61 protein-coding genes and 1 riboswitch (2 of these 62 cut by a window edge) are annotated in these 54870 nt (G+C 65.5%); of the genes, 37 read left to right on the forward strand and 24 right to left on the reverse strand.

Annotated elements, in window-relative coordinates; genetic code table 11:
- Nucleotides 1-153 carry the 5' portion of an NADPH:quinone oxidoreductase family protein gene (locus CP958_RS20885; RefSeq protein WP_096704103.1) on the reverse strand. The gene continues 819 nt to the left of window position 1, outside the view, so only the first 153 of its 972 coding nucleotides appear in the window; its start codon is at nt 151-153; its stop codon lies off the left edge, out of view.
- A 17-nt stretch (nt 154-170) separates the two neighbouring features.
- A complete protein-coding gene (locus tag CP958_RS20890) occupies nt 171-1001 on the reverse strand; it encodes a hypothetical protein (RefSeq protein ID WP_096704223.1) in 831 nt (276 codons plus the stop codon).
- A 118-nt stretch (nt 1002-1119) separates the two neighbouring features.
- Here CP958_RS20890 and CP958_RS20895 point away from each other — a divergent pair, with 118 nt between their 5' ends.
- Both CP958_RS20895 and CP958_RS20900 read left to right on the forward strand, forming a co-directional pair.
- Nucleotides 1120-1362 (forward strand): hypothetical protein, encoded by a 243-nt coding sequence (locus CP958_RS20895; RefSeq protein ID WP_141400595.1) that lies wholly within the window; start codon nt 1120-1122, stop codon nt 1360-1362.
- Between the two features lie 6 nt (nt 1363-1368).
- The gene (locus CP958_RS20900) at nt 1369-1875 is read left to right on the forward strand and encodes an NUDIX hydrolase (RefSeq protein ID WP_096704105.1); all 507 of its coding nucleotides are present in this window, start codon (nt 1369-1371) and stop codon (nt 1873-1875) included.
- Nucleotides 1876-2025: 150 nt separating this feature from the next.
- Here the strand turns inward: CP958_RS20900 and CP958_RS20905 are convergent, their stop codons facing one another.
- Entirely contained in the window at nt 2026-2793 is a 768-nt protein-coding gene (locus tag CP958_RS20905; protein ID WP_096704106.1) for a tetratricopeptide repeat protein, read from the reverse strand.
- 104 nt (nt 2794-2897) lie between these two features.
- On the opposite strand from CP958_RS20905, the gene CP958_RS20910 reads away from it, so the two are divergent.
- The 4 genes from CP958_RS20910 (at nt 2898) to CP958_RS20925 (ending at nt 6020) form a co-directional block, all read left to right on the forward strand.
- A complete protein-coding gene (locus tag CP958_RS20910) occupies nt 2898-3392 on the forward strand; it encodes a pentapeptide repeat-containing protein (RefSeq protein WP_096704107.1) in 495 nt (164 codons plus the stop codon).
- Between the two features lie 13 nt (nt 3393-3405).
- Nucleotides 3406-4464, forward strand: coding sequence for a GGDEF domain-containing protein (locus CP958_RS20915; protein WP_096704108.1), 1059 nt, complete (start codon nt 3406-3408; stop codon nt 4462-4464).
- 92 nt (nt 4465-4556) lie between these two features.
- Entirely contained in the window at nt 4557-5285 is a 729-nt protein-coding gene (locus CP958_RS20920; RefSeq protein ID WP_096704224.1) for a response regulator, read from the forward strand.
- 21 nt (nt 5286-5306) lie between these two features.
- Nucleotides 5307-6020: a hypothetical protein gene (locus CP958_RS20925; RefSeq protein ID WP_096704109.1), complete on the forward strand. Its 714-nt coding sequence runs from the start codon at nt 5307-5309 to the stop codon at nt 6018-6020.
- Nucleotides 6021-6026: 6 nt separating this feature from the next.
- Here CP958_RS20925 and rnhA read toward each other — a convergent pair whose 3' ends face one another.
- The 3 genes from rnhA to ispH all read right to left on the reverse strand — a co-directional run bounded on the left by rnhA (nt 6027) and on the right by ispH (nt 8614).
- Nucleotides 6027-6494, reverse strand: coding sequence for a ribonuclease HI (gene rnhA, locus CP958_RS20930; RefSeq protein ID WP_096704110.1), 468 nt, complete (start codon nt 6492-6494; stop codon nt 6027-6029).
- Complete coding sequence (locus tag CP958_RS20935) at nt 6491-7471, reverse strand: homoserine kinase (RefSeq protein WP_096704111.1); 981 nt, start codon at nt 7469-7471, stop codon at nt 6491-6493. Before CP958_RS20935 ends, rnhA begins: the two co-directional genes overlap by 4 nt.
- A gap of 186 nt (nt 7472-7657) precedes the next feature.
- Entirely contained in the window at nt 7658-8614 is a 957-nt protein-coding gene (gene ispH, locus CP958_RS20940) for a 4-hydroxy-3-methylbut-2-enyl diphosphate reductase (protein WP_096704112.1), read from the reverse strand.
- Between the two features lie 131 nt (nt 8615-8745).
- On the opposite strand from ispH, the gene CP958_RS20945 reads away from it, so the two are divergent.
- From CP958_RS20945 to CP958_RS20990, 10 genes are all read left to right on the forward strand, one after another.
- Nucleotides 8746-9291 (forward strand): hypothetical protein, encoded by a 546-nt coding sequence (locus tag CP958_RS20945; RefSeq protein ID WP_096704113.1) that lies wholly within the window; start codon nt 8746-8748, stop codon nt 9289-9291.
- Nucleotides 9292-9347: 56 nt separating this feature from the next.
- Nucleotides 9348-9442, forward strand: a riboswitch (glycine riboswitch).
- A 192-nt stretch (nt 9443-9634) separates the two neighbouring features.
- On the forward strand, nt 9635-10756 hold the full coding sequence (gene gcvT, locus CP958_RS20950; RefSeq protein WP_096704114.1) for a glycine cleavage system aminomethyltransferase GcvT: 1122 nt from the start codon (nt 9635-9637) through the stop codon (nt 10754-10756).
- 12 nt (nt 10757-10768) lie between these two features.
- On the forward strand, nt 10769-11146 hold the full coding sequence (gene gcvH, locus CP958_RS20955; protein WP_096704115.1) for a glycine cleavage system protein GcvH: 378 nt from the start codon (nt 10769-10771) through the stop codon (nt 11144-11146).
- An 11-nt stretch (nt 11147-11157) separates the two neighbouring features.
- Entirely contained in the window at nt 11158-12507 is a 1350-nt protein-coding gene (gene gcvPA, locus CP958_RS20960) for an aminomethyl-transferring glycine dehydrogenase subunit GcvPA (protein WP_096704116.1), read from the forward strand.
- A 112-nt stretch (nt 12508-12619) separates the two neighbouring features.
- A complete protein-coding gene (gene gcvPB / locus CP958_RS20965; protein WP_096704117.1) occupies nt 12620-14119 on the forward strand; it encodes an aminomethyl-transferring glycine dehydrogenase subunit GcvPB in 1500 nt (499 codons plus the stop codon).
- 132 nt (nt 14120-14251) lie between these two features.
- The gene (locus tag CP958_RS20970) at nt 14252-15931 is read left to right on the forward strand and encodes an EAL domain-containing protein (protein WP_242443026.1); all 1680 of its coding nucleotides are present in this window, start codon (nt 14252-14254) and stop codon (nt 15929-15931) included.
- A 6-nt stretch (nt 15932-15937) separates the two neighbouring features.
- On the forward strand, nt 15938-17503 hold the full coding sequence (locus CP958_RS20975; protein ID WP_096704119.1) for a phospholipase D family protein: 1566 nt from the start codon (nt 15938-15940) through the stop codon (nt 17501-17503).
- A gap of 35 nt (nt 17504-17538) precedes the next feature.
- On the forward strand, nt 17539-18453 hold the full coding sequence (ubiA, locus tag CP958_RS20980; protein WP_096704120.1) for a 4-hydroxybenzoate octaprenyltransferase: 915 nt from the start codon (nt 17539-17541) through the stop codon (nt 18451-18453).
- A 336-nt stretch (nt 18454-18789) separates the two neighbouring features.
- Nucleotides 18790-19239, forward strand: a complete 450-nt coding sequence (locus CP958_RS20985) for a hypothetical protein (RefSeq protein ID WP_141400596.1) — start codon at nt 18790-18792, stop codon at nt 19237-19239.
- Nucleotides 19236-19901 carry a 50S ribosomal protein L11 methyltransferase gene (locus CP958_RS20990; RefSeq protein ID WP_096704122.1) on the forward strand — a complete coding sequence of 222 codons (666 nt, stop codon included), beginning with the start codon at nt 19236-19238 and terminating at the stop codon, nt 19899-19901. The genes CP958_RS20985 and CP958_RS20990 overlap by 4 nt, the downstream gene beginning before the upstream one ends.
- A 4-nt stretch (nt 19902-19905) precedes the next feature.
- Here CP958_RS20990 and CP958_RS20995 read toward each other — a convergent pair whose 3' ends face one another.
- Genes CP958_RS20995 through CP958_RS21010 form a run of 4 tightly spaced genes read right to left on the reverse strand, consistent with a single transcriptional unit; the run spans nt 19906 to nt 24030 of the window.
- A complete protein-coding gene (locus CP958_RS20995; RefSeq protein WP_096704123.1) occupies nt 19906-20703 on the reverse strand; it encodes an ABC transporter permease in 798 nt (265 codons plus the stop codon).
- Nucleotides 20700-21443: an ABC transporter ATP-binding protein gene (locus tag CP958_RS21000; protein WP_096704124.1), complete on the reverse strand. Its 744-nt coding sequence runs from the start codon at nt 21441-21443 to the stop codon at nt 20700-20702. Before CP958_RS21000 ends, CP958_RS20995 begins: the two co-directional genes overlap by 4 nt.
- On the reverse strand, nt 21440-22699 hold the full coding sequence (locus CP958_RS21005; RefSeq protein ID WP_096704125.1) for a hypothetical protein: 1260 nt from the start codon (nt 22697-22699) through the stop codon (nt 21440-21442). The genes CP958_RS21000 and CP958_RS21005 overlap by 4 nt, the downstream gene beginning before the upstream one ends.
- Nucleotides 22699-24030, reverse strand: coding sequence for a hypothetical protein (locus CP958_RS21010; protein ID WP_096704126.1), 1332 nt, complete (start codon nt 24028-24030; stop codon nt 22699-22701). Before CP958_RS21010 ends, CP958_RS21005 begins: the two co-directional genes overlap by 1 nt.
- A 152-nt stretch (nt 24031-24182) precedes the next feature.
- Between CP958_RS21010 and CP958_RS21015 the strand changes: the two genes are divergently transcribed.
- From CP958_RS21015 to queG, 4 genes are all read left to right on the forward strand, one after another.
- Nucleotides 24183-24899 (forward strand): metallophosphoesterase family protein, encoded by a 717-nt coding sequence (locus tag CP958_RS21015; RefSeq protein WP_096704127.1) that lies wholly within the window; start codon nt 24183-24185, stop codon nt 24897-24899.
- A gap of 73 nt (nt 24900-24972) precedes the next feature.
- The gene (gene rfaE1 / locus CP958_RS21020) at nt 24973-26439 is read left to right on the forward strand and encodes a D-glycero-beta-D-manno-heptose-7-phosphate kinase (protein ID WP_096704128.1); all 1467 of its coding nucleotides are present in this window, start codon (nt 24973-24975) and stop codon (nt 26437-26439) included.
- Nucleotide 26440: 1 nt separating this feature from the next.
- On the forward strand, nt 26441-26896 hold the full coding sequence (gene queF / locus CP958_RS21025) for a preQ(1) synthase (protein WP_096704129.1): 456 nt from the start codon (nt 26441-26443) through the stop codon (nt 26894-26896).
- A complete protein-coding gene (gene queG, locus CP958_RS21030; RefSeq protein ID WP_096704130.1) occupies nt 26893-28002 on the forward strand; it encodes a tRNA epoxyqueuosine(34) reductase QueG in 1110 nt (369 codons plus the stop codon). The genes queF and queG overlap by 4 nt, the downstream gene beginning before the upstream one ends.
- Before the next feature lie 61 nt (nt 28003-28063).
- On the opposite strand, the gene CP958_RS21035 is transcribed toward queG, so the two are convergent.
- The 3 genes from CP958_RS21035 to CP958_RS21045 all read right to left on the reverse strand — a co-directional run bounded on the left by CP958_RS21035 (nt 28064) and on the right by CP958_RS21045 (nt 29962).
- A complete protein-coding gene (locus CP958_RS21035) occupies nt 28064-28420 on the reverse strand; it encodes a helix-turn-helix transcriptional regulator (protein ID WP_170959051.1) in 357 nt (118 codons plus the stop codon).
- A 368-nt stretch (nt 28421-28788) separates the two neighbouring features.
- Nucleotides 28789-29265, reverse strand: a complete 477-nt coding sequence (locus CP958_RS21040) for a hypothetical protein (RefSeq protein WP_096704132.1) — start codon at nt 29263-29265, stop codon at nt 28789-28791.
- Between the two features lie 85 nt (nt 29266-29350).
- Nucleotides 29351-29962 carry a copper chaperone PCu(A)C gene (locus tag CP958_RS21045; protein ID WP_170959052.1) on the reverse strand — a complete coding sequence of 204 codons (612 nt, stop codon included), beginning with the start codon at nt 29960-29962 and terminating at the stop codon, nt 29351-29353.
- 65 nt (nt 29963-30027) lie between these two features.
- Here CP958_RS21045 and CP958_RS21050 point away from each other — a divergent pair, with 65 nt between their 5' ends.
- Nucleotides 30028-30765: a pyridoxamine 5'-phosphate oxidase family protein gene (locus CP958_RS21050; RefSeq protein ID WP_096704134.1), complete on the forward strand. Its 738-nt coding sequence runs from the start codon at nt 30028-30030 to the stop codon at nt 30763-30765.
- A 245-nt stretch (nt 30766-31010) separates the two neighbouring features.
- Nucleotides 31011-32864: a phosphoenolpyruvate carboxykinase (GTP) gene (locus CP958_RS21055; RefSeq protein ID WP_096704135.1), complete on the forward strand. Its 1854-nt coding sequence runs from the start codon at nt 31011-31013 to the stop codon at nt 32862-32864.
- 196 nt (nt 32865-33060) lie between these two features.
- Here CP958_RS21055 and CP958_RS21060 read toward each other — a convergent pair whose 3' ends face one another.
- Nucleotides 33061-33528 carry a hypothetical protein gene (locus CP958_RS21060; protein ID WP_242443028.1) on the reverse strand — a complete coding sequence of 156 codons (468 nt, stop codon included), beginning with the start codon at nt 33526-33528 and terminating at the stop codon, nt 33061-33063.
- A gap of 212 nt (nt 33529-33740) precedes the next feature.
- Between CP958_RS21060 and CP958_RS21065 the strand changes: the two genes are divergently transcribed.
- From CP958_RS21065 to CP958_RS21095, 7 genes are all read left to right on the forward strand, one after another.
- Complete coding sequence (locus CP958_RS21065; protein WP_096704136.1) at nt 33741-35747, forward strand: TonB-dependent receptor; 2007 nt, start codon at nt 33741-33743, stop codon at nt 35745-35747.
- A gap of 8 nt (nt 35748-35755) precedes the next feature.
- Nucleotides 35756-36469 carry a DUF4198 domain-containing protein gene (locus tag CP958_RS21070; protein ID WP_170959053.1) on the forward strand — a complete coding sequence of 238 codons (714 nt, stop codon included), beginning with the start codon at nt 35756-35758 and terminating at the stop codon, nt 36467-36469.
- Between the two features lie 95 nt (nt 36470-36564).
- A complete protein-coding gene (locus tag CP958_RS21075; RefSeq protein ID WP_096704138.1) occupies nt 36565-37170 on the forward strand; it encodes a glutathione S-transferase in 606 nt (201 codons plus the stop codon).
- A gap of 2 nt (nt 37171-37172) precedes the next feature.
- The gene (locus tag CP958_RS21080) at nt 37173-37598 is read left to right on the forward strand and encodes a cupin domain-containing protein (RefSeq protein ID WP_096704139.1); all 426 of its coding nucleotides are present in this window, start codon (nt 37173-37175) and stop codon (nt 37596-37598) included.
- Nucleotides 37595-38071 carry a hypothetical protein gene (locus tag CP958_RS21085; RefSeq protein ID WP_096704140.1) on the forward strand — a complete coding sequence of 159 codons (477 nt, stop codon included), beginning with the start codon at nt 37595-37597 and terminating at the stop codon, nt 38069-38071. Before CP958_RS21080 ends, CP958_RS21085 begins: the two co-directional genes overlap by 4 nt.
- Nucleotide 38072: 1 nt before the next feature.
- The gene (locus CP958_RS21090; protein WP_242443030.1) at nt 38073-38738 is read left to right on the forward strand and encodes an HAD-IA family hydrolase; all 666 of its coding nucleotides are present in this window, start codon (nt 38073-38075) and stop codon (nt 38736-38738) included.
- The gene (locus CP958_RS21095) at nt 38735-39328 is read left to right on the forward strand and encodes a uracil-DNA glycosylase family protein (protein ID WP_242443031.1); all 594 of its coding nucleotides are present in this window, start codon (nt 38735-38737) and stop codon (nt 39326-39328) included. The genes CP958_RS21090 and CP958_RS21095 overlap by 4 nt, the downstream gene beginning before the upstream one ends.
- Before the next feature lie 61 nt (nt 39329-39389).
- Here CP958_RS21095 and CP958_RS21100 read toward each other — a convergent pair whose 3' ends face one another.
- The 3 genes from CP958_RS21100 to CP958_RS21110 form a co-directional block, all read right to left on the reverse strand.
- Nucleotides 39390-39716, reverse strand: coding sequence for a hypothetical protein (locus CP958_RS21100; protein WP_197706433.1), 327 nt, complete (start codon nt 39714-39716; stop codon nt 39390-39392).
- Nucleotides 39713-40804 carry an IS5 family transposase gene (locus CP958_RS21105; protein WP_096704228.1) on the reverse strand — a complete coding sequence of 364 codons (1092 nt, stop codon included), beginning with the start codon at nt 40802-40804 and terminating at the stop codon, nt 39713-39715. The genes CP958_RS21100 and CP958_RS21105 overlap by 4 nt, the downstream gene beginning before the upstream one ends.
- A 94-nt stretch (nt 40805-40898) precedes the next feature.
- Nucleotides 40899-41662, reverse strand: a protein-coding gene (locus CP958_RS21110) for an IS5 family transposase (RefSeq protein ID WP_096700011.1) whose coding sequence is annotated in 2 segments (ribosomal slippage) — nt 40899-41332 and nt 41332-41662 — 765 coding nt in all. Because the reading frame shifts where the segments join, the coding sequence is not laid out codon by codon here.
- A gap of 375 nt (nt 41663-42037) precedes the next feature.
- On the opposite strand from CP958_RS21110, the gene CP958_RS21115 reads away from it, so the two are divergent.
- From CP958_RS21115 to CP958_RS21140, 7 genes are all read left to right on the forward strand, one after another.
- Nucleotides 42038-42505, forward strand: coding sequence for a helix-turn-helix domain-containing protein (locus CP958_RS21115; RefSeq protein ID WP_096704141.1), 468 nt, complete (start codon nt 42038-42040; stop codon nt 42503-42505).
- A gap of 95 nt (nt 42506-42600) precedes the next feature.
- Nucleotides 42601-42996 (forward strand): hypothetical protein, encoded by a 396-nt coding sequence (locus CP958_RS26090; protein WP_141400597.1) that lies wholly within the window; start codon nt 42601-42603, stop codon nt 42994-42996.
- A gap of 18 nt (nt 42997-43014) precedes the next feature.
- Nucleotides 43015-43248 carry a hypothetical protein gene (locus CP958_RS21125; protein WP_096704143.1) on the forward strand — a complete coding sequence of 78 codons (234 nt, stop codon included), beginning with the start codon at nt 43015-43017 and terminating at the stop codon, nt 43246-43248.
- A gap of 57 nt (nt 43249-43305) precedes the next feature.
- Nucleotides 43306-43644, forward strand: a complete 339-nt coding sequence (locus tag CP958_RS26095) for a hypothetical protein (protein ID WP_141400598.1) — start codon at nt 43306-43308, stop codon at nt 43642-43644.
- Nucleotides 43645-43748: 104 nt separating this feature from the next.
- The gene (locus CP958_RS21130) at nt 43749-44000 is read left to right on the forward strand and encodes a hypothetical protein (RefSeq protein ID WP_141400599.1); all 252 of its coding nucleotides are present in this window, start codon (nt 43749-43751) and stop codon (nt 43998-44000) included.
- Nucleotides 44000-44590 carry an AAA family ATPase gene (locus tag CP958_RS21135; RefSeq protein ID WP_096704145.1) on the forward strand — a complete coding sequence of 197 codons (591 nt, stop codon included), beginning with the start codon at nt 44000-44002 and terminating at the stop codon, nt 44588-44590. The genes CP958_RS21130 and CP958_RS21135 overlap by 1 nt, the downstream gene beginning before the upstream one ends.
- A gap of 288 nt (nt 44591-44878) precedes the next feature.
- The gene (locus tag CP958_RS21140; protein WP_141400600.1) at nt 44879-45142 is read left to right on the forward strand and encodes a hypothetical protein; all 264 of its coding nucleotides are present in this window, start codon (nt 44879-44881) and stop codon (nt 45140-45142) included.
- A gap of 115 nt (nt 45143-45257) precedes the next feature.
- On the opposite strand, the gene CP958_RS21145 is transcribed toward CP958_RS21140, so the two are convergent.
- Complete coding sequence (locus CP958_RS21145; protein ID WP_096704147.1) at nt 45258-46820, reverse strand: recombinase family protein; 1563 nt, start codon at nt 46818-46820, stop codon at nt 45258-45260.
- A gap of 375 nt (nt 46821-47195) precedes the next feature.
- Between CP958_RS21145 and CP958_RS21150 the strand changes: the two genes are divergently transcribed.
- Nucleotides 47196-47807 carry a hypothetical protein gene (locus CP958_RS21150; RefSeq protein WP_096704148.1) on the forward strand — a complete coding sequence of 204 codons (612 nt, stop codon included), beginning with the start codon at nt 47196-47198 and terminating at the stop codon, nt 47805-47807.
- 67 nt (nt 47808-47874) lie between these two features.
- On the opposite strand, the gene traI is transcribed toward CP958_RS21150, so the two are convergent.
- The 6 genes in view from traI to CP958_RS21180 are tightly spaced (at most 60 nt apart) and all read right to left on the reverse strand, a layout consistent with a single transcriptional unit that may run on beyond the window.
- Nucleotides 47875-49665 carry a TraI/MobA(P) family conjugative relaxase gene (gene traI, locus CP958_RS21155; protein ID WP_096704149.1) on the reverse strand — a complete coding sequence of 597 codons (1791 nt, stop codon included), beginning with the start codon at nt 49663-49665 and terminating at the stop codon, nt 47875-47877.
- Nucleotides 49662-50033, reverse strand: coding sequence for a conjugal transfer protein TraJ (locus tag CP958_RS21160; protein ID WP_096704150.1), 372 nt, complete (start codon nt 50031-50033; stop codon nt 49662-49664). Before CP958_RS21160 ends, traI begins: the two co-directional genes overlap by 4 nt.
- 60 nt (nt 50034-50093) lie before the next feature.
- A complete protein-coding gene (locus CP958_RS21165; RefSeq protein WP_096704151.1) occupies nt 50094-52241 on the reverse strand; it encodes a zincin-like metallopeptidase domain-containing protein in 2148 nt (715 codons plus the stop codon).
- The gene (locus tag CP958_RS26680; protein ID WP_096704152.1) at nt 52241-52420 is read right to left on the reverse strand and encodes a hypothetical protein; all 180 of its coding nucleotides are present in this window, start codon (nt 52418-52420) and stop codon (nt 52241-52243) included. The genes CP958_RS21165 and CP958_RS26680 overlap by 1 nt, the downstream gene beginning before the upstream one ends.
- 16 nt (nt 52421-52436) lie before the next feature.
- Nucleotides 52437-53135 carry a single-stranded DNA-binding protein gene (gene ssb, locus CP958_RS21175; protein ID WP_096704153.1) on the reverse strand — a complete coding sequence of 233 codons (699 nt, stop codon included), beginning with the start codon at nt 53133-53135 and terminating at the stop codon, nt 52437-52439.
- Nucleotides 53136-53144: 9 nt separating this feature from the next.
- Nucleotides 53145-54870 carry the 3' portion of a type IV secretory system conjugative DNA transfer family protein gene (locus CP958_RS21180; RefSeq protein WP_096704154.1) on the reverse strand. It continues 98 nt past the right edge of the window, so 1726 of the gene's 1824 nt are visible here — the last part of the coding sequence; the start codon falls outside the window, past its right edge — the gene reads right to left on this strand; the stop codon is at nt 53145-53147.

The raw sequence follows: 54870 nt of genomic DNA on the forward strand, positions 1-54870 counted from the left end.
TTCCTGGTATTTGCCGCCGGTGATCAGCGAGTCGGCGAAGTTGACGCCCGCCGCATGCACGGCGATGCGCACGCCGCCCTGGATCATGGCGGGCGCGGGAAAGTCGGTGACGACCAGGTCCTGGCCGAAAGCGGGACAGACGACGGCTTTCATGGGATCTCTCGGGGATGTCAGATGGTGGGGCGGCCGGGGGCGTGCTTCTGGGCGGCCCAGGCCCGCTTCAGCGTGGTGAACAGGACGATCTCGGTGATCTGGTCCCGCGTCATGCCGCCCGACAGCTCGCCCTGGGTGAACTGGATCAGTTCCAGCGGGGCGGTGTTGGAGGACAGCAGGTTGGTCAGCAGTTCCTTGCGCACCAGCGGCGGATATTTCAGCACTTCCTTGACCAGCGAGACCTTGACCACCAGCGGGATGTTGGGGCTGACGAACAGCCGGTCGACGCACATGGCGTAGATGCCGAAATCCAGCTTGCCCGCCACGTTGCGGGTGAAGTCCAGGAACTCGTCCAGGAAGGACGGCTCGGAAATCTTCTTGTCGATCAGCAGCTTGATCACGTCGAGGAAGGCGCGGTAGCGGGCCCGCGCCGGGCCGACATTGCCGCCCAGTTCGGCGGCCAGCTCGCGGATGCGCGCCTCGCGGAAGCCGGCGGCGATCATCGCCTCGGCCGAACCGCGCACCCCGGCATCGAAGGCGGTTTCCTCGATCAGCTGGAACAGCTGCTCGTATTTGGGACGATGGCGGGGAGAAACCTTGGAGGCGGCCGCCGACAGCGGCAGCATGGCGGCCAGCGCCACCTGGGAATCTCGGGCGACGATGGCGGCCATGGACAGGGCGGCCACGTCGCCGACCGTGCCGTTCAGCAGATCGTCGGTGATGACCAGCCGCTCGCCCGGCGCCAGGCTGAGATTGGTGTTGAGCGCCCCGCATTCCATGAAATGCGTCGCCAGATCGGACGGTCTGGCGGCAAGAGGATCGGCGGCATGGGCGTATGTAGTAGCCATGGTCGCATTCAGCCACAATACCGCCGGGCGGGCAAGAATATTGAGATTACTGCATCTTTTCCCGGCGGAGGCAAAGTGCTAAGGTGAGAAATTGGGTTTGTCGGGAATTGGTAAAACCATGGTTGAATCGACACGCGGTTTCGGCTCGTCGGCATTGAATAATGCGGTCTCGGGAATCCGCGACGTGTTCAGCCGCGACCAGCGCGCCGCGATCGGTGCCGGCGGCGGCGAGGCGGTGACCGCCATCCAGGGCGCCTCTCCCACCGGCCCGCGCGGCCGGCGCATGCTGTCGCCCGGCACCTCGGTGGAGAGCCTGGATCGCAGCGCGCCACGGGGCACCTATCTCGATATCCTGGCCTGATTCCGTATGAAGCCGTCCGGACCGACCCTTCGCTCCATCCCCGAAGGGGACGACCGCGAGCGCCTGATCTGTGGCGATTGCGGCTTCATCGTCTATGAAAATCCCAAGGTCATCGTCGGTGCCGTCTGCACCTGGGGCGACAGGTACCTGATGGTGAAACGGGCCATCGAGCCCCGGCTGGGCTACTGGACCATGCCCATCGGCTACATGGAGCTGGGCGAGACCACCGAGCAGGGCGCGCTGCGCGAGGTGTGGGAGGAAGCCCGCGCCGTCGCCGAGGTGGACGGGTTGCTGGCGGTGTTCTCCATTCCCCAGATCAGTCAGGTTCACATGATCTACCGCGCCCGCATGGTGACGCCCGAATTCGCCGCCGGGCCGGAAAGCCTGGAGGCCGGCCTGTTCTCCTGGGACGAAATTCCCTGGGACCACCTGGCCTACCCCAATGTCCGCATGGCGCTGGATTACGAGCGTCAGGTCAAGGGCCAGAGCGCCTTCGCCCCCATCGGGCTATAGCCGGCAAGGGGCATCTTTCGAGAATATGGTCATCACCGGGCTTGTCCCGGTGATCCACGCCCATCCGCCCGGCCCATTGTGTCACACGGCTTTCAGGCAGTGCCACGTGGATGGCCGGAACAAGTCCGGCCATGACGGCTGGTAAGGTGCTTACATTTCCCGCGCTTCGGCCTCCGCCCCGTCATGGGACGCCACGTCGCCGGCGCGGGCGAACATCTTGGCGGCGGCGTGCATGGACTTGCGGGCTTCGTCCCGCCGCCCTTCGGCGGCCAGGATGCGGGCCATCAGCCGGGTGGCCTTGGCCTCGCCCAGCAGGTCGCCCGCCTGACGCATCAGGCCCAGGGCCTCGTCGCATTCGGTACGGGCCTTGTCCGCATGGCCGAGCGCCAGTTGGACGGCGGCCATGACCTTGAGGGTTCCGGCCTCGCCCAGAGTGTCGGACGAACGCCGGTAACAGGCCAGGGCCTCGCGATAGCGGTCCAGCGCCTTGTCCTGGGCGCCGCAATCGCGGTCCAGGTGGCCCAGCGCCCGGTGCACGTGGCCCAGACCGGACCAGTCGCCGGCCGCCTGATAGAGGTCGAGGGCCGATTGATAGAAGGAGCGGGCGCCCGGTTCGTCGCCCTCGCGCTGGGACAAATGGGCCAGCCGCACCAGGATGCCGCCCTGCTCGCGCTGGTCGCCGCCGCGGGCGTGGAGTTGGCGGGCCTCCACATAGGCCTCGCGCGCCGCGTTGCCGTGGCCGGTCTCCGCCTCGATGTCGCCCATGCGGGTCAGCGCGTCGGCCTCGCCCTGGGGGTCGCCGGTTTCGTGGTAGAGAAGACGAGCCCGCAGGCAGCATTCGCGCGCCCGCTGTTTCTCGCCCGAAAGCCACAATGTCTCGGCTTCGTCGAGAACGATATCGGCTTCGGTTCGGGTCATGGCCGCCCTCCGTGACGGAATTGCTACAGGACCAGCGTAAACTTCTATCGGGTCGCTACCAAATATTCCTTTTATGTGGGCGCGGGGGGGAATAAAAAACGGATATGAGGTTGGTCCTGATCCTTGCAATCACCGCCCTGGTCTGCCCGTCGGAGGTGCTTGCCGCCGATTGCACCCAACCGGCGGGGCCCGGAGTGGATTGGCAGCGCTGCTACATGGACGGCCGCGACTTCACCCGGCATGACCTGACCGGGGCGCGGCTGCGGGAAACCAGCTTCCAGCGCGCCCAGTTGAGCGGGGCGGTTTTGGTGAGGGTCGACGCTTATCGGGTGCGGTTCATCAGCGCCGTTCTGAGCGGAGCCCGTCTCGACGGCGGTCTGTTCAGCGATGCCGATTTCACCAAGGCCGATCTGAGCGGGGCGTCCCTGGTGGGGGCCGACCTCCGCCGGGCCCGGTTCTTTCACGCCTCGCTGCGCGGCGCGAATCTGACCGGGGCCAAGACGTTGGGGGCCGAGCTGCTGAATGCCGACTTGTCCGGCGCCCGGTGGACGGACGGAAAGACCATTTGTGCCGAGGGCTCCCTCGGGCAGTGCAATTGAGGTTCAGGTAACGATGAAAAGCCCGGATACCCTTGATGTCGCCTCCCATTGCGCCCGGGCGGCGCTGGCCATGATGGAGCGGCACAAGGTGCCGCCGCATCCCGAGAACTACGCCATCTGGTACGCCTATGTGGCCGGGCGCAATCCGGAACTGACCGCCGCCATCGACGATATCCTGAAGTCCGGCGAGAAGTTCACCCCCAAGATCAATGACGAGCTTTACGAACGTTTCGCCGTCTTTCCCCAGGACACCGCCGAACTGCGCGAGGTGGGCCAGCGGGTCGAGGAGGCGGTGGGGCGCGTGCTCGAATACCTGAGCAACGCCAATCAGGGGACGACCGATTACGGCGCCGCCCTGGAGGATTTCAGCGGCAAGCTGGCCGATGCTCCGTCGGCCGCCGGGTTGTCCGAATTGGTGGCCAGCATTCTGGCCGAGACCAAGGTGATGAGCGATCTGAACCGTCAGTTGGAGCAGCGCCTGGAGAATTCCTCCAACGAGATCGCCCGGTTGCGCAATCACCTGGACGATCTGAAACGCGAGGCCTCCACCGACGCCCTGACCCAGTTGGCCAACCGCAAGCTGTTCGACCACTCGCTGAATCTGGCGGTGCTCGACGCCCGCGCCTCGGATGCGCCGCTGTCGCTGCTGATGATCGATATCGACCATTTCAAGCAGTTCAACGACACCTACGGCCACCAGTTGGGCGATCAGGTGCTGAAGCTGGTGGCGCGCTCCCTCAACGAGATCGCCCAGGCCAAGGATACCGCCGCCCGCTACGGCGGCGAGGAATTCGCGGTGATTCTGCCCGCCACGCCGTTGGAGACGTCCATGGAGGTGGCCGAGGCCATCCGCAATCAGGTTTCCACCAAGCGCCTGACCAACCGCCGCACCGGCCAGGTCCTGGGGCAGGTGACCCTGTCCATCGGCGCCGCCCTGCTGAAGGATGCCGAGACTCCCGACGCCCTGGTACACCGCGCCGACGAGGCCATGTATCTGGCCAAGCGCGACGGCCGCAACCGGGTGAAGAGCGAAGCCGATCTGGAAAACCCGCTGAGCGACGCCGCCAAGTAGATGCATCCCTGGACCGGCCACCCTCCCGCCTGTATTACTGCTGGAGTGGGTGGCCGGGTCGGCTCGCCGGTATCACAGGTGTGTTGCCCAAGATGATTCTGGAACGCCGCGTCATCGTCTTTCCCCGTGCGGATTTCCTGGACGCCATCCGCCGCTATGGCGAGCGCATCGGCAAGATGCTGCCCGACACCGCCCCCGATCTGCTCAACTTCGATCCCGCCCAGGACATCGCCCTGACCATCCGCTTTCCGGCGGTGTTCGCCGGGGCCTCGGCCAAGGATTTCGTCTTTTCGCGTGACGACGTGGGGCAGGCGCTGACTCTTTACTGCCGCGAGCGCAAGGTGCCGCTGCCCAAGAACTCGGCCAAGCAGATCGAGAAGTTCAAGGACGGCGCGGCGCTGACCATGCAGATCGGCGGCGCCGGCCTGCACATCATGGTGATCGACGACCAGGAGGTCATGCGCAACATCATCAAGAAGCTGCTGGGCAAGGCCAATCCCGCCCAGATCTCCGAGGCCAATGACGGCCTGGTGGCGCTGGAGATGCTGCGCTCGGGCGACGTGGACCCCGACGTCATCATCTGCGACCTGCACATGGAGAACATGGACGGCATCGAGTTCCTGCGCACGCTGCGCACCGAGAAGGGGAACCTCAACAGCCGCAAGCCGGTGCTGATCCTGACCGGCGACAAATCCGAGCAGGCGCACGAGATCACCCGGCAGGTGGGGGCCTCCAAGGTGCTGACCAAGCCCATCAGCGCCGACGACCTGATCCGCCAGATCAATCTGGTGCGCGGCCATTTCGAGGCGGGACGGCCGTAAACGGCAGGGGAGGGAGGACGAGTGGGACTCTTCCGCTACTGCCGTCTGGCCTTCCGCAGCCTGCTGATCCTGATCGAGCAGTTTCCCGTGTTTTTCCGCCTGTCCTGGCTGTGCATGCTGGTCAGCCTGCTGGGCGCGGCGGTGTCGTCGCGCCATCTCATGGCCGGCGGCGTCACCGACCTGCTGGCGCGCGGCGTCTTCGTGGTGGCGTGGCTGCGCATGGTCGGCCTGGGCGAGGTTCCGTCCAGCCGCCACTACTTCCGCCTCGGCCGCCGCGAAACCTTCGGCGCGCTGGCCTGGATGGCGGCGGAGATCTTCATCAGCTTTCCCGCCCAGGTCATTTCGGCGTCGCTGGCCATCGCCACCGGCGTGCCCATCAGCGATTCGGTGATGGTGCTGTCGGGGGCGGCCAACCTGCTGCTGGGCGGCTTCTATCTGGTGCCGGCCGATGCGGCGCTCGAGCGGGCCGGCACGTCCGGCAATCTGGGCTGGCGGGTGCCCGACCTGATGATCCGTGGCGGGCTGGCCCTGGGGGTGGCGGTATTCGTCTGCTGGCTGCCGCTCAACCTGTTGCAGGAAGGCGTGAAGATGCTGCCCGAGATGGAGGTGGCCGACGGCCTCTCCTTGCGTGATGCCGTCATGGTTCCGGTGCGCTATCTGGGCATGGCGCTGACCGCCGGCACCCTGGCCCTGGCCTGGAACAAGCTGATGGCCGAGGAAACGGCGGACGAGTAGGGGGGATTACTGCGCCGCGGCGCGTAAATCAGCGATACCCTGGCGGGCCAGGGCATCGGCCCGCTCGTTTTCCGGGTGGCCGGCATGGCCCTTGACCCAGTGCCACGAGACCTTGTGCCGGGCGGCGGCCTCGTCCAGGGCCTTCCACAGATCGTCGTTCTTCACCGGCTTCTTGTCGGCGGTCTTCCAGCCGCGCGCCTTCCAGCCGCGCAGCCATTCGGTCATGCCCTTCTTGACGTATTCGCTGTCGGTGTAGACGTCGATGGCGCAGGGCCGGGTCAGCGCGTTCAGGGCCTCGAGCACCGCCGTCATTTCCATGCGGTTGTTGGTGGTCTGGGCCTCGCCGCCCTTCAGTTCCTTCTCGATCCCCTTGAAGCGCAGGATGGCGCCCCAGCCGCCGGGGCCGGGATTGCCGGAACAGGCGCCGTCGGTATAGATCTCGACGGATTCGGGTTTGGGAGCCGCGTCGCTCATTCGATACCGTACTGGCCGGGGCCGCTGACGCCCTGGTGGAAGCGGAGCTTGCGGTAATACTCCATGGGGTCCTTGCGCTTGACCATGGCGCCGGGCGGCGTGTTCAGCCAGTCGTAGCTCCGCGTCAGCAAGAAGCGCATGGCGGCGCCGCGCGCCAGCAGCGGCAGGGCCTGCAATTCGTCGGCCGACAGCGGGCGGACCCGGCGATAGCCGTTCAGCATCAGGCGGGCCTTGGTGGCGTTGAAGGCGCCGTCATCCTCGAAGCACCAGGCGTTGAGGCAGATGGCGATATCGTAGGCCAGGGCGTCGGTGCAGGCGAAATAGAAGTCGATGAAGCCCGACATGCGGTCGACGCCCGCCGCCTTGTCGGCCAGGAAGAACACGTTGTCGGGGAACAGGTCGGCGTGGATCAGCCCCACCGGCAAGGTGGTGGGCCAATGGGCTTCCAGATGCCGCAACTCGGCCTCGATCATCGGCTCCAGGTCGGCATTGATCTCGGCGGCGCGCGGCCGGATGGCCTCGAACAGGGGACGCCAGCCGGAAACCGACAGGTTGTTGCTCCGGGTCAGCGGGAAATCGGCGCCGGCCAGATGCATCTGCGCCATGGTCGGGCCCAGTTCGGAGCAGTGGTTGAGCGTGATGCGCCGGGTCCACATGCCCTTGAGGAAGCTGACGATGGCCGCCGGGCGGCCGCACAGGGTGCGCAGCGCCTTGCCGTCGCGGCCGTGGATGGGGGTAGGGCAGGCCAGCCCACGGGCCGCCAGATGCTCCATCAGACCCAGGAAGAACGGCAGCTCCTCCGGGTTCACCCGCTTTTCGTAGAGGGTGAGGATGTAATTGCCCTGGTCGGTCTGCAGCAGGTAGTTGGTGTTCTCGACGCCTTCGGCGATGCCCTTGCACGACACCACCTGGCCGATGTCGTACTCGGCGGCGAACTCTTCCAATTCGTCGTCGGAAACCTCGGTGTAGACGGCCATGCTCTCTCGCCCCATTGCCCTCAATCGCCGGGCGCTCGCGCTTGGCTTTCGCGGCATCAGCCGCGGCGGGCCTTGCCCTTGCCATCGCCCAACGGGCCGCTCCGGCCCATCGGTTCGATGGGGTCCGGACGGCGGGAATCGGCGGAAGGTACGATGTTTCCGCCGATGACGCCAGAGGAGAGAGGGCTATTCCGACAGGGCCTGGGGCAGTTTGAAGGTTACCGTCTCGGTGGTGACGCGGATTTCCTCGATGGTCACGTCGAAGCGCTCGCGCGCCGCCGTCACCACTTCCTCCACCAGGATTTCCGGAGCGGAGGCGCCGGCGGTGATGCCGAGGCGGTTGACGCCGTTCAGCAGGCTCCAGTCCACCTCGGCGGCGCGCTGCACCAGCACCGAGCGGGCGCAGCCGGCCCGCGCCGCCACTTCCACCAGACGCGACGAGTTGGAGGAATTGGGCGAGCCGATGACCATCAGCGCCTCGCAGTGGGGCGCGATGGTCTTGACGGCGGCCTGGCGATTGGTGGTGGCGTAGCAGATGTCTTCCCGCTTCGGCCCGACCATGTCGGGGAAGCGGCGCTGCAGCACGTCGATCACCGCCGCCGCGTCGTCCACCGACAGCGTGGTCTGGGTGATGTAGGCCAGCATGGAGGGGTCCTTGGGGGTGACCTCCTCGGCCTGCTCCGGCGTACCGACCAGCAGCACGGTGCCTTCCGGCACCTGGCCGATGGTGCCGATCACCTCGGGGTGGCCGGCATGGCCGATCATGATGATCTGGCGCCCCATGGCGTGGTGCAGTTCTGCTTCGCGGTGGACCTTGGTCACCAGGGGGCAGGTGGCGTCCAGCGAGGTCAGCTCGCGGCGGTCGGCCTCGGCCGGAACCGTCTTGGGCACGCCGTGGGCCGAGAAGACCACGGTGGCGCTGTCGGGAACCTCGTCCAATTCCTCGACGAACACCGCACCCTTCTGGGCCAGGGATTCCACCACGAAGCGGTTGTGGACGATCTCGTGGCGGACATAGACCGGAGCACCGTATTTCTCGAGGGCCCGCTCGACGATGTGGATGGCGCGGTCGACGCCGGCGCAAAATCCGCGCGGGCTGGCCAGCACCAGGGTCAGGGGCCTCTTGGCAACACTTGTGGTCACGGTATCGCTCTCCGGGTTGGCTTGGGGGCCGGTTGGCTGGGGGGCGGGGCTCGCGGCTTGTGTCGGCGCCCCGGCTTCACTACAGTCGGGGGCACCTTTACCAGATCATGTGGCTCTTAAGGAAGTTTGGCATGAACACCCTTCGCATTGCCCGCCTGCTGTTTCTCGTCCTGGCGGCTCCCCTGGCGCTTTCGGGGTGTGATTCCTTGGCCCGCCTGCAAAAGAAGACGCCGCCGCCCTGTCCGCCGGTCTACATCATGTCCGACGCCGCCAAGATCACCAAGTATCGTTCGGGCGGCGGACGCGACCTGACCGACGTGGAGATGGAAGGTGAGGTCGTCGCTTTCAAGGGCGACTGCGTCTATGACGAAAAGGGCGGCGAGGTGACGCTGCAACTGGCCTTCGAACTGCGGCACGGTCCCGCCGCCACCGGCCGGACCCTCGATGTGACCTATTTCGTCGCCGTGCCCAAGTTCTACCCGGCCCCCGAGGCCAAGGGCGTGTTCACTTTCCCGGTGACCTTCCCCGATACGGTGGACCGTATCCGCGTCACCGACGAGGAGGTGACCCTGCGCCTGCCGGTGCGGACCAAGGAACTGATTGATAATTATGAGATCTACCTCGGCTTCCAGATGTCGCCCGAGGAGTTGGAGATGAGTCGGCGCGCCAAGCACTAGGCGCGTCGGACTCTCGTTGACTCCGTGGCCGGCCCGACTAAGATGTGCCCGCACAGATGATCCCCGTGGGAGAGACCGGTCCGCTTGCGGCCCGGCGCCGAAGGAGCAACCGCCCCTGGAAACTCTCAGGCAAAAGGACCGCGGGGGGATGAAACTCTGGAAAGCGTGCCGTCAGGTCCTTTAAGGTCCGGCGGCCCACCGACGATGAAAGCCGTAAGGCCCCCTTCGGGCGACGCGGTGAATCTTTCAGGTTCCCAGACAGAGGGGGGCAACCCGGGCGACGTCACAGCCATGCCCGGTGCCCTTCAATTCCCGCGCGGTCTGTCCGCGAAGGAGGAACCCGGTGTCCGAGTCCGATAACAATACCCCGCTGCTGACCGTTCCGCTGGACGCCCTGCACCGTGAGCTGGGCGCCAAGATGGTGCCCTTCGCCGGCTATTCCATGCCGGTGCAGTATCCGGCCGGCGTACTGGCCGAGCACCTGCACACCCGTGAGGCGGCCTCGCTGTTCGACGTCTCCCACATGGGCCAGGCCGAGATCAGGGGCGCCAAGGCGGTGGAACTGCTGGAGACCCTGGTGCCGGGCGATATCCAGGCGCTGGGGGTCGGCAAGACCCGCTATTCCGTGTTCACCAACGGCCAGGGCGGCATCCTCGACGATCTGATGATCAGCAAGCTGGCCGACGACCACCTGTTCCTGGTGATCAACGCCGCGTGCAAGCACGCCGACTTCGCCCATCTGGTCAAGCATCTGGGCGGCAAGGTGGAACTGCGCATGATCGAGGACCGCTCGCTGCTGGCGTTGCAGGGACCCGGTGCCGCCGCCGCCATGGCGACCCTGTCGCCAGAGGCGATCGCCATGACCTTCATGACCATCACCGAGGTCAGCGTGGCCGGCATCAAGTGTCTGGCGACCCGTTCGGGCTATACCGGCGAGGACGGCTGGGAAATCTCGGTGGCCAACGCCGACGCGGAAAAGCTGGCCCGCGCCATCCTGGGCGCGCCGGGCGTCAGGCCGGCCGGGCTAGGGGCGCGCGACTCGCTCCGCCTGGAAGCCGGCCTTTGTCTCTACGGCTCGGATATCGACACCGGGACCACCCCGGTGGAAGCCAACATCTCGTGGATCATGAGCAAGCGCCGCAAGGCCGAAGGGGGCTTCCCCGGCGCCGCCGCGATCCAGAAGCAACTGGCCGAGGGCGCGCCCACCCTGCGGGTCGGCATCCAGCCGGACGGCAAGGCGCCGGCCCGCGCCCATACCGAGATCACCGACGAGGCGGGCAACCGTCTGGGCGAAATCTGTTCCGGCGGTTTCGGCCCGTCGGCCGGCGGGCCGGTGGCCATGGGCTATGTGCCCGCCGCCTTCGCCGCCGTCGGAACCAAGTTGAAGCTGGTGGTGCGCGGCAAGGCCATGGACGCCCATGTCTGCGCCCTGCCGTTCGTGCCGCATCGTTATTTCAAAGGCTGAGGGGAAATTCCTATGAGCAGCAAGCGTTTCACCAAGGATCATGAGTGGATCGAGGTCGCGGGCGATATCGGCACCGTCGGCATCAGCGACTATGCCCAGCACGCCTTGGGCGACGTGGTGTTCGTCGAAGTGCCCGACGTGGGCCGCGAGATCGCCAAGGGCGCCGAGGCCGCCGTGGTGGAATCGGTCAAGGCCGCTTCCGAGGTCTATTCCCCGGTGTCGGGCACGGTGACCGCCGGCAATTCGGCCATCGTCGATCAGCCCGGTCTGGTCAACGAGGCGGCCGAGGGCGCCGCCTGGTTCTTCAAGCTGAAGCTCGCCAACCCGGCCGAATTGAACGACCTGATGGATCAGGCCGCCTACGACGCCTACCTCAAGACCCTGGAATAGGTCCCCGTCCCATGCGCTATCTGCCGCTGACCGAGTCCGACCGCCGCGCCATGCTCGAGGTGATCGGGGCTCCGAGCGTGGACGAACTGTTCCGCGACGTGCCCCAATCCGCCCGGCTGGCCGGGCCGCTGCCCCTGCCCTCCCACCAGGGCGAGATGGAGGTGGAGCGCGCCTTCACCCGCATGGCCGGCAAGAACCTGTCGGCGGGCTGCGCGCCCTTTTTCATCGGGGCGGGCGTCTATCGCCACCACATCCCGGCGGCGGTGGACCAGTTGCTGCTGCGCGGCGAGTTCCTGACCGCCTACACGCCGTACCAGCCCGAGGTCAGCCAGGGCACGCTCCAGATGCTGTTCGAGTTTCAGAGCCAGGTGGCGACCATCACCGGTATGGACGTGGCCAACGCCTCCATGTACGACGGCGCCACGGCCACCGCCGAGGCCGCCATCATGGCCTGCCGCATCACCAAGCGGGCCAAGGTGATCGTCTCGGGCGGGCTGCATCCCCATTATGCCGAGACCGTCGAGACCTCGCTGCGCTATACCGAGATGGAAGCGGAAATCCTGCCCCCCGACCCGCTGGGGATGGAGGACATGATCGGCCGGGTGGATTCCAAGACCGCCTGCGTCGTCGTGCAGAATCCCGGCTTCTTCGGCACGGTGCGCGACCTGCGGCCGCTGGCGGCGCTGTGCCACGAGGCCGGCGCCCTGCTGGTGGTGATGGTGGCCGAGCCCACCAGCCTCGGCCTGATCGAGGCTCCCGGCGCCATGGGGGCCGACATCGTGGTGTGCGAAGGCCAGAGCCTCGGCATGGGCATGAATTTCGGCGGGCCGGGCCTCGGCCTGTTCGCCACCCGCGACAAGTACCTGCGCCAGATGCCCGGCCGTCTGGCCGGCCAGACGGTGGACGTGGACGGGCGGCGCGGCTGGGTGCTGACGCTGTCCACCCGCGAGCAGCATATCCGCCGCGAGAAGGCCACCAGCAACATCTGCACCAATTCCGGCCTCTGTGCCCTGGCCTTCTCCATCCACCTGACCATGCTGGGCGGCACCGGCTTCGGCCGCCTCGCCGAGCTGAATCATCTGGCCGCCACCCGGCTGGAGGGCAAGCTGAAGGCGGTGAAGGGCATCCGCGTGCTGCCGCAAAGCTATTACAACGAGTTCGCCGTTCACCTGGGCGACGGTGCCGATGCGGCGGCCGTGGTCGACGCCCTGGCCGACAGGGGCATCCTGGCCGGTGTTCCCGCCTCGCGCTTCTATCCCACCTGGCCAGAACTGAAGCCGGTGCTGATCCTGGCCGCCACCGAGACCAACACCGAGGACGACATGGACAAGCTTGTCGCCGCCCTGAAGGAGGTCGTGTGATGAGCCCGAGCGAGGCAAAGCCGAAGCGCGGCGCCATTGAGGCGCCCGCAGCGAAGCGGAGGAAAGCCAAGGGTTTCGCAGAAGCCCGCCCGGCGATTGAGGGGCATGTGAAATGAGCGAAGCCAATACCATCAGCGGCAACCGCGCCCTCCAGGTCGAAGAGAAGCTGATCTTCGAACTGGACAATCCCGGCAGTGTCGCCATCGACCTGCCCGAGCCGGCGCCCTTCGACCTGGACCGCCTGGGCGACGCGCCGCGGCGGGGCCGGGTGGCGCTGCCCGATCTGTCCGAGCCCCAGGTGGTGCGTCACTACACCCGCCTGTCGCAGAAGAATTACGGCATCGACACCGGCTTCTATCCGCTGGGATCGTGCACCATGAAGCACAATCCCCGCCTGTCGGAGAAGGTGGCCCGCCTGCCGGGCCTCGCCGACCTGCATCCGCTGCAGCCGCAAAAGACGGTGCAGGGGGCGCTGGAGGTGATTGATTCCCTGGCCCATTGGCTGAAGGAGCTGACCGGCATGCCGGCGGTGGCCATGAGCCCGGCCGCCGGCGCCCATGGCGAGTGGTGCGGCCTGATGGCCATCCGCGCCGCCCACGAGGACAAGGGCGAGGGCCATCGCCGCCGCGTGCTGGTGCCGGAAAGCGCCCACGGCACCAATCCCGCCTCGGCGGCCATGTGCGGCTATACCGTCGACTCCATCCCGGCGCTGGAGAACGGCAGGGTGGATCTGGCGGCGCTGAAGGCCAAGCTGGGTCCCGACGTGGCGGCCCTGATGCTGACCAACCCCAACACCTGCGGCCTGTTCGAGACCGAGATCGTCGAGATCGCCGCCGCGGTGCACGGGGCCGGCGCCTATTTCTACTGTGATGGCGCCAATTTCAACGCCATCGTCGGACGGGTGAAGATCGCCGATCTTGGCGTCGATACCATGCACATCAACCTGCACAAGACCTTCGCCACCCCCCATGGCGGCGGCGGCCCCGGCGCCGGTCCCACCGTGCTGTCGGCGGCGCTGGCCGCCTATGCCCCGGTGCCCTATGTGGTGCATGGGGCGGGCGGACTGGAATTGGTGGAAGGCAAGCGAGAAGGCGCCAAGCCGTTCGGCCGGGTCAAGGGCTTCCACGGCCAGTTCGGCGTGTTCATCCGGGCGCTGGCCTACATCATGTCCATGGGCTCGGACGGCTTGCGTCAGGCGTCCAGCGATGCGGTGCTGAATGCCAACTACCTGCTGGCCTCGCTGAAGGACGACCTGTCGGCGTCGTTCGACGGCCCCTGCATGCACGAGGCGCTGTTCGATGACCGCTTCCTCAAGGATAGCGGAATCACCACCCTGGATTTCGCCAAGGCGATGATCGACGAGGGCTATCACCCCATGACCATGTACTTCCCGCTGGTTGTACACGGCGCGTTGCTGATGGAGCCCACCGAGACCGAGTCCAAGGATACCCTGGACCAGTTCATCGCGGTGGTGCGCGGTCTGGCCGCCAAGGCCAAGGCGGGAGCCGGCGAGGAGTTCAAGGCGGCTCCCCGCCTGACGCCCCGCCGCCGCCTGGACGAAACCCTGGCGGCGCGCAGTCCGGTGCTGCGCTGGAAACCGGCCGCCGAATAGCGGCCGACCCATGAGGGGCGGAGGAGAAATCCTCCGCCCCTCATCACATTGCGCTTCAGAATTGCACCAACACTTACTTGCCCCACGCCAACCTTTGGCATAGTCTCCAACCTGGACACGAGGGGAATGGGCATGGCGGAAAAGGACGATCTCGGCAGGTCGAGCGACATGTACGTCGCCTTCGCCTTCGCGGCCGCCGACGTTCTTCTTGAACTGGATTACCAGGGCAAGACCGCCTTCGCGGTGGGCGCCGCCATGGCCCTGCTGGGGCGTGGCGCCCGCGCCCTGACCGGTCAGCCGCTGTCGGCCATCATCCATCCCGGCGACCACACCGCGCTTTCCCAGGCCCTGAAGCAGATGGCCGGCGGCGAGCGGGTGCGCAACGCCGTGCTGCGCGTGCTGCGTCCCGACGGCAAGGCGGCCGAGGTGACGCTGTCCGGCTATCGTCATCCCAGCACTCCCGACCGCCTGATGGTGGCGCTGGGCCATCCCGGCGGCTTCCATGCCCACAAGGAAGATCGGGTGGGCGGGAGCGGGCTGCTGGACAAGGACAGCTTCCAGGCCATGGCGTCGAGCCTGCTGGAAAGCGCCGCGCCGGACGAGCCCTACCAACTGACCCTGGTCGAGCTGCCCAAGATCGACGCGCTCTCCGGCGATGCCGAGGCCCAGGAAGCCCTGACCACCGAATTGAGCACCCGACTGAGGGCGCTGTCGGTGGGCGGCGACGGTGTCGGCCAACTGGACGACGGCAAGTTCGGCGTGCTGCATTCGGCGTCGGTCTCGGCCGAATCCATCAACAAGTCGGTGACCCAGGCGGCCGCCGTGGTGCTGCCCGACGCGCCGCCCATCCATGCCACCCTGGCCACCCTGATGCTGGACGTGACCGACGTGCCGCCGGAAGAGGCGGCCCGCGCGCTCACCTACACGCTCAACCGCTTCGCCATGGAGGCGGAGAGCGGCGGCAACCTCGCCGACCTGATGAAGGACCTGCAGCCCCGCCTGTCGGCGACGGTCAAGCAGATGAACGACGTGCGCAACACCGTGGTGGGCGGCGACTTCGACCTGATGTTCCAGCCCATCGTCGATTTGTGGACCGGCGTGGTCCATCATTTCGAGTGTCTGGTGCGCTTCAAGGGCGAGGACAACAAGTCGCCCTACGAGACCGTGACCTTCGCCGAGGATACCGGCATGGTCGGCATGCTCGACATGGCGCTGCTGGAGCGCGCCATCAAGTTCATGCGCTCCACCGTCGCCAACACCGAATCCCTGCGCTTCGCCGTCAATCTGTCGGGCTATTCCCTGTCCGATCCCTCGGTGGTCAGGAAGCTCAAGGAAATCCTCACCACCACCGCCGACCTGCGCAAGCGGCTGGTGTTCGAGATGACCGAATCCGCCCAGGTCCGCGACCTGAAGGCGGTCAACGACGTCATCCAGCTGATCCGCAAGCAGGGGCACGAGGTCTGCCTGGACGATTTCGGCGCCGGCCATGCCGCCTTCCACTATCTGCGCGCCTTGAAGGTGGACAACGTCAAGATCGACGGCTCCTACATCAAGGACGCCATGCGCAACAACGAGGACGTCTCGTTCATCAAGGCCATCGTCGGCCTGTGCACCGAACTGGGCGTCACCACCACCGCCGAATATGTGGAAGACGCCGAGACCGCCAATTTGCTGAAGCTCTTGAAGGTCCGCTTCGGCCAGGGCTGGTATTTCGGCAAGCCGCTCCGTCCGTCGTCGGACGATATCCGCACCGCCTGGCGGACCCCGACGCTCGGCTGGAACAAGGGGCTGCTCTACTTTACCAAAGCTTAGGCCGTCATGGGACGCGTGGCCGGGTTGCTCCTTGCCCCGCTGCTGATCTGGGCCCCGCTGCTGTTCTGGCTGGCCGCTTGCGCCCCCATGGGGGCCGATGAGGCCCGGCCGCTTTCCTCCGCCTTCGACCGTCCGTTCGAGACCACCCTGGGCCGCGCCTTCGCCGACGAGCAGGCCCGCCGGCCCGGCGAAAGCGGCTTTCGCCTGCTCAACAACGGCGTGGGCGCCCTGATGACGCGGGCCGCCCTGATCGACCGGGCCGAGCGCAGCGTCGATTTCCAGACTTTCATCTTCGATGCCGACGAGGTCGGCGCCTTCATCCTCGACCACCTGATCGCGGCGGCGCGGCGCGGGGTGCGGGTCCGCATCCTGCTCGACGATTACGAACTGGGGCTGGAGGACGGGCTGCTGGCCCGCCTGGATGCCGAGCCCAATGTGGAGGTGCGGCTGTTCAACCCCTTCCCCGACCGGGCGCGCTGGACCCGCTCGGTTCAGATGGTGTGGAACATGGACCGCCTGGGGCGGCGCATGCACAACAAGGTGCTGGTGGCCGACGGGCAACTGGCCTTGCTGGGCGGGCGCAATGTCTCCAACCATTATTTCGAAGGGCCGTCCGAGTCCAATTTCCGCGATATCGAACTGCTGGCGGCGGGGCCGGCGGCGGCCCAGGCGGCATCCAGCTTCGATGCCTTCTGGAACTCCCCCATGGTCGGCGCGGTGCGGGCCTTCGGTCGCCCGCCCGACGGCGAGGCGCTGGACCGGCTGCTGTCGCTGCTGGCCGGGACCAGCGGTCCGGCGGTGGAGTACGTGCGCAGCCACGACCAGTTCTTCGAGCGGGTGGCCAGCCCGGCCAACATGATCTGGGCTCCCGCCCGGGTGGTGGCCGAGCCGCCCGACCGCCAGCCCGAGGGGGCGGCCAAGTCCTCGGCCGAGATCGCCCGCGCCAATGCTATCGCCCGTCAGGCCGCCCGGCGCGAGGCGGTGTACGAAAGCGCCTATTTCATTCCCGGCGACAAGGGCGTCCAGGTGCTGGGCGATCTGGTGCGGCGCGGCGTGGACGTCACCGTGCTGACCAATTCCCTGGCCGCCACCGACGTGGTGGCGGTGCACGCCGTCTACTCGCTCTACCGCCCGGCGCTGCTCGAGGCCGGGGTGCATCTGTTCGAGTACCGCGTCGACGCCAGGCGCCCCGAGCCGGCCGGCCAGCGTGTCCGTCTGGGCCGCTCGGACTCCGGCCTGCATGCCAAGATCGTCGTCTACGACCGGGCCATGGTGTGGGTGGGCAGCGCCAATTTCGATCCCCGCTCGCGCCACCTCAACACCGAGATCGGGGTGATGATCGACAGTGCCGAACTGGCGGAAAAAGTGCTGGCCGGCATCCAGCGGGACTTCGCCCCCGACCAGTCGTGGCGGCTGGAGCCCAATCCCGGCGCCGCCACCGGCCCCGTGGCCTGGGTGGGCGAGCGGGACGGCGTCATGCTCCGCCTGGAGACCGAACCGGACGGCGATCCCTGGCGGGGCCTGAAGACTCTGTTCTATTCGGTGCTGCCGGGGGTCGAGGAGCTTCTTTAGTTTCCCCGCCCGCCGGTTTCGGCTATCCATGAACCATGTCCTCGTCCCAGACCCTTCAGGGCGACATACCGGTCGGCAACTGGATCGACCGCTACGTCCCCGCCGCCGCCCGGCCCTATTTCCGTCTGATGCGCCTCGATCGGCCCATCGGCACCTGGCTGCTGCTGTTCCCCTGCTGGTGGAGCATCGCCCTGGCCGGGTCGGGCTGGCCCGATCCGTGGCTGTTCGCGCTGTTCGCCATCGGCGCGGTGGTGATGCGCGGGGCGGGATGTACCTTCAACGACTGGGCCGACCGGGATTTCGATGGAAAGGTGGCGCGCACCGCCACCCGGCCCATCCCGTCGGGCGCCGTCAGTCCCACGCAGGCCCTGGCCTTCCTGGGGCTGCAGTTGCTGACCGGCCTCGCCATACTGATGCAGCTCAACACCTTCGCCATCGCGGTGGGCATCGCCTCGCTGCTGCTGGTCTTCCCCTATCCCTTCATGAAGCGCATCACCTACTGGCCGCAGGCCTGGCTGGGGCTGACCTTCAATTGGGGGGCGCTGCTGGGCTGGGCGGCGGTGCAGGGGCACATGGGCCTGCCGGCCCTGTTGCTCTACGTCGCCGGGCCGTTCTGGACGCTGGGCTACGACACCATCTATGCCCACCAGGACAAGGAGGACGACGCCCTGATCGGCGTGAAGTCCACCGCGCTGCGCCTGGGCGACGATACGGTGAAGTGGCTGTGGCTGTTCTATCCCATGACCCTGGCCCTGATCGGTGCCGCCGGCTGGACGGCCGGCCTCTCCTGGGCGTTCTGGCCGGGCCTCGCCCTGGCCGGCGGCCATCTGCTGTGGCAGATCGGGAAGGTCGACATCCATGATGGCGCCGACTGCCTGGACAAGTTCAAGTCCAACCGCCATTTCGGCTGGCTGGTGCTTCTGGCCATCGTAGCGGGGAAGGTGCTGTAGCGCCTTCACGCTTGCGAACCAAGGGAAACCACGCCAAGTTATTGGCGGAAGGAGATCGGTTGTGTCCGAGCGTAAAGGCGGTTCCTGGGCGAAGGCATTGTATCGAGGGTTCCTCGATGGCTTGGCCGCGCCGACTCTGCTGGTGGAGCCCCCCCAAGGGAGCCGGAAATACGCCGAGCGCGATAGCCGGCCCGTCAGGATATCCGCTATCGCCGATCAGGCTTTTCGGGGTGTTTACAATGAATTTGGCCCAAGGGGCGGTGCAGGCGGGGTGATGGCCGTACGACAGGGTGAGTCATTTCGCAAGGCCGGCAAATAATGGAGCCAGTCGGTCCTGTGCCCAATTCGTTGCCTTCCAGGATTGAAGAGGACCTAAGGACCCAGCTGCAGGGAAAACTTCCCGAGGCCGATCTCGTTTCGGTCATGTCGCTGGTCCACGCCCTTGTCGTCAATGTTCAACAGAACTATCACCTGACCCAACGTTCCGACCTTTATGCGGACGAGGCCGAAAAGCTGGAGCTTCTTGTTCCCGGGTTCGGGGCGAAATATGCCGATGCTCTGATCCGCGGTATCCATCATCAGATCGAGTGGGAGAAGGAGGATCAGGCGATCCTCCGAGAGGGGCAGAAGCGCGGTATGGATTATGGTTTGATCGTCGCCGCCCTCTTGATTATCGGCGCTGTAATCTGTGGCGTCATGGGGGCGAAGGAAGTGGGTATCGCCCTGGCGGGAGCCTCGGCATTGGGGATGGTTGGCAAGTTCATCGACGGTCGGCGCCACAAGTGACCCCGGTCTCCGCCACCTACGAGGCCGCCAGCGCCTTTATTCAGGCCAACACGGAAGTCTCCCACCCGCCGGCCTGTCCCGAGATCAAGCTGTGGACGGCCACCGAGGTGACGCCCTTGTGGGAGGCAACGGAGGAGGCGCTGCTGCGCGTCAACCTGCCGCCGCCCTATTGGGCGTTCTGCTGGGCGGGCGGGCAGGCGCTGACCCGCTGGGTCCTGGATAACCCTGAGCTGGTGGCGGGCAAGCGGGTGCTGGACTTCGCCGCCGGATCGGGCGTCACCGCCCTGGCCGCCGCCAAGGTGGGCGCCGCCAGGGTCGAGGCCGCCGAGATCGACACCATGGCCTGCCACGCCATCCGCCTGAACGCCGAACTCAACGGCGTGGCGGTCGAGGTGCTGGCCGACGATGTGGTGGGGGCGCCCTGCCGCTGGGACGTGGTGATGGCCGGCGACGTCTGTTACGAGGCGCCCATGACCGCCCATATCTGGCCCTGGCTGGTCCGGTTGGCCGCCGAGGGCGCCACCGTGGTGATGGCCGACCCCGGCCGCGCCTATCTGCCCAAGACCGGCCTGCTGCGGGTCGGACACTACACGGTGGTCACCAGCCTGGACCTGGAAGACAAGGCCCAGCGCGACGTGGGCATTTACAAGATCGTCGGCTGAGGCTCTATTCCCCCACGTTCAGCAACGCTCCCCGAACCCGCGCCCCATGCCACGCCCACAGGAACAGGGCGGCCCCCAGCGACAGATAAAGGGCGTCGAGCGCCAGGGCCGAGGCCAGCAGGTCGATGCGCATGGTGCCCTCGAACACCACGGCGCGCATGCCCTCGAACACATGGGCGGGCGGCAGCGCCCAGGCCACCGGCTGCAGCCAGGAGGGCAGGGTGGAGATGGGGTAGTAGATGCCGGCCAGGGGCGCCATGGCGAAGATCATCACCCAGGCCAGGCTCTCGGCCCCCAGGCCGAAGCGCAGCACCATGGCGGACACCGCCAGCCCCATGGCCCAGCCGCTGACCATCAGGCAGAACCAGAAGGCCACCAGGGGCGCCCCCAAGGTGAAGATGGAATAGTGATAAAGGGGAATGGCCAGCAGGGCGGCGGGCAGCACGCCGATCACCGTGCGGATCAGGCTCATGGTCAGCATGGAGACCACCAGTTCGTGCGGCCGCAAGGGGCTGACCGACAGATGCCCCAGATTGCGCGACCACATCTCCTCGAGGAAGGACAGGGCCACCCCCAGATTGCCGCGGAACATCACGTCCCACAGCAGCACGGCACCGATCAGGATGCCGCCCGCCTGGGCCACCCAGGTGGAATGCTCGGCGAAGAAGCGGTTGGTGAAACCCCACATCACCATGTTGACGGCGGGCCAGTAGGCCATCTCGAGGAGGCGCGGCCACGAGCCCTTGAGGATATAGAGGTGCCGCAGGCACATGGCCTCGATGCGGCGGAGCGAGCGACTCATGACGCCGCCTCCGGCCGCTGGCGGTCCCGCGCGATGTCCAGGAACACCTCCTCCATGGTGTCGCGGCCGAAGCGCGCGATCAGCGCGGCGGGCGAACCCTGGTCGACGATGCGGCCCTGCTTCATCATCAGCACGTGATCGCACATGCGCTCGACCTCGGTCATGTTGTGCGACGCCAGCACGATGGTGGCACCGGTGGCGCGCTGGTAGGAGCGGAACCAGCCCCGCACCCAGTCGGCGGTGTCGGGGTCGAGCGAGGCGGTGGGTTCGTCCAGCAGCAGCAGGTCGGGCTTGTTGAGCAGCGCCTTGGCCAGGGCGACGCGGGTCTTCTGCCCCGCCGACAGCTTGCCCGCCGGACGGTCGATGAACTCGGCCAGTTCCAGTTCGTCGCTCAGTTCGGCGATACGGTCCTTCAGATGCTCCACCCCGTACAGCCCGCCATAGACCTTGAGGTTCTGGCGCACCGTCAGGCGATGGGGCAGGTCCACATAGGGGCTGGAGAAGTTCATGCGCGGCAGGACGCGGTAGCGGTGCCGCACCATGTCCTCGCCCAGCACGGTGATGGAGCCCGAGGTGGGCAGCAAGAGGCCGAGCAGCATGGACAGCGTGGTGGTCTTGCCCGCTCCGTTGCCGCCCAGCAGCGCGGTGGTCGAGCCGGCGGTAATGGTGAAGTCGAGGCCGTCCACGGCCTTGACCGGGCCAAAGCTCTTGTAGAGCGCGCGGACCTCTACGGCACTCAAGCTCTGGGCCGCGCCCGCAGGCCCCGCTTGCGCGGGTCGCCCTGCACCATGGATTCGATATGACGGCCCTGGAACAGGGTGATGCCGACCGAATGGCCGTATTCGATGCCGGCCTGGTTGTCGCAGCGGCACAGGATGATGCGGGTGACGCCGATGCGCCGCAGCGCCTCGGTCTTCTTGTCCTTTTCCTCGGTCAGAGAGGGGTCCCACACCAGCTTGATCAGATCGGCGCCCAGGCGCTCGCGATCAACGAAGGGCAACTGCGAATAGGTCAGGCCGTCGATACAGATGCGATAGCCGCGATCATGGGCGAAGTCCCGGGCGAAGAGATAGCCGCCCAGATCGGCGAAGATGTCCACCTTCTGCAGTTCCAGCACGATGGTGCCGCGCATGCCCGCCTTGACGTTGTCGTCGAACACCAGGAATTCGGGGCTGAGGATGGTGGAGACGTTGAGGTTGATGCTGATGTCGCCTTCCAGGGTGCGGTCGTCGTGCTTGTTCAGCATGGACAGCACGCGGCGGTCCAGGGTCTCGGTCAATTGCTGGAACAGCCAGGGACTGGAATTGACGTTGACGCTGGGAAACAGGGTCTGGCGCAGGTCGGCGATGGAGATGAACAGCTCGTGGAATACCGGGGCGGGCGGCGACTTGCCCACCACGGCGCACACCGCCTGACGGCGCATCAGGTTGGCGAGGTCGGCCTGTCCCAGCGAGGATTCCACCCGGTGCAGCAATTCCGGGGTGAAGGGGCTGCCCTTGGGCTTGTTCGCTTGGAACTTGGCTTCCTGGGCGCTCTTTTCCGAGGCGGCGTGGCGTTTGGCGTTTTCCTCCTGGACCATCTTCTGGGCCAGGGCCAGCAGCATGTCGTATTCGCGGTCGAGCGAGTACCAGGTGCAGAACAGCGGCTGGCGGGTGCGCTGTTCCTCCATCACCAGGGGGTCGTCCGAGAACAGGAAGCGCAGCTTGACCACCGACGCTTCGATCTCGTCCTGGGCCTGGGCCTTGTAGATGACCATCAGATCGGAATTGGCCAGGGTGAACACCTGTGCCTGCATCAGCTTGACCAACTGCTCGAAGGTGTTGCCGGCGATGCGGGTATGGTGCTCGCGCCGGTTCTGGGCGGCCAGCCCCGACAGGTGGACATGCACGGCCCGGCGGTCGTGGCGGTGGCGCTCCAGCCGGTGGACGTAGTCGAGCAGCAGGCTTTCCTGGCTGTTGGGCCGGGGTATCCCCCCGGACGGCGGCGCATTCATCATCAGCGCAGCGCCTTCAGGACGGGGAACAGGTCGAGCATGTCATTGTCGCCGCATTCGGCGCGCGGCCGGCCGTTGATGACGGCGTGGCGGTGGGTACATTGCTGCAGGGTGCAGGCCGACGACTTCCCGCACTGGGCCATGGTGACGGCGGCGATCATGGAATCCAGGAAGCGGCCCTGGAACATGCGGATGCCCTGGGCCAGGCCCCACGATACCGAGGTCTCGGAATCGCAGCGCGACAGGATCACCCGGTCAAAGCCCACCGGCCCCAGGGCGGCCAGCAGTTCGGCGGTCTTGATGTCGTCGAGCATGTCGTTGCTCCACGACACCTTGACGTAGTCGGTGTCGTAAAGCTCGGCGTCCATGAACTGGAGCGTCACCGGGCTCATGCCGTCCAGCACCGAGCGGTGCCCGCGCGAGCGCAGCAGGTCGCGGGTGCGGAAGAAGCCGTCCAGGTCGTTGAAGATGTCCAGCAACTGGAACTCGACCACCAGACCGGCGCGGCCGCGGATGGACGCCTCGAACTGCTGGAACACCGGCGTCTGCACGGTGGCCATGTTGAGGTTGACGGAAAAGGCGGCGGGCATCTTGCGGAAGCCCACGTCCTGCAGCACCGACAGGACGCGCAGGTCGAGGACCTGGGACAGGTGCTGGAACAGCCAGCGGTTGGACAAGATGTTGACGTCGGGGGCCAGGGCCTTCTGCAGGTCCATGATGGACATGAAGAATTCCTGGAAGGCCACCTCGGCGTGCATGTTCTCGTTGATGCGGATACAGGCCTGGCGCCGCACCACGCCGGCGATGTCGGTGGCGCCGATGCGCTCGAGCACCCGGGTGAGGTTCTTGGCGTCCAGGGGCTGGATCTGCGGCGCGGTACGCTGGTCGGCCACCGACTTCTTGGCGTCGACCACCATCTGGCCGCACAGCGAGAAGAAGGAATCGTAGTCGGCTTCCAGGTCGTAATAGCTGACGAAGCGGTCCTGGCCGTCGGGGGATTCGGCATAGGTCAGCGGATCGGTGGAAAACAGGGCGCGCAGCTTGTAGACGATGGCGTCCAGGTCGGCGAAGCGGGCGTCCTTGCAGATCAGGATGATGTCCGAATTGGTCATCAGGAACATCTGGCCGCGATAGGCGTCGACCATGGATTCGAACATGCGGAAGGCAATGCGGATGCGGCCCTCCTCCCGGTTGGCCGGGAGAAGGCGGGACAGATGCAGATGCAGCGCCACCCGGCCCTCGCGAATCCTGCCGACGCGTTCGGCGGCATCGTAGAGAAGGCTTTCCGGCGTGACGACTTCCTGCTGTCTTCCTCCGAACGCGCTGGCGTTCATAAGCACCCCGATCTCAACGCGCCGCCATTCCTAAAAGGCGGTCGCAACACCCATTGTGATCCGCCATATATAAAGGCCCGGTTACCTGGGTGCAAAAAAGTAACATCGGCGAGGCCACGGCCCTAGTGGAAATGATAGATCAAACTCATCAAGTGCCGCCCGGAACCCGGGTCTATGCCATCGGCGACGTACACGGCCGGCTCGACCTGCTGGACCGGCTGCTGGGCCGTATCGCCGACGACGCGGGTCTGGCTCCGGCCCGGCGGGTGGTGGTGGTGTTCCTTGGCGATCTGATCGACCGGGGCGCCGATTCGCGCGCCGTGATCGAGCGGGTGATCGGCGGGCCGCCCCAGGACGGACCGCTGGCCCATGCGCGCTACGTCAGCCTGCGCGGCAATCACGAAGACACCCTGCTGCAGTTCCTGGCCGATTTCTCGGTGGGGCCGCGCTGGTTTCGCAACGGCGGCCTGGAAGCGGTGCGCTCCTATGTGGGGGAGGTGGACGCTCATCTTGCCCACGATTATCCCCGGCTGCAGAAGATGCTTTATCGGGCGTTGCCCACCCATCATCTGCGCTTCCTGTCGTCCATTCCCGCCCGCCATGAAGAGGGCGACTATCTGTTCGTCCATGCGGGGGTCAGGCCGGGAATCGCCCTGGACCGTCAGGACCCCTATGATCTGATGTGGATTCGCGAGCCCTTTCTCAGCGCCCGCGAAGCCATGTCCAAGATGGTGGTGCACGGCCATACCGTGGTCGCCGAGCCGGAACTGCGCCCCAACCGCATCGGCATCGATACCGGGGCCTACCGGACCGGCCGCCTCACCGCCCTGGTGCTGGAGGGGGGCGGACGACGCTTCCTTTCCACCTGAGCGCCCCCCTTTTGTCTTGCAAGGCGCAGGCGGTTGGGTTAGCAGGCATCAAGCCATCAAGGACCGGGATGCCATGACCGAACTTTCCGCCCTCGTCGAACGCGTTGAGAAGCTGCGCGGCACCATGGTTCTGTGCGTCGGCGACGCCATGCTGGACCGTTTCGTTTACGGCTCGGTGGACCGCATCTCTCCCGAGGCGCCCATTCCGGTGCTGTGCATCGAGCGCGAGACCGCCATGCTGGGGGGCGCCGGCAACGTGGTGCGCAATCTGGTGGCGGTGGGCGCCGCCCCGGCCTTCGTGTCGGTGGTGGGCGACGATACCGCCGGGCGCGAGGTCACCCGGCTGGTGGGCGAGCACGGCGAGATCGATCCCTGCATCGTGGTCGAACCCGGCCGCCAGACCACCATCAAGACCCGCTTTTTCGCCTCGAACCAGCAATTGCTGCGCGCCGACCGCGAGTCGCGCAGCCCGGTCGGCGATTCCATTCGCGACCAGTTGCTGATCCGGGTCGAGCGCCTGTTGCCCAAGGCGGGGGTGATGGTGCTGTCCGATTACGGCAAGGGGGTGCTGGCCGCCCCCATCGCCGCCGCGCTGATCCACCGGGCCAAGGCGGCGGGCAAGCAGGTGATCGTCGACCCCAAGGGCACCGACTACACCATCTATGCCGGCGCCACCCTGGTGACGCCCAACCGCAAGGAACTGCACGAGGCGACCGGTCTGGCGGTGGACAGCGACGGGCAGGTGGTCGCCGCCGCCCGCCATCTGATCGAGACCTGCGGCTTCGAGGCGGTGCTGGTCACCCGCAGCCAGGACGGCATGACCCTGGTCCGCGCCGACGGCCAGATCAACCATCTGCCGGCCGAGGCGCGCGAGGTATTCGACGTGTCGGGCGCCGGCGACACCGTGGTCGCCACCCTGGCCGCCGCCCTGGCCTCCGGTGCCTCGCTGCCCGAGGCCGCCCATCTGGCCAACGTGGCCGCCGGCATCGTGGTCGGCAAGGTGGGCACCGCCGTGGCCTATGCCGACGAGATGGTGGTGGCGCTTCACCACGAGGACCTGATGCTCGGCGAGTCCAAGATCGTGCCGGTGGGCGCCGCCGCCGAGATCGTCGACCGCTGGCGGCGCAAGGGCCAGAAGGTGGGCTTCACCAATGGCTGTTTCGATCTGCTGCATCCCGGCCACGTCTCGATCCTCGCCCAGGCCAAGTCGGCCTGTGACCGGCTGGTGGTCGGGCTGAACTCCGACGCCTCGGTGCAGCGGCTCAAGGGGCCGACCCGCCCGGTGCAGTCCGAGGCATCGCGCGCCACCGTGCTGTCGTCGCTGGCTACCGTCGATCTGGTGGTGATCTTCGGCGAGGACACGCCGCTCGAGGTGATCGGCGAGCTGAAGCCCGACGTGCTGGTCAAGGGCGCCGACTACACCATCGACAAGGTGGTGGGCGCCGATCTGGTGCAGTCGTGGGGCGGCAAGGTGGTGCTGGCCGAACTGGTCGACGGCCAGAGCACCACCAACACCATCAAGAAGATGAACGGCCACTGAGATGAGCGAGATCAACCTTACTCAACTCGGCCAGGCGGCGGCGCTGCCCGACAGCCCGGACAAGGCGGTGCTGGAGACGGTGCCCAATCCCCATCCCGGCACCCTCTATCTGGTCCGTTTCACCGCGCCGGAATTCACCTCGCTGTGTCCCATCACCGGCCAGCCCGACTTCGCCCAGCTGGTCATCGACTACGCCCCCGAGGGCGCGCTGGTGGAAAGCAAGTCCTTGAAGCTGTTCCTGGGGTCGTTCCGCAATCACGGCGCCTTCCACGAGGATTGCACCATCGCCATCGCCAAGCGGCTGGTGGCGGCGTGCCGGCCGAAATGGCTGCGGATCGGCGGCTACTGGTATCCGCGCGGCGGTATTCCCATCGATGTGTTCTGGCAGACCGGCCCGGTGCCGGACGGTTTGTGGCTGCCCGACCAGGGCGTGGCCGGCTATCGCGGCCGGGGATGAGCGGGGCGGACGTCAAGGCGTCTATCCGTGCCAAGGCCCTTGAACTGGGCTTTTCCGACGTGGGCTTCGCCCGCGCCCAAGCCTTGCCCGAGTGGAAGGCGAGCCTCGACGCCTATGTGGCCGAGGGGCGGCACGGCGACATGGCGTGGATGGCCGAAACCGCCGGGCGCCGCGCCGACCCGAACGTTCTGTGGCCCGAGGCCCGCTCGGTGATCGTGCTGGGCACCAATTACGCCCCTTCCGGCGATCCCCTGAAGCTCACCCGATTCCCTGAGCGCGGCAACATCAGCGTCTATGCCCGCAACCGCGACTATCATGATCTGGTCAAGCGGCGCCTTAAGGCGCTGGGGCGCTGGATGGCCGAAACCTGGGGCTGCGAACTGAAGGTCTTCGTCGACACCGCCCCGGTGATGGAAAAGCCCCTGGCGGTCCAGGCCGGGCTGGGCTGGCGCGGGCGGCACACCAACATCGTGTCGCGCCGTTTCGGCTCGTGGCTGTTCCTGGCGGAAGTCTTCACCACCCTGGAGATCGAGCCCGACGCGCCCGAGGCCGATCATTGCGGCTCGTGCCGGGCCTGCGTCGAGGCCTGCCCCACGCAGGCGCTGGACGGCGAGGGACGCATCGACGCCCGGCGCTGCATCTCGTATCTGACCATCGAGAGCAAGAGTCCGGTCCCCGAGGGCTTGCGGCCGGGGCTGGGCAATCGGCTCTATGGCTGCGACGACTGCATGGCGGCCTGTCCGTGGGACAAGTTCGCGCCGCCGACCCGCGAGCCCGACTTCCTGCCCCGCGTGGAACTGACCGCGCCCAGGCTGGCCGACCTGATCCGGCTGGACGAGGCCGGGTTCCGGGAGGTCTTCACCGCCTCGCCGGTGAAGCGGGCCGGATACGAGCGGTTCATGGCGGGGGTGCTGATCGCCGCCGCCAATGGCGGGCAGGTCGATCTTCTGGCCGAGGCTGAGCGGCGGCTGAACGATCCGTCGCCGCTGATCCGCGATGCGGCCGAGTGGGCGGCGTTGTTGCTTCGCTCGTTGATCGAGGGCGATCAACGAGACCCTCAGGCGCCGGGCGGGTCGCCTCCGCGACCCTTGGCTCCCGCGCCATAAGGCGCGCGGCCCCTTGGGCCTAATCAAAATACCGATGAGCAAGACTCATCGGTATTTTGTCTCAGTCCTCGGCGGCCAGGGCTCGGGCAAGCTGTGACAGGGCTTCCTGGTGGCGTTCGTTGGTGATGGACGTGAAGTTACGGGCCAACTCCAGGCACATGCGCTGGCGGGCGTTCAAATCGCTGCCGCGCCGGTTCTCCAGTCCCTCGTAGAAGAAGCCTACCGGAACGCCCAGGACCTGGGCGATCTCGAACAGGCGGCCGGCCGAGATGCGGTTGATGCCGCGCTCGTATTTGTGGGCCTGCTGATAGGTGACGCCGATCAGGTCGGCCATCTGCTGCTGGGACAGACCAAGCATGATACGTCGCTCGCGGATGCGGCTGCCCACATGCTTGTCGGTATCGTTGGCTCGGTTCATGGGACGGGCGGGTTTCGCCTCGGCGTTTATGGGCATGATGTTCAGTTGATCTCTGGCTAAACCGCTTCGAAGCCGCGGCTGCTTCGCTGTATCAGGCATGGCTACCCTTCCCCGTGCATAGTCGGAATTGGTAAGGCAAGCAACCCGAAACTCGAGAACTATCGGAAACCCGAAACCTATATTTATTTGGCCGAGTATAAGATTTAAATTTACTGTGTATATGTCTTGGCGAGTCGCACAACCGGGGCGCTCCGCCCTTGTGTTCCGGGGGGCGCCAGGAACCGTTCCGACGGGGTGTTCCCGTCGGTTTCATATGGCGATGGTGGCTGGTCGCCACCAGAGCGAAGCTGAAGATTAGTTCGGAAGGCCTATACGCTCAGATCCACGCCGCGCCCGGACGAAGCCGAGGGATTGGGCGAGAGGATCTCGTACTCCACCGAGCGGGACTTGCCCGACAGGGCCGAGGCACGGCTGGCGGCGTCGGAATAGGCGCTGTTGGCATAGGCGGTGGCGCCAGCCGTCGTCGTGGACACGCTCTCCGAGGTGGAGGCGGTATGCTCCTGGGCCAGGGCCTGGGTCAGGAAGGTGGAGGATTGGCGCGGCGTGGCATCGCTGCCCTGCTCGCCCCGGGCGTTGAACGGCTGTTGCTGTTGCGGCCCGGCCTTGGTCTCGGCGGCCTGTTGCCGCTGCTGGGCGGAGGATTGCTCCTCGACCTGGGTATTGTCGCGGGGGTCGAAGCGGTTGCTGACCGATTGGGTCGCCGCCACATTGCCGGCACGCAACGCCTTGATCGCATCGATCAGGTTGGACGTGCTGCCCGAGCCGGTGATGGCGCCAATGGACAAGGGTTCCGCTCCGCCGAAGGATTAAGAAAAAGATAATACCCTTTGGCGGAGGGAATTAGCAATCGGGTGGAATCCCGGTATGCGTTTATTTCGCCGTGCCGTGCATCTGCTCGTGCATGGCGCGGTGGTCGGGGTCCTTCATGTGCTCCTCATGCATGGCGCGGTAGGCCGGGTCCTGCATGTGCTGCTCGTGCATGGAGGGATCGTGGCCCGGCATGGCGGCGGCGGGCGGATTGGCGCCGGGTGGCGGCGCTCCCTGGGCGATCACCGTCACCGGTATGGTGACCGGCGCCGATTTGGCGAAGGTCAGGGTCAGCGGGAAGCTCTGGCCGGCGGTCAGTCGGGCCTTGAGGCCGTCGAGCATGACGTGCAGGCCGCCGGGGCTGAAGCGGACGGCCGCGCCGGGCGGCAGATCGATGGAGTCCTGCCGCTGCATCCTCATGCTCCCGTCGGCGTGGACGTGGCGGTGGAATTCCACTTTGGCGGCGGCCGGCGAGGCGGCGGAGACCAGCCGGTCGGCCTCGGTCCCGGTGTTGGTCAAGGTGATGAAGGCCATGCCCACCGGAGTGTCGGGGCCGGTGGCCCGCGCCCAGGCATCCGCCGCCCGGACCAGCACGGGAGCCGAGGGCTCGGCTGCGCCGGCCGGTTGCCCCCAGCCGAGGGCCAGGGCGAGGACGATTCCCAGAACGGTCTTCATCTGCGATGATCTCCAAGACGGGGCGCGGGACGGCGCCATTGAACTCCGGGGACGGGGGGAAAGCAATGAACGAAAAGCCCGAGACAGCCCCGGCTGGGGGTCTGCCCGCCAACAACCGCACGGCGCTGCGCCGGGTGGCGCGGGCGGCCCGCAAGGCGGCGCTGGCCACCAGCATGGAGGGGCGCCCCTATGTCTCGCTGGTCACCCTGGCCTTCGATCACGACCTGTCGCCCATCCTGTTGCTGTCGCGGCTGGCCGACCATACCCGCAATCTGCTGGCCGACGGGCGGGCGGCGCTGCTGCTGGACGGCACCGATGGCCTCGCCAATCCCCAGACCGGGCCGCGCGTCACCCTGACCGGGACGGTGGCGGAGGAGGGTGATCCCCGATTGCGCCGCCGCTTCCTGGCGCGCCATCCCGGCGCGGCGCTCTATGCCGGGTTCGGCGACTTCGCCATCTGGCGGATGAACGTGGAGCGGGCTCATTTCGTCGGCGGCTTCGGCCGTGCCGTGTGGTTCGACGCGCCACTGGTGCCGCCCGCGGACGCCGCCTTCATGGCCGGCATCGAGGAAGCCGCCCTGGCAGAGATTAATGACGGCCATCCCGATCTGGTCGCCACCCTGGCGGCTCGGGCCGGCGGCGGGCCGGCCGGTGGCGGCTGGCGGCTGGCTGGAATCGACCCCGACGGGTGCGATCTGGAAGCGGGGGAAGAGGTGCTGCGTCTGCCCCTCGACCAGTCGCCCGACGAAGCGCGTTCACCACTCGCCTGCCTGCAAACCCTGGTGGGAAGCCAATCTAACTGATGCTGCAAAGTCGGCCACCTGGATCGCTTTTGAAGCGTCATTCTTAAAAATGGGTGAATTTTTCCCACCAAGAGCATTGCTCGCGAGGCGTCGGGCCGCTATCTTCGCGTCCTCTTTCGCGGCGGCGGCGCAATCCTCAAAAAAGCGCCTGACCGGCGGCCGGTCCAAGGAAGGCCCGATTGCTTCGGGGGTATCGTCCCCCGGGCGGCGGGAGGATCGGGTCCTCCGGTCTTCAACGGAGTAGGATGGAAATGACCAAGAGCGGTATTCCTGGCGGAACCACCATGAACGCCAAATTGCTGGCGTGGATCGACGAGATGGCGCGGCTGTGCCGTCCCTCCGGCATCCACATCTGCGACGGTTCCCAGAAGGAATACGATGCGCTGTGCGAGATGATGGTTGCCGGCGGCACCATGATCAAGCTGAACCCGGCCAAGCGCCCCGGCTCCTACCTGTGCCGCTCCGATCCCCGCGACGTGGCGCGTGTCGAGGACCGCACCTTCATCTGCTCGCACAACAAGAACGACGCCGGCCCCACCAACAACTGGGTCGAGCCGCGCGAGATGAAGGCCCGCATGACCAAGCTCTACGAGGGCTGCATGAAGGGCCGCACCATGTACGTGGTGCCGTTCTCCATGGGTCCGCTGGGCTCGAACATCGCCCATATCGGCGTGCAGATCACCGATTCCGCCTATGCCGCCGCCAATATGCGCATCATGACCCGCATGGGCCAGCCGGTGCTGGACATCCTGGGCAGCGACGGCGAGTTCGTCGAGTGCCTGCACTCGGTGGGCCAGCCCCTGGCCGAGGGCGAGAAGGACGTCGCCTGGCCGTGCAACCCCGAGAACATCACCATCGCCCACTTCCCCGAGGACCGGCAGATCTGGTCGTTCGGCTCGGGCTACGGCGGCAACGCGCTGCTGGGCAAGAAGTGCTTCGCGCTGCGCATCGCCTCGGCCATGGCCCGCGACGAGGGCTGGCTGGCCGAGCACATGCTGATCGTCGGCGTGGAAAGCCCCTCGGGCGAGAAGACCTACGTGGCCGCCGCCTTCCCGTCGGCCTGCGGCAAGACCAACTTCGCCATGCTGGTGCCGCCCAAGGGCTTCGAGGGCTGGAAGATCTACACCGTCGGTGACGACATCGCCTGGATCAAGCCCGGTCCCGATGGCCGCTTCTACGCCATCAACCCGGAAGCCGGCTTCTTCGGCGTCGCTCCCGGCACCGGCGCCGCCACCAATCCCAGCGCCATCGCCGCCTGCGCCAGCAACTCCATCTTCACCAACGTCGCCATGACCGACGACGGCGACGTGTGGTGGGAAGGCCTGAGCGACGCTCCGCCGGCTCATCTCATCGACTGGAAGGGCAACGACTGGACGCCCGAGTCCAAGGACCCGGCCGCCCATCCCAACGCCCGCTTCACCGCGCCGGTCAGCCAGTGCCCCAGCGTCGATCCCGATTGGGAGAATCCGGCCGGCGTGCCCATCTCGGCCTTCATCGTCGGCGGCCGCCTGTCCAAGAACGCCCCGCTGGTCACCCAGGCCTTCAACTGGGCCCACGGTGTCTACCTGGGCGCCACCATGGGTTCGGAGGCCACCGCCGCCGCCGTCGGCCAGGCCGCCATCCGCCGCGATCCCTTCGCCATGCTGCCGTTCTGCGGCTACAACATGGCCGACTACTTCAACCACTGGCTCAACATGGGCCGCGCCGTGAAGAACCCGCCGCCGATCTTCCGCGTGAACTGGTTCCGCCGCGACGAGAACAACAAGTTCATGTGGCCGGGCTACGGCCAGAACATGCGCGTCCTCAAGTGGATCGTCGACCGCGTCCAGGGCCGTGCCCGCGCCGTGGAAAGCCCCATCGGCCTGGTTCCCAAGTACGAGGACCTGGAGTGGAGCGGCCTCGACTATCCGCGCGACAAGTTCAAGGAACTGATGCGCATCGACCGCGAGTCCGGTGTCGCCGACGCCCGCAGCCAGGAAGAGCTGTTCGACAAGTTCTTCGACCGCGTCCCGAAGGAGATGCTGTTCGAGCGCGAGCTGCTGAAGTCGCGCCTGTGGCGCGCTCCCGCCGTGTGGGAGATGGCCAGCGAGGAGATCTAGAGCGGGCGTGCCTTAAATATGAGGCAGGCCGCTCCAGCGCCCGTTGAGGGCGCGGCCAAGGGCGCGGATGCGCCCGCCCGGCGAGGGACAATGACAAGGCCTATAGCGTGATGCACATTTTGGGCATCACGCTATAGCCGGCCGGTCCCGCGACTTGCGTCATGGCCGGGCCAAGCCCGGCCAACCGCGCATCGGATCAGTTGGCGGGATTGTGCTGATCGGAGCTCTCGGCCCCCTGCCCGGAAACGGGCGGGGGGTCTTGTTTTTCGGGGGAGGCGCCGTCGACGGGCTTGGGCGTGTAGGGCGAGACGGCCTGGCCGACGTTGCGCATCTGCTTGATGTTGTCGCCGGACCAGGAGTGGAAGCGCAGCTTGCCGTCGGGGCCGAACATCAGGCCGGCCTCGCCGCTTTTCACGTTCCAACCGCCCCAGATCTGCGATGCGATCGGAATGAAATTGACCGCCCGCGTGCCGGAGCGCTGGGCCACGTAGGTCAGCATGCGCGAGCCGTCGGGCAGAGTCTCGTCGCGGTCGGGCGAGCCCAGGATGGCGACGGCCTCGGGCACGGTGGACTTGCCGCTCTGCAACCGGGCCAGCCTATCGGGATTGGCCCCCGAGCACCCCGCCAGCATCGCCACCGCCGCCACCGTCAACCAAACGCGCATGGAACCGCTCCCCATCTGATACCGGCGCATCATGGCGCAAGCCGGTGGGCTGGGCAATCGCCGGACCATCCTCCTATGCTAGAGGTTCAGGGCGGGGGCGGAGAAAACATTCGGGATTGTCCGCCGGACCATCATCACCTAGGCTCACTCCCTACACGGAGTCGCATAATCTTTTCTGCGGCACTGGAAAGATAGAGGGGAACGCGGTGACGATGATCGGATTGGACCGGCGGGCGCTCGCGCTCGCGGTGATGGGGCTGCTTGCGCCCGCGACGGGAGCCCTGGCGGAGGACGAGGTTCTCGACACCGTGGTGGTGTCGGACAAGGCGGGACGCAGCGCCAAATCCACCATATCGTCCTCGCCGGAATCCTTGCCGGCCTCGGTGACGGTGATGACCGCCGAGGAGATCGAGCGCCGCCCGGTCAGCCACTACACCGATCTGTTCCGTCCGGTGGCGGGCATGACCATCGCGCGCTTCCAGCCCGGCGGGCTGGCGGTGGGCATGGCCATGCGGGGCTATTCCAACGGCAATCACGGCCGCGAGCTGGCTCGGGTGGTGGACGGCATGCCGCTGTCCACGGTGGGCAATATCGGCTCGGCCGATCTCAACTGGATCATGCCCGAGATGATCGAGCGGGTGGAGGTGATCCGGGGGCCGTTCAGCGCCGAATACGGCGAGGACGCCCTGGGGGGCGCCATCAATATGACCTCCAAGCGGACCGAGGCTTCGCCCATGCTTGGCCTGTCGGGCGGCTCGTTCGACACCAAGCGGGGCATGGCGTCCTTCAGCCGCGAGGGTGTCTCCCTGCCCGGCGGGCTGGTGCCCTATGTGGCGGCCGAGGTCTTCCATACCGAGGGCTGGCAGAATAATTCCGCCTATCTGCGTCAGAACGGCTTCGCCAAGCTGTCCAAGGACCTGGAGGGCGGCACCCTTTCGGTGCGCGTGCAGGCTTCGGAAGGGGATTGGGGCGCACCCAATTACTTTCCCATCGCCGCCTACCGCAACGGCACGGTGTCCGAGCGGGCGGCGGTCGGCTCCACCGACGGCGGCTTGAGCGGCATGCGCATGGCGGTGATCAACTGGAAGCCCGCCGATATGGACGACGGCTGGACCGTCAACGCCTATGCCTACAACAACGAATTCATCCGCTACGCCACTACCTACACCACCGGCCAACAGGTGCGCACCACCGATCGCCGCGCCGTGGGCGGCGGCACGGTGAAGCGGACGTGGAGCGGCGAGCTGGCGGGCATGCCCGGCCAGATGCTGGTGGGTGGCGACCTGCGCCATGACGACGCCTCCACCGCCAAGGCCAATTCCCAGGCGCGGCAGTTCCAGTCCTGGCAATACGACGTGGATTACGACCGCACCCTGCTGGCCGGCTTCACCCAGGGGCAGCTGAAGCCCCTGACATGGGTCAAGCTGACCCTGGGCGGGCGTTACGACCAGGCGTGGTTCGATATCGACAACAGGCTGTCGCCCGCCTCCAGCGCCACCCAGGAAACCGGGGCCTTCAGCCCCAAGGCCGGCATCACCGTCACGCCGCTGGCGGGACTGGACCTGTTCTTCAACCACGGCCGCGGCTTCCGCATGCCCAATGTGCCCGACGAATTGCGCACCAACAGCCGCATGAAGGCGCAGAAGGTGACCAGCCAGGAGACCGGAATCCAGGTGGAGCTGCCCATGGACAGCACCGTGCGGGCCACGGTCTGGCACACCACCCAGGATTCGGAAATCCGCTCGGTGGGCGGCATCTACCAGAACCTGGGGGCGTCGCAGCGCGACGGCGTCGACCTGGAGGCCCGCACCCACCTGGTCAGGAACCAGGACGACATGCTCGGCCTCTATGCCGCCGCCACCCGGGTGGCGGCCAAGCTGATCGACCGGGCCCCGTCCACCAAGGTCACTGACGTGCCCGACTACATCATCACCGTGGGCGCCGAGGGCCGGCACGCCTTCGACGACGGCGACCATCTGTCGGGCTCGTTCAACATCCAGGTCAACGGCCGCAAGTACGGCGCCGATGACGCCTCCATCCGCACCAAGCCCTACGAGGTGGTGCAGTCGCGCCTGGAATACGGCTTCGCCTCCGGCCTGTCGGCCTTCGTCGACGGCTCGTGGGTCCTGGGCGACCGCTACGCCGAGCTGGCCTCGACCACTATCACCGTCCAGCCGGAATTCACCGGCATGACCGGCCTCGTCTACCGCTTCCAATGAGGATCGCCATGAAGAGAGTGCTTGTTTCCGCCCTGGCCCTGCTGACCGCCGTCCCCGCCCTGGCCCACGACCTATGGCTGGAGCCCGATGCCGCCGGGGTGAGGGCGGTCTACGGCCACGCCGGCGAAGGCGGCGGCGCCGACCGCCACCGCCTGTTCGAGGTCAATGTCCAGGCGCCGGGCAAGCCGGCGATTTCGCTGCTCGATGCGGTCAGGCCCGGCTCCGAGACCATGCCGCCATTGGTCATTCCGCCCGCCGCCGGGGGTGCCCGGGTGGTGGCGGCCCGCTATGACGGCGGCTTTTGGGTCAAGACGGCCATGGGCAGCCGCAACACCAACCGGCTGAACGTCCCCGATGCCCAGGAAAGTCGCTGGTCGCTGAAATTCGCCAAGCTGGTGCTGCCCGGCGCCCAGGCCTTGGGCGGCGCGGTGGGGCATCGGCTGGAGATCGTTCCCCTGGCCGATCCCTACCGGCTCAAGGCCGGCGAGCCATTGAAGATTCGCGTCGACCTCGACGGCAAGCCGTTGCGGGGCGCTGCGGTCGTCATCGGCACCCCCAAGAGCGAGCAGACGGCCAAGGCCGAGACGGACGGGGCGGGCATCGCCGAGATCCCCTCTTCGCCGGGGACGGTCCTGCTGAGCGTCTCGCGCAAGGTCCCCGGATCCGCACCGCAACTGGCGGCGGAGGACGCCCTGTCGGCGACGCTGACCTTCGCCCGTTGAGCCCGCATTGGTGATAGAACATCGTCGCCCTTGACTCGCGGGGGGCGGGGACCCGAGCATGATGGTCCTGCCCCCCTCGGTTCGGGTGTCCTTCCATGAAGCTGCGCTATTCCACCACCTCGCCCTATGCCCGCAAGTGCTGGGTGGCCGCCGTCGAGATGGGGCTGGAGCCCCGCCTGGACTTCGTTCTGACCAACGCCTGGTCGCCGGACACCGACCTGCCCAAGGACAATCCCCTGGGCAAGGTCCCGGCCCTGATCACCGAAGGGGGCGAGGCGCTGTTCGATTCTCCCGTCATCTGCGAATACCTGGATTCTCTGCATGACGGGCAAAAGCTGTTTCCGCCGGTGGGCGGGACGCGCTGGGAGCAATTGCGGCTGGCCGCCCTGGCCGACGGCATCCTCGACGCGGCGCTGGTCAAGCGCATCGAGGCCACCATGCGGCCCGAGGACAAGCGCTGGAGCGACTGGACCGACCGCCAGAGCCGCGCCATCACCCGCGCCCTCGACGTGATGGAGGAGGAGTGTGCCGGCTGGGGCCGCGATTTCCTGATCGGCCAGATCGGCGCGGCGGTGGCGCTGGGATACCTCGATCTGCGCTTCCCGGCCGAGGACTGGCGCGCCGCCCATCCCAACCTGGCCAAGTGGTATGCCGAGGTGGCCCGGCGCCCCTCCATGGTCAAGACCGAACCCAGGGACTGATCGTGCAGACCGCCGAAGCCATCATCGCCCGGCTGGGCCTCGTTCCCCACCCCGAGGGCGGCCATTACGCCGAGACCTGGCGCCATGCCCCCGAAGGTGGCGGACGGGGGGCGGGCACCGCCATCTATTATCTGCTCAAGGCCGGCGAGCGTTCCCACTGGCACCGGGTCGACGCCACCGAGATCTGGCACTACCATGCCGGCGATCCGCTGCGCCTGCTGCTGTCCGAGGACGGACGGAGCCAGCGGGGATTCCTGCTCGGTCCCGACGTGGTCGCCGGGCACTCGCCCCAGGTGATCGTGCCGCCCGGCTGCTGGCAGGCCGCCGAGCCGGTGGGGGCCTGGACCCTGGTGGGGTGCACCGTGTCGCCGGCCTTCGAGTTCGCCGGTTTCGAAATGGCCCCCAAGGGATGGAGTCCGGGAAAATGATGCTGCGTAGCTTGGCCGTTGCCCTGTCGCTGTCCGTCCTGGCCGCCTGTGCCGGCTCCGATACGGTGAGCAGCCGCTTGCCGCCCGGTTTCGTCTCCGACGCCGCCGAGATCGTCGCCGCCACCGATTGGGCGGCGCCGGAAGAGGTGCGGGTGACCATCGCCGACCATGCCTTCAAGCCCTCGGAATGGACCTTCCACCGCGACCGGGCCACCAGACTGGTGCTGGTCAACGCCACCGATTCCGATCATGGCCTCGCCGCGCGGCAGTTCTTCGCCGACATCGCCGTGGAAAGCGTGCGCGGCGGCGGCCAGACCCTCAAGGGGCCATGGATCGAAAGCCTGTCCATTCCCGCCGGCCAGACCAAGGAATTGTGGTTCGTGCCGGCCCGCTTCGGCGCCTACACCTTCGAATGCTCCGCCATCGGCCACCCCTCCCTGGGCGAGCGCGGCGTGATCGACGTGGTCCGCTGAGATGATGACCCGCGTCGCCGCCCTGATCTTCGACGTGGACGGCACCCTGGCCGAGACCGAGGAGGCGCATCGCTACGCCTTCAACCGCGCCTTTTCCGAATCGGGGCTCAACTGGACCTGGAACCAGGCCATCTATCGCCAATTGCTGAAGGTGTCGGGTGGCAAGGAGCGTATCCTGACCTTCGCTCCCGACGCCTCGCCCGAATTGGTGGCCGGGCTGCACAGCCGCAAGAACCAGATCTACGCCAAGATGGTGGCCAGCGGGCAGGTGTCGTTCCGCCCCGGTGTCGAATCGCTGATCTCGTCGGCGCGGGCCCAGGGGTTGAAGCTGGCCATCGCCACCACGGCGACGCGGGCCAATGTCGAGGCGTTGCTGGGCGCCCGCAAGGCCTTCTTCCATGTCATCGTCTGCGCCGAGGACGTGCGCAGGAAAAAGCCCGATCCGGAAGTCTACACCCTGGTGCTGAAGCGCCTGGACCTGTCCGCCGACAAATGCCTGGTGCTGGAGGATTCCCCCAACGGGCTGGCGGCGGCCACCGCCATCGGCCTCAAGGTGGTGGTCACTCCCAGTCTCTACACCAGGGGGGCGGATTTTACCGGCGCCACCGCGGTGCTGCCCGATCTGGGCGGCATGACCCTGGCCCGGCTGATCGACCTCAAGGGGTGAGCGAAAGCCTGGACGAACTGGCGGCCCGCATGCGGGCCTGCCGGGTGTGCGAGGCCCACCTGCCGCTCGGCCCCCATCCGGTGTTCCGCCTGTCCGCCACCGCTCGCCTGCTGATCATCGGTCAGGCGCCGGGCACCAAGGTGCACGAGACGGGCATTCCCTGGAACGACCGTTCCGGCGACCGGCTGCGCCAGTGGCTGGACCTGGACCGTGACACCTTCTACGACGTCTCGCGCATCGCCATCCTGCCCACCGGCCTGTGCTATCCCGGCCGCCTGCCGCGGGGCGGCGATTGCCCGCCCCGGCCGGAATGCGCGCCGCTGTGGCACCGGCCGGTGCTGGAGCATCTTCCCGACCTGCGCCTTATCCTGCTGGTCGGCTCCTACGCCCAGGCCTATCACCTGGGAGAGCGGCGCAAGGCCACCCTGACCGAGACGGTGGCGGCGTGGCGCGACTACCTGCCGCGCTTCCTGGTGCTGCCCCATCCGTCGTGGCGCACCACCGCGTGGGAGGCGAAGAATCCCTGGTTCACGGACCAGTTGTTGCCCGAGGGGCGGCGGCTGGCGGCGATGCCGGCCCCACTGCCTTGAGTTCGGCGGCGTGCGTCGCCGGGGGCTGGTCTGAACGGGGCCTAGCAGGCTGTTGAAGAAGTCACTCGCGGGGGGCGGTGAGGACGGCGTCGTCGCCGTTGTCGAAGGACAGTTGGATTTCCAGAGTGCCGTCGTCTGTGAGTTCTGCCGATCCTGATCCGTTCACCTCGTCGCCTTCATCGAAGCCCGCCCAGCGGAAGAAGACGATGGTGCGGGCGTATTCGAGGTCCATGCCCGCCTCGATGCAGACGAAGGCGAATTCGCCGTGGCCATTCGCCTCGAGGAGGATGGTGGCCGGGCCGGCGAGGTCGAGGTAGTCGTCATCCCAGATGTCGCTCCCGACGATCCGCCAGCAGCCGAGGATTTGGCAAGCGGCGGGACCGCTCATGGTGCCGCCGCCAGCAGCTTGGGCAACCGCACCAGATTGTATGCAGCCGCCGTGAAGGCGAAGGCCCAATCCACCTTGTCCAGGCCGCGCAGCTTGGTCTTACGCATCCCGGCCACCGTCTTGATCCAGCCGAAGGCTTCCTCGATACGCTTGCGGATACGAATGGACGCGGCGTAGCCGGGATGCCGGGTGGTGCGCTTGTCGATGGCCGAGCGCCGCCGGTTGGTGTTCTGCGCCACATGGGGACGGACGTTGAGGGTGCGCAGCTCCTCGACGAAGTCGGCGGCGTCGTAGCCCCGGTCGGCACCCAGCGTGATGGCGCGGGGCCGGTCGGCCCAGGCTTCGATCATGTCCAACGCCGCCAGTCTCTCTGCATGGCCCGAGACCCGGGTGAGCCTTGTATCCACGATCAGACCCGAGCGGTTCTCCATCAGGCCGTGACCGATGAAGCACAGCTTGGCCTCCATACCCGGCCCCTTGCGGTAGAGCATGGCGTCGGGATCGGTGGTGCTCTCGTGGGTGTCGTTGGACCGCTTCTCGCCCCGGAAATCGGCCGGAGCATTGCGACCGCCACCGCCCTGGCCGTCATCGTCCTTGGCGTCCTTCGGCTTGAAGCTCTTCATCGACGCCCACGCCTCGATCAGCGTGCCGTCCACGCTGAAATGCTCGCTCGACAGCAGCCGCTTGACCCGGGGCTGGGACAGCACGGCGGCCAGGAACTTGGCGGCGATGTCGCCCTCCAGCAGGCGGTCGCGGTTCTTGGAGAAGGTCGAATGATCCCACGCCGGATCGTCGACACCCAGGCCCACGAACCAGCGGAACAGCAGGTCGAACTCCAGCCGCTCCATCAACTGGCGCTCGGAGCCGATCGAATAAAACGCCTGCAACAGCATGGCCCGCAGCAGCATCTCCGGCGCGATCGATGGCCGCCCCGTCCTCGAATACAGCGCCGCGAAGTCGCCCGACAGCACCGCCAGCGCCGTGTCCGCCATCTCCCGGATCGGCCGCAGCGGATGGTCCTTGCGTACCCGCTTCTCCAGGTCAACGTAGGAGAACAGTTCCCCCGACCGCTTGTCCGTCCCGCGCATCATCCCCTCGACCGCAACCCGTTGCCGGGATTGAATCATGCCGATGCCTGATGGGCCATCGGGTTTTTCAACAGCCTGCTAGGCCGTAGACTCATTACGCGGCGCACCAAATGCGCAGGGCGACGAGCTTTACGGCGGCGAGGAAATTCCGTGGGTCTTTGTCATAGCGGGTGGCGATCCCCCGGAAGTGTTTGATCTTGTTGAAGAAGCGTTCGACCAGATTGCGCTGGCGATAGACCCAGGCGGAAAAGGCGAAGGTGCCCTTGCGGTTGGACCTGACCGGGATGTTGGCCCAGGTCTTGTTCTTCTCGGCCAAGGCCCGAATGGCGTTGCTGTCATAGCCCTTGTCGGCCAGCAGGGTTGAGCCGTCGCCCAAGGCTCCATCGAGCAAGGCTTCGGCCTCGACGCTGTCGTGGACCTGCCCGGCGGTCAGGCGCAGGGTGACGGGACGGCCTTCCGCATCGACGAGCGCGTGGATTTTGCTGGTGAGCCCCCCACGGGAACGTCCCATGCTGCCATCGTCGAGAGCCCCTTTTTTCCCGTGGCCCCGTGTTGGTGAACGCGGACACAGGTCGAGTCGATCATGATGATGTCGCCATCGTAAGCCTTGGAGATTTCCTCCAGAAGCCGGTCCCAGACGCCCGCCTTGCGCCAGCGGACGAACCGGTTGTAGCAGGTGGTCGATGGGCCGTAGCGCTCGGGAACTTCCGCCCAAGGCGAGCCCGTGCGGAACCGCCACAGGATACCGTTCAGGACCCGACGGTCATCAACCCGAGGCACGCCGCGAGGCTTGTTCGGAAGCAAGGGCTCGATGATCGACCATTCGTGATCCGTCAACTCGTACCGCCGCCGTGCCATCAATGCCCTCCGTGCCAGAGGGAATCGTTGAATCACGACGCGCGACGAAGGGGAAGCCTGTTTATGAGTTTACGGCCTAGTCTTGTCCGCCAGCTGGCGGGCGGCCCGAGATGGGCGGCTCACCGACTACTCGTTGCGGACGGTCGTGGGTCGCTTGGTCGCCGAGGTCTGGCGTAATATAGAATATGATCAAAATCATAAAATGATGTTGGCCGACTGGCACTGGCAATACCATCCACTTGACCGGTGCTGTGGGGCTCTACCCGGCGGAAATACTGCATCTAGGGCTTCCGCCATGCAGGCCGCCGTGGCTGCTTTCACTGCCCATTACACTGAAATTCAACAGCGTTATGCTCAGCCTGCGGCGGTGGCATCATGACCCCCGAGGGCGCCATCGCCATGGTGGCATCGACCTGGGGGATGACGTCGCAGCACCTGGTGGGTTCCAACAAGGCTCGCCGGTATGTGGTGCCCCGTAGTGTGGCCATGGTGCTGATCCGGGATTGTTTCAGCCTGTCGCTGTCCAAGATCGGCAGTTTGTTTGGCGGTCGGGATCATTCCACGGTGCGGGCCGCCATCATCCGCGTCGAGAGGCTGGTTGGTCAGGATGACAACTTGGCCGACCGCATCATCCAGCTCCGGGCCAGCATTGATCTCGCCGGCATCGACCTGGCGCCGTCACCCGACCAGGCCCGGGCGATGGCCATGGCGATCTCCAGGGCCGTCCGCGCCTCGCTGGTCGCGGTGGCCATGACGCAGCCAGAGCGGTTCCTGGCTGCTGTGGGGGAACTTTGCGGCGCCATTGGCATTCACCCCTCTCCAGAGGACGGAGGCCGGTCATGACGCCTGTTTCGCAATCCATGTACACGGTTCCCCAAACAGCGGCGCTGGGGGCTCTTGCTGCCTCTCCCGTATGTGGTCCCGCCCAGGAGGTGGAAATGCCGTCTAAATGCTGCCGCTGGTGCGGGACACCCCTAATCAATCCGCGCCGTAACCAGGAATGCTGTAGTGGCAAGTGCCGAGAGGATTGGGAGCGGTCCAAGCGGACGCGGCGGAAGCAAGCTGCAGCTGAAAAGCCCAAGGGCGTCTGCCTGTGGTGCGACGGGCAGTTCGACCAGGTGCGCAAGCAGCAGGAGTTCTGCTGCCCCGACCATCAGCAGGCTTTCAACAATTTCTGGAAGGGCAGGGGGCCGGCGCTGGCCAAGGCCCTCCACGCTTGGCGTGTCGGCAAAGCCGAGGGTGGACTTACGAATGTCTGCCGCGAGTTCTCAGCCGCTCGAGAGGAACTGAAGTGCAAGCGGGCTTTGGCACGCAAGAAGATCATCGATAACTGAAGTTGAGGAGCAAGACCCATGAGGAAGTATCTGTATGCTGCCCTGATTTGTGTCCTCTTGGCCTGCATGGGAGCATTGGTTCTGGTCGCCATCAAGACCACTGCCGAAGTCAATGCCGCCGTAGACGATTATCGAGCAGCGAAGGCGGAGGCGACTGATAGAGCCGAGAAGGCTTGCGACCAGGCGCGCCAGGAGGTCAAGGACGGCAAAGCCACGATGACCCAGCTTCTCGCCACCCGATGCAGGCCCTAGGGCAATGAGGTTACCAAGCACAAGCTGCAGTCTATTTCGCACTGCCCAATTGGATGTATGATGTTGTTTCTTGCAATCAAATGGGATGTCGTAGTGATGACAAAGTTTCGCCTATCAATTGCCTCCGCTCTGCTTTTTGCGTTCGCATCGTCTGCCGGCGCCGTGGATATGCCGCCTCCGGTAGGTTTGAATCTTGCGCAAGAGCTTAACAGCCTCCCTCGCCGTGGACTCATCTGCCACCAAGCTGGCAAGGCGATTTTGGATATCGGCAATCTCGACTATGTGCGGCTTTATACTGACGCTGGCGGTGTTTTGCGGCGTGTTGATTTCCGAGTCTGGGCGAGTGAACCGCAGACAATCTCGGTTTCACCGGATACGACGTGCCGGGCTATGTAGTGGTGTTGGGGCTGGAACGGAAATATATCCGGCCCCAATTCCAGAATTTTCTGGACGTCCAATATCGCTAACGATTGAATCGGGCCGCTAAGGAGAAAGACCAAATGACCACAGCAGTTGATTTCGGGAATTTGGACAAGGCGACCGAGGCGGACGAACGGCGTTTCGTTGCGGCTTTCACCAAGGCCCTGGCCAACGACGCCGGCGATGAGGCCAAGCGGCATCTCGCCGCTGGCCGTGCCATCTACTACGGTGACGACCGATATCCTGATGGTGTCGTCAAGGAGTACCCCGATGGGCACCGCCAGCTGGTGACCTTCAAGGATGATCGGGAAGTTCTGATCCGGGATCTGTGATGCACCAGCTTTGGGTCATCGCAGGCCCCAACGGCAGCGGCAAGACCTCTCTGACCCGCCGGCACCTTGCCGGCAAGCTCCCTATCGTCAACCCAGACGAAATTGCCCGCGACCTCAATCCTGATCGCCCCAAAGCCCCGGAAGCCTCCTTGCGAGCCGGGCGCGAGGCGCTGCTGCAGCGTAGGCAGTTGATTGCGGCTCGCCAGAGCTTTGCCGTTGAAACCACCTTCTCCGGTAACCAGGAAATCGCCTTGATCAAGACCGCCAAGGAGGCCGGCTATAAGGTCAACTTGGTGTTCATCTGCACCGATTCTCCTTGGCTCTCCATGGGGCGGATCGCCGTCCGGGTGATGGACGGTGGCCACCATGTGCCCGGCGCCGACGTGGAGCGCCGTTACCAGCGCAGCCTGGCTAACTTGCCCGAGGGTTTAGCCCTGGCAGATCGTGCATGGCTGTTGGACAACACCAGGACACGGATGCGCCTAGTGGCATCCATCGAGCGTGGCGAGGTCAAGACCATGATCAACGCACAGCCCAAATGGGTCCGTCAGGCCCGCCTGGCGGTGCTGGAGCCTGGGTTGTCCCGGTAGTTCTCACAGACCTGTCCCGGTGCCGCCAAAGGTGGTTGCGCCCGCCCGCTGCTCTCGCCAGCCGTGGCGGTGCGGTTCATGAAAGCCCCTTTCCATCAATGCTCAGTTTCGCCGCTGGCGATCCTACACCGGGCCATCGTGGCACCGGCCCAGCTGCGCTGGTCCTGGCAATGACGGATTTCGGCTCCCCCACGCCGGCAGGCCGGCGCGGTCCCCCCAAAATCCTATGCCTGCCCCTCTGTCCCGGTGTCGCGGATCTCCGTCGAAACCGAGATTAGGGAGGCTTTCATGAACCGCACCGCTACTCAGTCCCAGCAGTTCCTCACTTGGATCGGAGAAATCCCCTACATGGTGACCTGGACCCCCGGTACCGAGATTGGAACGCTCTATGGAACCCTCGCCGGCGACTTCATCGGCGCCGGTGATTGGAGCCAGTCGTTTCCGGTGGATGCGGTGGATGAAATCGGCCTCGATCTGTGGGCCACCCAGACGGCCGCTATCTTCCATGCCGCCGCTGCCGGCCAAATCCAGCGCCAGGTTTTGGCCGCGTAAGCGACGTCTGGTGCAATGGCGGCGCTCTCCCGCCTACCTACGACGCCACCGGCCGGGGCAGGGGGCAAGCCCCTCCCCCGGCCGGCGCCGCCCCCCCGGGGTGCTGCGCTTCCGCCTAGCCGTTGGCGAGTTTCCAGAAATCCGGCCAGCGATCTTCCCTCAGGAAGATCTCCATCCGCTCACCCTGATGTCGCTCTTCAATGGGCGTCAGGACGATTCGGTCAAGGACGCAGTCAAACATTAGCCGCATGCGCACCACTGATGCCTCATGCCGGATGTCGCGCAGGAGCCGAACCATCTGGTCCCGGATCTCGGCTTCGCTCGGCAGCGTATAGTTCGGCTGGGCCTGCCGCTCCGCCTGGACCTTCCTCAGCTCGTCCTGCAGATCCAGTATGCGCTGTGTCGCTACCTCGACGTCCACTCCGGCCTCGATGGCATTTACCAGCCGCCCTATGCGCTCGCCGAGATCCACTTCTTTCTCGGCGAGCCGCTTTTGCCGGGCCATCTCACGGGAGAAGGCCGCCTTCAACAGGGGACCAATATCCGGTCCTTCAGCCAGGCGCTTCAAAATGGCCTGAAAGGTCGCATCCAGCAGCGTTGCTTCCTTGGTGCCTCGTGAGTTGCTGCATGTCTTCGCGTATCGATGATTCGAGCATAGATATCTGGTTTCGTTGGCCAGCGATTTCGAGCCGCCGCACTGCCCGCACTTGATCCATCCGGTCAGGGCATGCTGGTTGTGGGTGTTCAGAATCTCCGGCAGGCGGGATTTGCGTGGGGCTGGTTCTTTTGGCTGATCCAGCAACCGTACCGCCTCCCACTCCTTGTCGGAAATGATCCGCAGATGCGGGACATCCTGCTTGATCCATTCCGATGGTGGATTGAGGATCTGGCGTTTCCGGTTCGTCACAGGGTCCCGCACTACGTGCGATTTTCCGAAGACGAGCTTCCCGGTGTAGACCTCGTTCCTGAGAATGCCTTCGGCCTTCTCGGCACCTCCCATGATGGCATTGCGTTTCCACAGGCCGCCAGCCGGTGCCGGAATCCCATCCCGGTTCAGACCCTCGATGATTTCGGCAATCGGCTTGCCGGCAATGTACTCCTTGTACACCCGCCGAATGACAGCCGCCGCCGCCTCGTCGATCTCGCGGACGCCATTGACGTTGCGTCCCTTCCCATCGACCACACCTCGCACCACCCGATACCCGTAGGTGCAGGACGAGGCCGCTAGGCCGGCTGCGATCTTTCCCCGGTGCCCTCGTTTCACTCTGGCCTTCATATCGCGGAGCATGAGCGAGTTCATCGTCCCCTTCAGCCCGATGTGAAGCTCGTTGATTTTGCCCTCGTGGACCGTCCAGATCCCGGCCTTATGATAGGCCAGGGTTTCGTACATCGCAGCAATGTCCTTAAGCGACCTGGACAGGCGGTCCAGTCCCTCGGCAACTACCAAGTCGATATGTCGCCGCCCAACTGCGTCGAGTAGCCGCTTGATCCCCGGCCGCTGCAAGGTGGTGCCGGAAACCGCCGCATCGGAAAACACGGTCACCACGTCAACATCGCCGAAGTGATCGGCAATGGCCTTGCGACACAGGGCGACCTGATCATCCACCGAGGACGGATTCTGAATGTCGGCGGAATAGCGCGCATAAATGGCGACTCTGCTTGGGCGTTCGTGGATCATGGCCGCCCTTATGGCCAGCCGATCATTCAAAGGCAACTAGGCCGTGAGGTTAGGTGAGGACTTCCGGGAGTTTCCGGGAGTTTCTGGAAGTTTCTGGAAGTTTCGCGGTTTTTCTCCTGTCGTGCTGTGGCAGGATAGGCGTGGTGGGGACACCACGCACCGCCCATAGGGGCGGTCAGGCTTATTCGCACCCTTCGGGCGCTCCACGCATTCATGAGAGAATCACGGCGAGGGAACGGGGGGGTGACCCTACATGGCCAGTTCGATGGACACCGAGTTAAGGTGGTTCCATCGAATTGGAGGCCGATATGGCACGCAGGACATTATCCCTTCAGTTAGTCCGAGAGTGAGATTTGGAAAGCAGGAGGTTCAAATATGAGTGACGATTACGCCGTAAGCCGTGATTACGTGGATAGGCTTTTCATCCACGTTTACTGTGATCTTGGTCAGCGTTTTGAGGAAATTAACGCTGGGTCAGAGTTCCGCCTATATCATCAACTGAATATGGCGAGGCTTTGTCGGCAACTTCTGATCGATGGTGCCAATGGGCTGTTTACGCAGGCAAACAGGTATTATCGATTGCCAATTCGCTTCGTGGTTCCAACTGTTGGGCCGGCGCCAGAGGTCTTAAAGTCAATTCCTGAAGCGATCCTGCCATATTGCCCAGACATCAACGCTTTCCCTCCGGGGTACTATCTGCATCCACACAACGTCGATGGCTTCCTCGGGTCATCCCAGATGATTCTTGCAGGCACGCCCGTGAAAAATTCGGACGTGATTAAATACGTGGCGAATGTCTATGGGGGTGTTCACCTCTCACCGAGCATCAAGGATGAAGATGAACGCTTGATCGCCCGTTTCAACGACCAGTGGGCCGTGGGGCAGGACGGAATGGTGCTTTCCATGCTCAATGATATCGTCGCTACCATTTTACGTTCCCTCGCGCCGCTACGCGCTGCCATCGAGGCACATTGCGAAGAAGCCTGAACGATGAGGGCGCGGTTTGAAGCCGCCCCTGTGGGGCGGCTTTGAATAAAGTGTGAAAGGCTGCTCATCATCGACCAAGGCCGCCGTCACCCTTTCCACGGTCGACTCTCTTTGGCCCCCGCTTCGGCTGGCTGTCCAACGCCTCGGCCGACGACAGGGCATCTTCGGTGAAGGCGCCCATGGCCTTAGCTTGGCCAAGATCGACGGGCACCGCTCGGCCCATTCCGACCAGGTCTGCGATGATCTTCGCCTGCGCCTTCTCGTTGTCGACCACCGTCGCCTGACCGCCGACCAGGCCCGCCGCTCGGACGCCCTGACGGGTCTGTCGTGTGGTGACCACGACGATCCGACTTTTCGGCTGTCGGTCCCGTAGCGTTGCTGCGGCGCTGGCCAGCTCGGCGTCTGTGCCGACCACCACGATCGGGGCGCCGGTGTCCTTATGGAGCACCGCCGCCGCCATGCAGTCGCAGGTGATCACCACGGAGCCACTATAGGGATCGGCTTTGCCCAGGTCGTTCCCCGGGTCGATCACATGGGACAGCCCGGGCTTGGCCAGGTCGCCGATGTCCAGGGTCTGACCCTGGACATCCATGGCGCGCAGGCCGTGGATGTATCCCTTCTGGTCGCGGAACGGGAACAGCACCCGCCCGGATTCATCGGCCCTGAGGTCCATCTCTTCCAGGTCTCGCCGCATCCATGTCGCCGCCGGCGGCTTCCATGTCCCGGCCTTGTACCAAGCCTGCAGCGCGTCCCTGGCGGCACTCGGTGGCCGATATCCGCGTGGCTGTCGAGGCTGTCCGAACGTCGTGAGCTCGTCGATGGTGTGGAGCAGTTCCTTGTGGGTCAGCAGGATGCACAGGGCCAAGGGGTCCTTGTGCGCGTCGGCCAGCAGGATGTACTTCCAGTTGCCTACTTTGAGATTGCGCGCCAGAAAGCCCGGCTTCTTCTGCTGGGCGTAGGTCCGCCACAGCCGGGCCTGTGCCGGGTGCCTGGTCATCGGCTTCGCGCGATAGGGCTTCCCTGGCGGCTTTACGACCTGATCCTTCGGTTTCGGCTGGGGCGCCTGATACGGCCCGAGCCGTTCTTCCAAAGCCGCCAGGGCGCACGTCCTGTCGAGTGCGCTGGCTTTCATTCGCCCTTTAGCATCGGTCTGGGCGAAAACGGCGCCGGCGCCGCGCTTCCGCAGCTCCACCGCGTACTCCGCCAGCCCCTCTTGCAGTTTCTGCCATGACCCGGCTTTGGCCACCAGCTCGACGATCTCGGCCTTGTGCTCCACCAGATGGCGTTCGAAGCTCTGCTGCCAGGTCTTCGCCTCGTAATCCCGTGCCTTCGCTGATACGGGATCACGGGCGGCGCCATCGGTCATGCCCTTGTCCACGACCAGGCCGTATTTTTGCTCCATCTCGCGGGCGACCTTGGCCAGGATCTTGAAATCCTGCCGTGGCGTGTGGCTCCGGGCCGTAACCGGGTGAATTTTGTTGATGGCCACATGCATGTGGAAGTTGTCGGTGTTGATGTGGGTGCCGGCGACTCGCTGGTGATCGCCGTAGCCCAGGGCTTCGGCGAAGTTCCGTTCGATGTCCTGCAGATCAGCTTCACTCAGGCGGGCTTGGTCGCCGGCGCGAAACGACACCACCAGGTGATAGGTCTTATCGGCGATTTCCGGTTTGGCCTGCCGGGTGGCCTCGATCTCGATCAGCGCCAGGTCGAGGTCCTGGAGTTGCGCGCCGGCGTCGCAGTTCTTGATCCAGAACTTATCGAGCTTCTCGCCCTTTTCCCGGGCTGCCGCCACGTAGCGCCCCAGGTAGCCGAAATTGTCGCGTACCTCCGGCTTTCGGTCGATCCGCTTGGCGATCACCGCTCGGCCCGGGGATGAATCTGGTAGTGGATGTCTTTCACGGCGGCACTCAGCGCCGCCTGGACCTCGCCGATCTCCACGCGCAGCGCGTCGATCCGCGCCACCATGGCCGGTGGCCAGGTGCCGTCGCTCTCGTCGAGCGCCAGCTTCAGGAGGTTGCCGAGGCGGGCTTGGTCCGCATTGACCTTCAGGAGGTTGCGGATCGCCTCGGCCCCGGCGAACGTGGATGGATCTGGAAGGCGTTCGCCAAGGGCGAAGCGGCGAAGCATTTCGGAAATGGAAAGCTTGAATTGGTCCGCCTGCTTTCTGACCCGTTCCATTTCCTCGTCGGTGAAAGAGACCTTGATGCGGTGACGGTCTGTGGCCATGGTTCACCTGTCCTGAAAGGATGGCCGGCACCACTAGGTGGTGATGCCGGCGTTAAGGGGTTAGGCCACGCCACGTTCCTGGCCACGGGAGCGCGATATGGCCCCCTCGATGACGGCGGCCACATGCGAGCCGCCACGGGCCTGCGCCAGGTCGTTGAAGTCGGTGAGGCCCTTCGCCATCTCCTCTGGCCTGAAACGCGGTGCGACGAAAAGCCCGGCGACGGCCTTCGCCGCTTCCTCCGCTTTGGTCATTCCAACATTTCCCAGCTTGTTGGAATGGTCGTTGTCCGCCGCGATGAGGATCTGACTGTTCGGGAACTTCGCCCGCACGGCCTCGGCCACGGCCAGGAGATTGCCGGAATCGAAGGCGGACACCACCGGCCGCCCGGTTCGCTCGAAGATGGTGGCCGCCGTCGCATAGCCTTCGGCAATGATGATGGCGGGCTGGTGGACGCCGTCACGATGCGTCGGCCGGAGGGCGTCCAGCGTCCCTTTGCCGCTGGGTTCCAGCACATGCATCGTGCCCTCCTTGCGGCTGTCCTTCAGGAACCGCTTGCCGTTGGGACCGATGGTCTGGATGTTCCACAACCGCCCATCGGCATCGCGGCAGGGCACCACCATTTGCCCTTCGGGGTTTACCTTCACCCCGTACCCATGGACGCCCTTGTTCTGCAGGTATTTGCAATTCTCCTGGGTGGCGTCTCCCGGGAGGTTCACCCAGACGCCGTAGGCGATCTTGGCCGACTTCTCAGCCGCCTGGCGCACAGCTTGTTCCCGGCCGGCGCGGACCTGTGCCGCCTCGGCCTGGATCTTCGCTCGCTGTTCGTCGGTCAAGGCCATGCCGGTAGCCACCCACTGGACGGTTCCTCCAGCCTTGTAATTAGTAATCTGGCCCGCCGGCTTGCCGTCCAGGAAGCCCCGGTACGATCCGTTCAACTGCCCTTTTTTGTCGCCATCGACCTGGACCCGATGCCATTCGCCATCCATGGCGGGATCGCCCTTGATGATCAGGCCGTTGGCCTTCAGGGCTTCGGCGAATTCCTTGACCGGGTCGATGTCAGGGCCGGGCGCCTGGTCTTTGCCTGCCCATTTGGTGAAGGCGGCTGGGTCTGTCCCCTCCGGGATGTACCAGGACTTACCGGCACGATCCCACTTGGCGCCGGCGGCCTTGGCCTCGTCCTTCTCGGCGTAGGGGACGGCGATATAAATGCGGGGCTTCCTCTCCTCGGGCATGGCTGCCTCCTGCTTGGGTTCGCGTTCCTCCTTGACCGGGCGCTCAATGGCGGCGGCCTTCGCTATCTGGGCGGCCTGTTCCAGTTCCGGTCGCTTCTCCGGTTCCATCACCCAGGTCTTGATAGTTTCGGCGTCCCGCGCCGCGCGGAAGATCTCGTTGCGGTCGTCGCGCAACACCTTCAGCCAGGATTCGACGTAGGCGGCGTGGTTGCCGGGGTCGAAGGAGATGCCGAGATCCCTGGCCAGCATGTAGCTGGCGATCTCGGCCCGGAGTTCTTCCTTCGCATATCCTTCCGAGCCGAAGGGGCCAAAGGCGCGGTTCAAACGGCTCCGGTGTCCCGTGGCGTGCCCCAGCTCGTGCAGAGTGGTTTCGTAATAAGCGATGTGGTCCCGGAATGATGCCCGGTCAGGAAGATGAATATCGTCGCTAGCCGGGCTGTAGTAGGCGCGGTCTCGCTGATCGTGGAAGACCGGCACATTCGCACTGGAAATCATCGCTTCGGCACGAACCATCCGGATGATTTCATGCTGTGCTGGCGGAGGAACATATGGCTGCAGGCCGTCGATCTGTTCACCGTTGAACACCTTGGCATAGAACACCTTGGGGCGCTCCAGGCGAACCAACTCGAAGCGCTCCCGTCCTTCGCCATCGAGGAGGGGCTTTCCGTCTTGACCGGTGAGTGCCTGGCGCTCGGTCCATTGCCAGTACTCGATGGTGGTGGACTTCTCCCCCTTGCGAACCTGGGCGTCTTGTTCCAGGGCTTGGCGATAGGTCATCCAACGAGGATCGCCGCGGCCCTGCAGGGTGAGCCACACGTCGTTGATGCCGCGGTAAGGATTGCCGCTGATGGGATTGAATGGGGCGGCTCCAAGAGTTCCCGCCTGCCAGGGTTTTTGCCAGGGAGCCGTGCCCTTTTCGATGCGACCGATAATCTCGGCCGCGATCTCGTCACGGTAGTTGGGGTGGTCGCTCATCACTCATCCCCTTCGGCAATCTCGTCGAAGCGGCTTTCACTGGCGTCCTCGGCCGAGAGAGCGTCTTCGACGAAGGCGCCCATGATTTCGGCGTCGTCGGGATCGGTGGTCACCACCAGGCCGGCGCTGGCCATGGCGCCGATCTGCGTGGCCAAGGTCTTCTGATCCTTGTTCGTCATGTTGTTTTTCCTCCCCCTAATTCCGGTCTTCGATCACCGGGGTGATGCCACCAGGGCCGTCCACTTCCACCTCAATGCTGGTCCGGATTTCGCCGTCACCGTCGTTCCATTCACGCGAGCGTAGGGCGCCCTGGATCTGCACCAGGCGCCCTTTGGTCGCCTGCTTGGCCAAGACTTTGTCGATCAGGGACGGTTGGAAGGTGACGATCCGAATCCAGTCGGTGGCCTTTCGCCAAGCGCCGTCCTGGCCTTTGAATGAGCGATCCGCCGCCAAGCTGAAGGACGCTACTTTGCCGCCTTCCTGGCCCGGCAGGGTCTTGATGTCGGCGTGGTCACCTAAGCGACCCGCGAGCAGGATACGATTCACGGGCGCGCTTTCGGCCGTGACGGGAACGATGCCGCCGGCGCCGTCCACCTCGATCTCGACCGTGTGGTATTTCTTGCCGTCCTTTTCCCAGGACCGGGCACGCAGGGCGCCCTGCACGAACATCGCTCGCCCCTTGGTGGCCTCGGTGGCGAGGATGTTTTCGATCAGCCACGGATTGTATGTGACGACGCGGAACCAACTGGTGGCCGTCTGCCATTTCCCCGCCCGGTTTTTGAAGTTGTGATCAACGGCGATGGAGAAGGAACCGGCCCTGCTGCTGGACAGCTGCCGGATCTCTGCATCGGCGCCGAGGCGGCCAGATACGATTGCAGTATTGAGTTCGAACATGATTCCTCCTCAGGTGTTGGGATTGGCGGCGGCCCGAAGACGGGCCGTGATGGGGGAGGGGACGGCGGGATCTTCGGCCAACTGGTCTTTTTTGCTGTCGTCATTCACCGCCGGCTGGGAACCGACCGGCGCCATGCGTGCACGCGCCAGTAAAGTCTTGTCGAAGAAGTACAGCGGCTGCCGGCCGAGGATCGGCGGATAGCCCGCTGCGAAAGTCAGCATGTCGCCGGCACGGACAATCTTTTCAGGATCAAGGCGCGACTTCTTGGCTGGCTTGAGCCGCATGCATTCATCCGGCGTCAGAAGGTCGCGCGGAGTTTCGGCTGTGGAGTCCGTGACACTGGCGCCGAAAATCTGTAGTGCCTTGCTATTCCGGGTGCGCTTTTCTTGAACGATGGTGGTTTTGCCACATAGCTTTGACAGGTATGCGCCGGTATCGGGGTTATTGGGCGCGTAGGCAATTCGGACGTGGCAATTGCCGATAATGCCATTTTCCTTGCCGTATTCTTTCCAAAGCTGGGTGATGTCCTGGATGATAAGGAAGGCTTTAATGCCGTACCCGCCCATGTAAGCCAGGGATTTGTCAAAAATTTCTAGCTTTCCAACGCCAGTAAATTCATCCAGCAGAGCCAGTAAGCGGTGCTTATAAACGGCTTTACCATCCGAACCGATATTCTTCATCAGCCTGCGCATATAGAGATTGAGCAGGATACGGATCAGCGGGCGTAGGCGGTCAATATCGCCTGGCGGGAGAATGATGTAGAGCGATGCTGGGGCATCACCGTTCATTAGGTCATCGAGCTTAAAGTCCGAGCCAGAGACGTTGTTGGCGACAATTGGGTCGCGATACAGCGAAAGGTCAACTTTGGCCGATGACTGGACGCCAGACCGCTCCTGGGCGGCGCGGTCATCCATTTCCTGGCCAGAGGAGCGGATCAGCTGAGTTGCCGCCTCCGTATCAGCCTCAAAACCCTTCATATCAGCGATTACGGAATCAACACCCTCGCCAGCGGCGGTCAGAACTCTATCGAGGTCCGGGAGAGCGGCAATCCGCCCCTCCTTGTTGCGGATACTGTAAAGGGCGTAGAGGATGGTGCCGGTTAGCCACGCATAGCCCGATTTGGCCCAGAAATCGGCCAGCCCTTTACCGTCCGGGTCAATGATCATGACCGCGATGTTCTGGGAGTCGGCAATCTCGTGCGGTGTGCCCAGGCGGATCTCCGCCAGTGGATTGTAGCGGTTAGACCCTTTCTCAGCAGTGGGATCGAATTTTAGGATGCGTTGCCCTTGGGACGCCCGCCATCCCGATGTCAGGCGCCAGTTCTCCCCCTTCATGTCGAGGACCAGGACCGATTCGAGCCACGAGAGCAAGGTGGGAAGCACCAAGCCGACGCCCTTACCGGACCTAGTTGGGGCGAACGCAAGCACATGCTCCGGCCCATCGTGGCGGAGGGTTTGGACGCCCAAAATTTTCGGAAACCCGCCAACAACAACGCCGCTGTCACGCCAAAGGTTGGCTTCTTTCGCATCCTTTTTTTTCGCCCAACGGGCAGAGCCGTGAAGGGTGTTGTTGTTGTGTCCCCCATGCAAGGTGTGAGCGCCGATCCGTGAAGCGATGGCCTGGATGATCAGGATCTGCGCGATGGCGCTGCCGGCGCCGGCGATGATGCCCCATTGGATGAAGCCGGGAGCATGGCCATAGGCCATCAGATAGCGCCACACCCAGGCCCAGGAA

It is taken from the genome of Magnetospirillum sp. 15-1 (assembly GCF_900184795.1).
GTDB lineage: Bacteria > Pseudomonadota > Alphaproteobacteria > Rhodospirillales > Magnetospirillaceae > Phaeospirillum.

What these genes read in the sequence shown, in the direction of transcription:
- ubiA (WP_096704120.1), top strand. Translation starts at nt 17,539, where the DNA reads ATGTCCTCGTCCCAGACCCTTCAGGGCGACATACCGGTCGGCAACTGG.
- CP958_RS21010 (WP_096704126.1), bottom strand. Translation starts at nt 24,030, where the DNA reads ATGAACGCCAGCGCGTTCGGAGGAAGACAGCAGGAAGTCGTCACGCCG.
- gcvPA (WP_096704116.1), top strand. Translation starts at nt 11,158, where the DNA reads ATGCGCTATCTGCCGCTGACCGAGTCCGACCGCCGCGCCATGCTCGAG.
- CP958_RS21130 (WP_141400599.1), top strand. Translation starts at nt 43,749, where the DNA reads ATGACCACAGCAGTTGATTTCGGGAATTTGGACAAGGCGACCGAGGCG.
- CP958_RS20995 (WP_096704123.1), bottom strand. Translation starts at nt 20,703, where the DNA reads ATGAGTCGCTCGCTCCGCCGCATCGAGGCCATGTGCCTGCGGCACCTC.
- CP958_RS21105 (WP_096704228.1), bottom strand. Translation starts at nt 40,804, where the DNA reads ATGCGCGGGACGGACAAGCGGTCGGGGGAACTGTTCTCCTACGTTGAC.
- CP958_RS21035 (WP_170959051.1), bottom strand. Translation starts at nt 28,420, where the DNA reads ATGAACCGAGCCAACGATACCGACAAGCATGTGGGCAGCCGCATCCGC.
- rfaE1 (WP_096704128.1), top strand. Translation starts at nt 24,973, where the DNA reads ATGACCGAACTTTCCGCCCTCGTCGAACGCGTTGAGAAGCTGCGCGGC.
- CP958_RS21135 (WP_096704145.1), top strand. Translation starts at nt 44,000, where the DNA reads ATGCACCAGCTTTGGGTCATCGCAGGCCCCAACGGCAGCGGCAAGACC.
- CP958_RS21100 (WP_197706433.1), bottom strand. Translation starts at nt 39,716, where the DNA reads ATGAGCGGTCCCGCCGCTTGCCAAATCCTCGGCTGCTGGCGGATCGTC.
- CP958_RS21050 (WP_096704134.1), top strand. Translation starts at nt 30,028, where the DNA reads ATGAACGAAAAGCCCGAGACAGCCCCGGCTGGGGGTCTGCCCGCCAAC.
- queG (WP_096704130.1), top strand. Translation starts at nt 26,893, where the DNA reads ATGAGCGGGGCGGACGTCAAGGCGTCTATCCGTGCCAAGGCCCTTGAA.
- CP958_RS26095 (WP_141400598.1), top strand. Translation starts at nt 43,306, where the DNA reads ATGATGTTGTTTCTTGCAATCAAATGGGATGTCGTAGTGATGACAAAG.
- CP958_RS21005 (WP_096704125.1), bottom strand. Translation starts at nt 22,699, where the DNA reads ATGATGAATGCGCCGCCGTCCGGGGGGATACCCCGGCCCAACAGCCAG.
- CP958_RS21150 (WP_096704148.1), top strand. Translation starts at nt 47,196, where the DNA reads ATGAGTGACGATTACGCCGTAAGCCGTGATTACGTGGATAGGCTTTTC.
- gcvPB (WP_096704117.1), top strand. Translation starts at nt 12,620, where the DNA reads ATGAGCGAAGCCAATACCATCAGCGGCAACCGCGCCCTCCAGGTCGAA.
- CP958_RS21165 (WP_096704151.1), bottom strand. Translation starts at nt 52,241, where the DNA reads ATGAGCGACCACCCCAACTACCGTGACGAGATCGCGGCCGAGATTATC.
- CP958_RS20905 (WP_096704106.1), bottom strand. Translation starts at nt 2,793, where the DNA reads ATGACCCGAACCGAAGCCGATATCGTTCTCGACGAAGCCGAGACATTG.
- CP958_RS26090 (WP_141400597.1), top strand. Translation starts at nt 42,601, where the DNA reads ATGCCGTCTAAATGCTGCCGCTGGTGCGGGACACCCCTAATCAATCCG.
- CP958_RS20910 (WP_096704107.1), top strand. Translation starts at nt 2,898, where the DNA reads ATGAGGTTGGTCCTGATCCTTGCAATCACCGCCCTGGTCTGCCCGTCG.
- CP958_RS21115 (WP_096704141.1), top strand. Translation starts at nt 42,038, where the DNA reads ATGACCCCCGAGGGCGCCATCGCCATGGTGGCATCGACCTGGGGGATG.
- queF (WP_096704129.1), top strand. Translation starts at nt 26,441, where the DNA reads ATGAGCGAGATCAACCTTACTCAACTCGGCCAGGCGGCGGCGCTGCCC.
- rnhA (WP_096704110.1), bottom strand. Translation starts at nt 6,494, where the DNA reads ATGAGCGACGCGGCTCCCAAACCCGAATCCGTCGAGATCTATACCGAC.
- CP958_RS26680 (WP_096704152.1), bottom strand. Translation starts at nt 52,420, where the DNA reads ATGACGAACAAGGATCAGAAGACCTTGGCCACGCAGATCGGCGCCATG.
- CP958_RS21055 (WP_096704135.1), top strand. Translation starts at nt 31,011, where the DNA reads ATGGAAATGACCAAGAGCGGTATTCCTGGCGGAACCACCATGAACGCC.
- CP958_RS20895 (WP_141400595.1), top strand. Translation starts at nt 1,120, where the DNA reads ATGGTTGAATCGACACGCGGTTTCGGCTCGTCGGCATTGAATAATGCG.
- gcvH (WP_096704115.1), top strand. Translation starts at nt 10,769, where the DNA reads ATGAGCAGCAAGCGTTTCACCAAGGATCATGAGTGGATCGAGGTCGCG.
- CP958_RS21145 (WP_096704147.1), bottom strand. Translation starts at nt 46,820, where the DNA reads ATGATCCACGAACGCCCAAGCAGAGTCGCCATTTATGCGCGCTATTCC.
- CP958_RS21060 (WP_242443028.1), bottom strand. Translation starts at nt 33,528, where the DNA reads ATGCGCGTTTGGTTGACGGTGGCGGCGGTGGCGATGCTGGCGGGGTGC.
- CP958_RS20935 (WP_096704111.1), bottom strand. Translation starts at nt 7,471, where the DNA reads ATGGCCGTCTACACCGAGGTTTCCGACGACGAATTGGAAGAGTTCGCC.
- ssb (WP_096704153.1), bottom strand. Translation starts at nt 53,135, where the DNA reads ATGTTCGAACTCAATACTGCAATCGTATCTGGCCGCCTCGGCGCCGAT.
- CP958_RS21045 (WP_170959052.1), bottom strand. Translation starts at nt 29,962, where the DNA reads ATGAAGACCGTTCTGGGAATCGTCCTCGCCCTGGCCCTCGGCTGGGGG.
- CP958_RS21085 (WP_096704140.1), top strand. Translation starts at nt 37,595, where the DNA reads ATGATGCTGCGTAGCTTGGCCGTTGCCCTGTCGCTGTCCGTCCTGGCC.
- CP958_RS21140 (WP_141400600.1), top strand. Translation starts at nt 44,879, where the DNA reads ATGAACCGCACCGCTACTCAGTCCCAGCAGTTCCTCACTTGGATCGGA.
- CP958_RS21090 (WP_242443030.1), top strand. Translation starts at nt 38,073, where the DNA reads ATGATGACCCGCGTCGCCGCCCTGATCTTCGACGTGGACGGCACCCTG.
- CP958_RS21160 (WP_096704150.1), bottom strand. Translation starts at nt 50,033, where the DNA reads ATGGCCACAGACCGTCACCGCATCAAGGTCTCTTTCACCGACGAGGAA.
- CP958_RS21065 (WP_096704136.1), top strand. Translation starts at nt 33,741, where the DNA reads ATGATCGGATTGGACCGGCGGGCGCTCGCGCTCGCGGTGATGGGGCTG.
- CP958_RS21125 (WP_096704143.1), top strand. Translation starts at nt 43,015, where the DNA reads ATGAGGAAGTATCTGTATGCTGCCCTGATTTGTGTCCTCTTGGCCTGC.
- CP958_RS20975 (WP_096704119.1), top strand. Translation starts at nt 15,938, where the DNA reads ATGGGACGCGTGGCCGGGTTGCTCCTTGCCCCGCTGCTGATCTGGGCC.
- CP958_RS20945 (WP_096704113.1), top strand. Translation starts at nt 8,746, where the DNA reads ATGAACACCCTTCGCATTGCCCGCCTGCTGTTTCTCGTCCTGGCGGCT.
- CP958_RS20900 (WP_096704105.1), top strand. Translation starts at nt 1,369, where the DNA reads ATGAAGCCGTCCGGACCGACCCTTCGCTCCATCCCCGAAGGGGACGAC.
- CP958_RS21075 (WP_096704138.1), top strand. Translation starts at nt 36,565, where the DNA reads ATGAAGCTGCGCTATTCCACCACCTCGCCCTATGCCCGCAAGTGCTGG.
- CP958_RS20915 (WP_096704108.1), top strand. Translation starts at nt 3,406, where the DNA reads ATGAAAAGCCCGGATACCCTTGATGTCGCCTCCCATTGCGCCCGGGCG.
- CP958_RS20920 (WP_096704224.1), top strand. Translation starts at nt 4,557, where the DNA reads ATGATTCTGGAACGCCGCGTCATCGTCTTTCCCCGTGCGGATTTCCTG.
- CP958_RS21070 (WP_170959053.1), top strand. Translation starts at nt 35,756, where the DNA reads ATGAAGAGAGTGCTTGTTTCCGCCCTGGCCCTGCTGACCGCCGTCCCC.
- CP958_RS20970 (WP_242443026.1), top strand. Translation starts at nt 14,252, where the DNA reads ATGGCGGAAAAGGACGATCTCGGCAGGTCGAGCGACATGTACGTCGCC.
- CP958_RS20890 (WP_096704223.1), bottom strand. Translation starts at nt 1,001, where the DNA reads ATGGCTACTACATACGCCCATGCCGCCGATCCTCTTGCCGCCAGACCG.